Origin of the sequence: Kushneria aurantia DSM 21353 (assembly GCF_000382245.1) — a bacterium.
In the GTDB taxonomy this organism is placed as follows: domain Bacteria; phylum Pseudomonadota; class Gammaproteobacteria; order Pseudomonadales; family Halomonadaceae; genus Kushneria; species Kushneria aurantia.
Map to the genome: position 1 here is coordinate 1 of NZ_KB907888.1, position 50,471 is coordinate 50,471.

At 64.3% G+C, this 50,471-nt stretch carries 41 protein-coding genes and 3 tRNA genes; 16 read left to right on the forward strand and 28 right to left on the reverse strand.

The features are described 5' to 3' along the window. Nucleotides 1-379 precede the first annotated feature (379 nt). From H146_RS0115165 to H146_RS0115205, 9 genes are all read right to left on the reverse strand, one after another. Nucleotides 380-456, reverse strand: a tRNA-Arg gene (locus H146_RS0115165). 23 nt (nucleotides 457-479) lie between these two features. Beyond that, a tRNA-Arg gene (locus tag H146_RS0115170) sits at nucleotides 480-556 on the reverse strand. Nucleotides 557-626: 70 nt separating this feature from the next. Further along, a tRNA-Ser gene (locus H146_RS0115175) sits at nucleotides 627-719 on the reverse strand. A 114-nt stretch (nucleotides 720-833) separates the two neighbouring features. Next, on the reverse strand, nucleotides 834-1,037 hold the full coding sequence (gene csrA, locus H146_RS0115180) for a carbon storage regulator CsrA (protein ID WP_019952738.1): 204 nt from the start codon (nucleotides 1,035-1,037) through the stop codon (nucleotides 834-836). Between the two features lie 218 nt (nucleotides 1,038-1,255). After that, a complete protein-coding gene (locus H146_RS0115185; RefSeq protein ID WP_019952739.1) occupies nucleotides 1,256-2,512 on the reverse strand; it encodes an aspartate kinase in 1,257 nt (418 codons plus the stop codon). 43 nt (nucleotides 2,513-2,555) lie between these two features. Next, nucleotides 2,556-5,162 (reverse strand): alanine--tRNA ligase, encoded by a 2,607-nt coding sequence (gene alaS, locus H146_RS0115190; protein WP_019952740.1) that lies wholly within the window; start codon nucleotides 5,160-5,162, stop codon nucleotides 2,556-2,558. Between the two features lie 240 nt (nucleotides 5,163-5,402). Beyond that, the gene (locus H146_RS0115195; protein ID WP_019952741.1) at nucleotides 5,403-5,852 is read right to left on the reverse strand and encodes a regulatory protein RecX; all 450 of its coding nucleotides are present in this window, start codon (nucleotides 5,850-5,852) and stop codon (nucleotides 5,403-5,405) included. 121 nt (nucleotides 5,853-5,973) lie between these two features. Further along, nucleotides 5,974-7,053 carry a recombinase RecA gene (gene recA, locus H146_RS0115200; protein ID WP_019952742.1) on the reverse strand — a complete coding sequence of 360 codons (1,080 nt, stop codon included), beginning with the start codon at nucleotides 7,051-7,053 and terminating at the stop codon, nucleotides 5,974-5,976. A gap of 124 nt (nucleotides 7,054-7,177) precedes the next feature. After that, the gene (locus H146_RS0115205; RefSeq protein ID WP_019952743.1) at nucleotides 7,178-7,681 is read right to left on the reverse strand and encodes a CinA family protein; all 504 of its coding nucleotides are present in this window, start codon (nucleotides 7,679-7,681) and stop codon (nucleotides 7,178-7,180) included. Nucleotides 7,682-7,882: 201 nt separating this feature from the next. Here H146_RS0115205 and mutS point away from each other — a divergent pair, with 201 nt between their 5' ends. Both mutS and fdxA read left to right on the forward strand, forming a co-directional pair. Beyond that, entirely contained in the window at nucleotides 7,883-10,438 is a 2,556-nt protein-coding gene (gene mutS / locus H146_RS0115210) for a DNA mismatch repair protein MutS (protein WP_019952744.1), read from the forward strand. A 79-nt stretch (nucleotides 10,439-10,517) separates the two neighbouring features. Further along, on the forward strand, nucleotides 10,518-10,841 hold the full coding sequence (fdxA, locus tag H146_RS0115215; RefSeq protein ID WP_019952745.1) for a ferredoxin FdxA: 324 nt from the start codon (nucleotides 10,518-10,520) through the stop codon (nucleotides 10,839-10,841). A 529-nt stretch (nucleotides 10,842-11,370) separates the two neighbouring features. Here the strand turns inward: fdxA and eno are convergent. From eno to doeA, 6 genes are all read right to left on the reverse strand, one after another. After that, nucleotides 11,371-12,663, reverse strand: coding sequence for a phosphopyruvate hydratase (gene eno / locus H146_RS0115220; protein WP_019952746.1), 1,293 nt, complete (start codon nucleotides 12,661-12,663; stop codon nucleotides 11,371-11,373). Between the two features lie 324 nt (nucleotides 12,664-12,987). Next, nucleotides 12,988-13,845 (reverse strand): 3-deoxy-8-phosphooctulonate synthase, encoded by an 858-nt coding sequence (gene kdsA, locus H146_RS0115225; protein WP_019952747.1) that lies wholly within the window; start codon nucleotides 13,843-13,845, stop codon nucleotides 12,988-12,990. After that, nucleotides 13,838-15,511 carry a CTP synthase gene (locus H146_RS0115230; RefSeq protein ID WP_019952748.1) on the reverse strand — a complete coding sequence of 558 codons (1,674 nt, stop codon included), beginning with the start codon at nucleotides 15,509-15,511 and terminating at the stop codon, nucleotides 13,838-13,840. Before H146_RS0115230 ends, kdsA begins: the two co-directional genes overlap by 8 nt. A 108-nt stretch (nucleotides 15,512-15,619) precedes the next feature. Continuing rightward, nucleotides 15,620-16,099 carry an Lrp/AsnC family transcriptional regulator gene (locus tag H146_RS0115235; protein ID WP_019952749.1) on the reverse strand — a complete coding sequence of 160 codons (480 nt, stop codon included), beginning with the start codon at nucleotides 16,097-16,099 and terminating at the stop codon, nucleotides 15,620-15,622. After that, the gene (gene doeB, locus H146_RS0115240; RefSeq protein WP_019952750.1) at nucleotides 16,096-17,103 is read right to left on the reverse strand and encodes a N(2)-acetyl-L-2,4-diaminobutanoate deacetylase DoeB; all 1,008 of its coding nucleotides are present in this window, start codon (nucleotides 17,101-17,103) and stop codon (nucleotides 16,096-16,098) included. The genes H146_RS0115235 and doeB overlap by 4 nt, the downstream gene beginning before the upstream one ends. A 60-nt stretch (nucleotides 17,104-17,163) precedes the next feature. Continuing rightward, nucleotides 17,164-18,351: an ectoine hydrolase DoeA gene (gene doeA / locus H146_RS0115245; protein ID WP_019952751.1), complete on the reverse strand. Its 1,188-nt coding sequence runs from the start codon at nucleotides 18,349-18,351 to the stop codon at nucleotides 17,164-17,166. Nucleotides 18,352-18,684: 333 nt separating this feature from the next. Between doeA and H146_RS0115250 the strand changes: the two genes are divergently transcribed. The 10 genes from H146_RS0115250 to H146_RS0115295 all read left to right on the forward strand — a co-directional run bounded on the left by H146_RS0115250 (nucleotide 18,685) and on the right by H146_RS0115295 (nucleotide 30,612). Beyond that, entirely contained in the window at nucleotides 18,685-20,805 is a 2,121-nt protein-coding gene (locus tag H146_RS0115250; RefSeq protein WP_019952752.1) for a methyl-accepting chemotaxis protein, read from the forward strand. Further along, a complete protein-coding gene (locus tag H146_RS0115255; RefSeq protein WP_019952753.1) occupies nucleotides 20,802-22,307 on the forward strand; it encodes a chemotaxis protein CheW in 1,506 nt (501 codons plus the stop codon). Before H146_RS0115250 ends, H146_RS0115255 begins: the two co-directional genes overlap by 4 nt. Nucleotides 22,308-22,373: 66 nt before the next feature. After that, nucleotides 22,374-23,321: a magnesium/cobalt transporter CorA gene (corA, locus tag H146_RS0115260; RefSeq protein ID WP_019952754.1), complete on the forward strand. Its 948-nt coding sequence runs from the start codon at nucleotides 22,374-22,376 to the stop codon at nucleotides 23,319-23,321. 26 nt (nucleotides 23,322-23,347) lie between these two features. Further along, on the forward strand, nucleotides 23,348-24,271 hold the full coding sequence (locus tag H146_RS0115265; protein ID WP_019952755.1) for an NAD(P)-dependent oxidoreductase: 924 nt from the start codon (nucleotides 23,348-23,350) through the stop codon (nucleotides 24,269-24,271). A gap of 113 nt (nucleotides 24,272-24,384) precedes the next feature. Further along, entirely contained in the window at nucleotides 24,385-25,962 is a 1,578-nt protein-coding gene (locus tag H146_RS0115270) for an FMN-binding glutamate synthase family protein (protein ID WP_019952756.1), read from the forward strand. 76 nt (nucleotides 25,963-26,038) lie between these two features. Continuing rightward, nucleotides 26,039-26,725, forward strand: coding sequence for a hypothetical protein (locus H146_RS19550; RefSeq protein WP_019952757.1), 687 nt, complete (start codon nucleotides 26,039-26,041; stop codon nucleotides 26,723-26,725). A 38-nt stretch (nucleotides 26,726-26,763) separates the two neighbouring features. Continuing rightward, the gene (locus tag H146_RS19555) at nucleotides 26,764-27,639 is read left to right on the forward strand and encodes an SMP-30/gluconolactonase/LRE family protein (protein ID WP_169433492.1); all 876 of its coding nucleotides are present in this window, start codon (nucleotides 26,764-26,766) and stop codon (nucleotides 27,637-27,639) included. Between the two features lie 95 nt (nucleotides 27,640-27,734). Beyond that, nucleotides 27,735-28,478: a FadR/GntR family transcriptional regulator gene (locus tag H146_RS0115285; RefSeq protein ID WP_019952759.1), complete on the forward strand. Its 744-nt coding sequence runs from the start codon at nucleotides 27,735-27,737 to the stop codon at nucleotides 28,476-28,478. 149 nt (nucleotides 28,479-28,627) lie between these two features. Then, nucleotides 28,628-29,695 carry an aldose epimerase family protein gene (locus H146_RS19560; protein WP_019952760.1) on the forward strand — a complete coding sequence of 356 codons (1,068 nt, stop codon included), beginning with the start codon at nucleotides 28,628-28,630 and terminating at the stop codon, nucleotides 29,693-29,695. Continuing rightward, nucleotides 29,692-30,612: a Gfo/Idh/MocA family protein gene (locus H146_RS0115295; protein WP_019952761.1), complete on the forward strand. Its 921-nt coding sequence runs from the start codon at nucleotides 29,692-29,694 to the stop codon at nucleotides 30,610-30,612. The genes H146_RS19560 and H146_RS0115295 overlap by 4 nt, the downstream gene beginning before the upstream one ends. A 47-nt stretch (nucleotides 30,613-30,659) precedes the next feature. Here H146_RS0115295 and H146_RS0115300 read toward each other — a convergent pair whose 3' ends face one another. The 5 genes from H146_RS0115300 to ptsP all read right to left on the reverse strand — a co-directional run bounded on the left by H146_RS0115300 (nucleotide 30,660) and on the right by ptsP (nucleotide 37,606). Further along, nucleotides 30,660-31,190 (reverse strand): gluconokinase, encoded by a 531-nt coding sequence (locus H146_RS0115300; protein ID WP_019952762.1) that lies wholly within the window; start codon nucleotides 31,188-31,190, stop codon nucleotides 30,660-30,662. Between the two features lie 154 nt (nucleotides 31,191-31,344). After that, nucleotides 31,345-31,902 (reverse strand): O-acetyl-ADP-ribose deacetylase, encoded by a 558-nt coding sequence (locus tag H146_RS0115305; RefSeq protein ID WP_019952763.1) that lies wholly within the window; start codon nucleotides 31,900-31,902, stop codon nucleotides 31,345-31,347. A 31-nt stretch (nucleotides 31,903-31,933) separates the two neighbouring features. Next, a complete protein-coding gene (locus H146_RS0115310) occupies nucleotides 31,934-33,724 on the reverse strand; it encodes a PTS fructose-like transporter subunit IIB (RefSeq protein ID WP_019952764.1) in 1,791 nt (596 codons plus the stop codon). Nucleotides 33,725-33,821: 97 nt separating this feature from the next. Continuing rightward, nucleotides 33,822-34,757: a 1-phosphofructokinase gene (gene pfkB / locus H146_RS0115315; protein WP_019952765.1), complete on the reverse strand. Its 936-nt coding sequence runs from the start codon at nucleotides 34,755-34,757 to the stop codon at nucleotides 33,822-33,824. Further along, complete coding sequence (gene ptsP, locus H146_RS0115320; protein ID WP_026352036.1) at nucleotides 34,754-37,606, reverse strand: phosphoenolpyruvate--protein phosphotransferase; 2,853 nt, start codon at nucleotides 37,604-37,606, stop codon at nucleotides 34,754-34,756. Before ptsP ends, pfkB begins: the two co-directional genes overlap by 4 nt. A gap of 288 nt (nucleotides 37,607-37,894) precedes the next feature. Here ptsP and cra point away from each other — a divergent pair, with 288 nt between their 5' ends. Next, on the forward strand, nucleotides 37,895-38,917 hold the full coding sequence (gene cra / locus H146_RS0115325; RefSeq protein WP_019952767.1) for a catabolite repressor/activator: 1,023 nt from the start codon (nucleotides 37,895-37,897) through the stop codon (nucleotides 38,915-38,917). Here cra and H146_RS0115330 read toward each other — a convergent pair. Next, complete coding sequence (locus H146_RS0115330; protein WP_245558761.1) at nucleotides 38,909-39,487, reverse strand: histidine phosphatase family protein; 579 nt, start codon at nucleotides 39,485-39,487, stop codon at nucleotides 38,909-38,911. The two genes, cra and H146_RS0115330, sit on opposite strands and share 9 nt — an antisense overlap. 157 nt (nucleotides 39,488-39,644) lie before the next feature. On the opposite strand from H146_RS0115330, the gene H146_RS0115335 reads away from it, so the two are divergent. Further along, nucleotides 39,645-41,573: a metallophosphoesterase family protein gene (locus H146_RS0115335; protein WP_019952769.1), complete on the forward strand. Its 1,929-nt coding sequence runs from the start codon at nucleotides 39,645-39,647 to the stop codon at nucleotides 41,571-41,573. Between the two features lie 4 nt (nucleotides 41,574-41,577). Here H146_RS0115335 and H146_RS0115340 read toward each other — a convergent pair whose 3' ends face one another. Next, complete coding sequence (locus H146_RS0115340; RefSeq protein ID WP_019952770.1) at nucleotides 41,578-42,708, reverse strand: purine-nucleoside phosphorylase; 1,131 nt, start codon at nucleotides 42,706-42,708, stop codon at nucleotides 41,578-41,580. Nucleotides 42,709-43,019: 311 nt separating this feature from the next. On the opposite strand from H146_RS0115340, the gene H146_RS20345 reads away from it, so the two are divergent. Continuing rightward, nucleotides 43,020-44,642, forward strand: coding sequence for a GGDEF domain-containing protein (locus H146_RS20345; protein WP_019952771.1), 1,623 nt, complete (start codon nucleotides 43,020-43,022; stop codon nucleotides 44,640-44,642). A 93-nt stretch (nucleotides 44,643-44,735) separates the two neighbouring features. On the opposite strand, the gene modC is transcribed toward H146_RS20345, so the two are convergent. The 4 genes from modC to H146_RS20350 form a co-directional block, all read right to left on the reverse strand. Further along, the gene (modC, locus tag H146_RS0115350) at nucleotides 44,736-45,809 is read right to left on the reverse strand and encodes a molybdenum ABC transporter ATP-binding protein (protein WP_019952772.1); all 1,074 of its coding nucleotides are present in this window, start codon (nucleotides 45,807-45,809) and stop codon (nucleotides 44,736-44,738) included. An 11-nt stretch (nucleotides 45,810-45,820) separates the two neighbouring features. Next, nucleotides 45,821-46,522, reverse strand: coding sequence for a molybdate ABC transporter permease subunit (gene modB, locus H146_RS0115355; RefSeq protein WP_019952773.1), 702 nt, complete (start codon nucleotides 46,520-46,522; stop codon nucleotides 45,821-45,823). Nucleotides 46,523-46,551: 29 nt separating this feature from the next. Beyond that, nucleotides 46,552-47,337 (reverse strand): molybdate ABC transporter substrate-binding protein, encoded by a 786-nt coding sequence (gene modA / locus H146_RS0115360; protein ID WP_019952774.1) that lies wholly within the window; start codon nucleotides 47,335-47,337, stop codon nucleotides 46,552-46,554. A gap of 142 nt (nucleotides 47,338-47,479) precedes the next feature. Continuing rightward, nucleotides 47,480-47,884, reverse strand: coding sequence for a winged helix-turn-helix domain-containing protein (locus H146_RS20350; protein ID WP_019952775.1), 405 nt, complete (start codon nucleotides 47,882-47,884; stop codon nucleotides 47,480-47,482). A 42-nt stretch (nucleotides 47,885-47,926) separates the two neighbouring features. Between H146_RS20350 and H146_RS19575 the strand changes: the two genes are divergently transcribed. After that, nucleotides 47,927-48,382, forward strand: coding sequence for a GNAT family acetyltransferase (locus H146_RS19575; RefSeq protein ID WP_051091034.1), 456 nt, complete (start codon nucleotides 47,927-47,929; stop codon nucleotides 48,380-48,382). 47 nt (nucleotides 48,383-48,429) lie between these two features. Here H146_RS19575 and H146_RS0115375 read toward each other — a convergent pair whose 3' ends face one another. After that, nucleotides 48,430-49,950, reverse strand: coding sequence for a C69 family dipeptidase (locus H146_RS0115375; RefSeq protein ID WP_156826850.1), 1,521 nt, complete (start codon nucleotides 49,948-49,950; stop codon nucleotides 48,430-48,432). Nucleotides 49,951-50,254: 304 nt separating this feature from the next. Continuing rightward, nucleotides 50,255-50,471, reverse strand: a 217-nt coding sequence (locus H146_RS21930; protein WP_026352038.1) for a hypothetical protein, incomplete at its 5' end; no start/stop codon positions are given.

The following is a 50,471-nucleotide window of genomic DNA, read 5'->3' on the forward strand; positions in this document are numbered from 1 at the left end:
TGTCGCCTTGGTTTTCACCTTGAGCCACAACCTCCGGCTTTGCCGGACTCGGTGCCAGGCTTCCCCGGTTACTGCACCGGCTCCCTGTTAACGATGCCACCCTCAAGCACAACACAGGTCTGACTGAGTATTGGGCGTCGCGCTATTTTGCACGCTTACCCACCTGTGCTGCCGAAGCAGGTTCACTTGCGTTGTGTACCGTTAACTTCCTATGGCTTCCTTTAGACCCCACCGTTGGCCAGTGACGCCCTTGCCAGTCGGATTGTCTTCCCCTCAGTCGGGGTGACGACACCTTCTTTCAGGTGTCCGGGTTTGCCGGCTTCGCCGGGCAAACAAAAAACCCCGCTCGCTATAGCGAACGGGGTTTTTTGCGAATATCTGGCGCGCCCGGGAGGATTCGAACCTCCGACCACCTGATTCGTAGTCAGGTACTCTATCCAGCTGAGCTACGGGCGCAGATTAAAAGCAGGAAACAGGAGTGGCGCGCCCGGGAGGATTCGAACCTCCGACCACCTGATTCGTAGTCAGGTACTCTATCCAGCTGAGCTACGGGCGCGTGAGATATCCTGCTTGTGATCTAATGTCGTTTTTCGGTGTCAATCAACCGACATCAGACTTACCGAAAATGGCGGAGAGGGAGGGATTCGAACCCTCGATAGGGCTATAAACCCTATACTCCCTTAGCAGGGGAGCGCCTTCAGCCGCTCGGCCACCTCTCCTTGATCGGTACGGCGCGCATATTACCGATTGTACCTGTCGATGTCCAGCCCCGAGTCAAAAACTTTACGATATTCAATCAATTCGGCCGACATCGTGCATCTCACGGAAGATGCTCAACCTTTATTGCCGCCCTCGTCGGTTTCGGTTTCGACCCGCTCCTGCTGGATGCGCTGGTAAATTTCCTCGCGATGAACCGAGACATTACGCGGCGCATTGACGCCAAGGCGCACCTGGTTGCCCTTGACGCCCAGTACAGTGACGGTAATTTCATCGCCGACCATGAGTGTCTCGCCTACCCGGCGAGTCAGTATAAGCATGCTGACCTCCTTATCATTGCCTCTCCCTGCTGTTTTCTGGCCCGCTTGCATACCAAAGCACGTAAATATGACGGCCTGGTATTATGCGCCAGGCGATCGCTTTATCCAACCTGAGTTAAAAACCAGTGGCTCGATTTACTCTGCCGAGAGGATGAAGCCGGCTTTCGATCAGTGCCATCCGCTTCGTCCACTATGGCGTTCAAGCCTGTCTACAGCGCCTAGTGCTGGTTTTTCTCTTCGTTGACATCGTCCCGGTCAAGACCGAAAGCGGTATGCAGGGAGCGCACTGCCAGCTCAAGGAATTTCTCGTCGATAACCACCGAAATCTTGATTTCCGAAGTAGACACCATCCGAATGTTGATACCTTCGTCGGCCAGCACGCGGAACATCTTTGTCGCAACACCGGCGTGAGAGCGCATGCCGACGCCGACCAACGACACCTTGACGATCTTGTCGTCGCCGCGAACTTCACCACCGCCGAGTTCGGGGATCACCTTCTCCTGCAGAATGCGCTGGGTCTGACGAAAATCACTTTTCGCCACGGTGAAGGTAAAGTCAGTGTAGTCGCCGGCAGGCGCCACGTTCTGGACGATCATGTCCACTTCGATATTGGCATCCGAGATCGGACCCAGAATCTGCGAAGCCACACCCGGCACGTCGGGCGTGTTGAGCACGGTCAGCTTGGCTTCGTTCTGATTGAAGGCGATACCCGAAATCAGCGGCTCTTCCATATCGGTAATCTCTTGCTCGGTGGTAATCAGGGTACCCGGTCCCTCCTCGAAGGAGGAGAGCACACGTAGCGGTACGTTGTATTTACCGGCGAACTCCACGGCGCGAATCTGCAGCACCTTCGAGCCCAGACTGGCCATCTCGAGCATCTCCTCAACGGTGATGCTGGAGAGGCGCCGGGCCCTGTCGCAGACCCTCGGGTCGGTGGTGTAGACGCCGTCGACATCGGTATAGATCTGGCACTCGTCGGCGCCCAGCGCCGCCGCCAGCGCCACTCCGGTGGTATCCGAGCCACCACGCCCCAGGGTGGTAATGTTGCCTTCGGCATCGACACCCTGAAAGCCGGCGACCACTACCACCTGCCCCTCGTCGAGATCTTCACGAATCTCGTCGGTCTCGATGCGCTGAATGCGCGCCCGGGTGTGGGCACTGTCGGTCTGAATGCCGACCTGAGCGCCGGTATAGGAGGTAGCCCGTACGTTCAACTGCTGCAGCGCCATGGCCAGAAGCGAAATGGTGACCTGTTCGCCGGTCGACACCAGCATGTCCATTTCGCGCGGCGTGGGCTCCTCGTTGATCTGCGAGGCGAGCTCGATCAGGCGATTGGTCTCACCGCTCATGGCGGAGACCACGACCACCACCTGGTGGCCCTGATCGCGAAAGCCCTTGACCTTCTCGGCTACCGCCTTGATTCGTTCGACGCTGCCCACCGAAGTGCCGCCGAATTTCTGCACGTAAAGCGCCATAGTGCTTCCTGTTGTGATTTATTCCTGAATCCTGTGCCGGAGATTACCGCCCGAGCCGGTCGGCAATCCATTGGCGCGCTGCCGCCAGGGCGTCGTCCAGCCCCGCCACATCGCTACCGCCAGCCTGCGCCATATCGGCCCGGCCACCACCGCGACCGCCGACCTGCGGGGCGATGGCGCCCACCAGCTGCCCGGCGTCGATGCGCGCGGTGAGATCCTTCGTCACCCCGACGATCAGGTTGACCTTGTCGTCACCGGCCACGCCCAGCACCGCCACGCCGGAGCCGAGACGATTTTTCATCTGATCCATCACGCCGCGCAGCTCCCTGGGGCTGACGCCCTCCAGACGGCGCGTCAGCACCTGCACGCCGGCGATCTCCTCGGCCTCGTCGAGCATGTCGTTACCCGCCTGACTGGCCAGCTTCGAACGACTGCGCTCCAGCTCGCGCTCCAGATCTCGATTGCGCTCGACAAGCGCAGCCACTTTCGCTTCGAGCTGCTCGGGCCGAGTGCGCAGCTCATCGGCCAGCCGCGCAAGCTGATCGCGCTGAGATTCAAAGCGCGCCAGCGCCGCCATGCCGGAGAGCGCCTCGACGCGGCGCACGCCGGCCGCCACGCCGGACTCACCGATCAGCTGTACGGGACCGACATCACCGGTGCGCGGCACATGAGTACCGCCGCAAAGCTCGATGGAGAAGTCATCGGTACCCATCGTCAGCACCCGCACGCTTTCGCCGTATTTGGCCTCGAACAGCGCCTGCGCGCCCAGCTCGCGCGCCTTGTCGAGACTCATATGCCGGGTGGTCACCGGGGTATTGGCCAGCACCTGTCGGTTGACGATGTGTTCTACCTCGCGAAGCTGCTCCTCGGTGACCGCTTCCATATGGCTGAAATCAAAGCGTAGACGCTCATCGCTGACCAGCGAGCCTTTTTGTTGTACGTGATCGCCCAGCACCCGCCGCAGCGCCTCGTGCAGCAGATGGGTGGCGGAGTGGTGGCGCATGATCGCCTGACGCCGCTCGGCATCGACCTGCGCGGTGACAGGCGAGGACACCGGCAGTACGCCCTCGACGACCTCGCCGAAGTGAACGCTGTGACGGCCGCGCTTTTGCGTGTCGCGTACCGCAAAACACACTCCCTCGAGAGTCAGCGTGCCGCAGTCGCCCACCTGGCCGCCGGCTTCGGCGTAGAAAGGCGTGCGGTCGAGCACCACCGCCCCGCTCTGCCCCGCCTCGAGCCGCTCGACCCGCTCGCCATCGTCGTTGAGCAGGGCCCGCACCTCGGCCTCGCCGGTGAGATGTTCATAGCCGATGAAGGTACTCTCCCCTTCCAGCTCCAGCTGCACCTCGAGCCGGGCGCCAAAGCGACTGGCGGCGCGAGCACGGCTGCGCTGTGCCTCGAGTTCGCGCTGAAAGCCCACTTCGTCGAGCATGATGTCGCGCTCGCGGGCGATATCGGCGGTCAGATCGAAGGGGAAGCCGTAGGTGTCATAGAGTTTGAAGATGGTCTCGCCATCCAGGGTGGTACCGGTGAGCGATGCCAGCGCCTCGTCAAGCAGGCGCATGCCGTGATCCAGAGTGCGCGCGAACTGCTCCTCTTCGCGCAGCAGCGTCTTCTCGATCAGCTCACGGCGTTCGCGCAGCTCCGGGTAGGCCTCACCCATCTCCGCGTCGAGCGCTCCCACCAGCCGATAGAAGAAGGGTTCGCGCACGCCCAGTTTGTGGCCGTGGCGCACCGCGCGGCGGATGATACGCCGCAGCACGTAGCCGCGCCCTTCGTTGGCGGGGATCACGCCGTCGGCGATCAGAAAGGCACAGGAGCGGATATGGTCGGCAATCACCCGCAGCGAGGGCTGCTGAATATCGTTCTGGCCGGCGATTTCGGCCGCCGAGGCGAGCAGGCGGGCAAACAGGTCGATCTCGTAGTTGGAGTGCACGCCCTGCATGACGGCAGCGATACGCTCGAGCCCCATGCCGGTATCGATCGAGGGGCTGGGCAGCGGCGTCATCTCTCCGGAGGCGTCGCGGTCATACTGCATGAAGACCAGGTTCCACACCTCGATGTAGCGATCGCCATCCTCGTCGGGACTGCCCGGGGGGCCGCCGGCAACCTCCGGGCCGTGATCGTAGAAGACCTCCGAGCAGGGACCACAGGGACCGGTATCTCCCATCTGCCAGAAGTTGTCTTCATCCAGCCGCGAAAAGCGCTCGGAGCTGACACCGATTTCGTCGAGCCAGATGGCGGCGGCCTCGTCGTCACTCTCATGCACCGTGACCCATAGTTTCTCCGCCGGCAGACCGAGGGTGCCGGTCAGAAACTGCCAGGCGAAGTTGATCGCCTCGCGCTTGAAGTAGTCACCGAAGCTGAAATTGCCCAGCATCTCGAACAGCGTGTGGTGACGCGCCGTGTAGCCGACGTTGTCGAGATCATTGTGCTTGCCGCCGGCCCTTACGCAGCGCTGCGCCGAGGTGGCACGCACATAGGGGCGCGGGTCACGACCCAGAAACACGTCCTTGAAAGGCACCATGCCGGCGTTGGTGAAAAGCAGCGTGGGGTCGTTGTCGGGCACCAGCGAGCTGGAGGGCACCCGGGTGTGTCCGTGGTGTTCAAAGAATTCCACAAACGCTTGTCGTATCTCGGCGCTTTTCATGCTCTTTCCGTAAAACAATGGATCGGATAATCAGGGGACGCAGGGCGGCCGCCGGCGGTACACGCGCGGCCGGGGTCGATCAATACGGGCGCACGCACCCGGCCCTTTGGTCACTCAATGTATCAGTATGCCGCACCCGGGCGCGAATATGGCCTGTGTAAATATTGTCGGCGACTGCACAAGACCGGGGCGAATGGCGGGATGGAATGGGAGGGAGAGAAGATGCTGCCCCGAGTGGATTTACGCTTCGCCGTCGAGGCTTTCCAGCGCATGACGGCTCTGCTCGCCGTCAAAGCCGCGCGAGGCGAGAAAGCGCTGACGCTTCGCACGCGCCTTCATATCCGCGCCCGGCGTAGAGAAACGCCGCGCCAGCGCCTGCGCTGCCAGCTCGAACCAGTCGACGTCACTCTCGTCAAGCGCTTCACGCACCAGCTCCCGGTCGATGCCGCGAGCGGCCAGCTCGGCGCTGATTTTGCGCGGCCCCTGTAGCCTGCCGATTCGCGAACGTACGAAATGTTCGGCAAAGCGCGCATCGGACTGCAGATTGTCGTTGGCCAGGCAATCGAGCGTCGCCTCCACCTCGTCGGCGTCGTGATCGTGACGCAAAAGCCGCTCGCGCAGTTCGGCGCGGCTGTATTCGCGCCGCGCCAGTAGCCCAATGGCGCGCTCGTGCGGCGTCGTGTCGGTCATCGAGGTTTTCCCTTCGGCTTACAGGCTCGACCTGGCCACAACGAAGGGCGCGTTCGTTGAACGCGCCCTGCTGTCTCGACATGCGGCTTCCTCGACATGCGGTTTCGACCCCTTCAAAAGATCAGAGCAGGTCGTCGCTCTCCGGCCCCGCATCGGCCGACGCCTCGGCTTCGGCGGGCTGCTCCTCGTCCGCCTCTTTGGTCTGCGGCGTGGTCAGCAGCTGGCCGCGGATGGCATCCTCGATCTCGCGCATCGTTTCGGGATTGTCCTCGAGATACTGAGCGGCGTTGGCCTTGCCCTGACCGATCTTGTTGCCCTTGTAGCTGTACCAGGCCCCGGCCTTGTTGACCAGGCTGCACTGCACGCCCAGGTCGATCACCTCGCCGGCGTGGTAGATCCCCTTGCCGTAGAGAATCTGGAACTCCGCCTGACGAAACGGCGGCGCCACCTTGTTCTTGACCACCTTGACGCGGGTCTCGTTGCCGATCGCCTCGTCGCCCTGCTTGACCGAACCGGTACGGCGGATATCGAGACGCACACTGGAGTAGAACTTGAGCGCGTTGCCGCCGGTGGTGGTTTCCGGGTTGCCGAACATCACACCGATCTTCATGCGGATCTGGTTGACGAACATCACCATGCAGTTGGCGTTCTTGATGTGGCCGGTCACCTTGCGCAGCGCCTGCGACATCAGACGCGCCTGCAGCCCCACGTGAGAGTCCCCCATTTCGCCCTCGATTTCGGCGCGCGGGGTGAGCGCCGCTACCGAGTCGACGACGATGACGTCGACGCCGCCGGAGCGCACCAGCATGTCGCAGATCTCCAGCGCCTGCTCGCCGGTGTCGGGCTGCGACACCAGCAGGTCATCGAGATTGACGCCGAGCTTTTCGGCGTAACCGGGGTCGAGAGCGTGCTCGGCGTCGATGAAAGCGCAGGTCTTGCCCTGTTTCTGCGCCTGGGCAATGACCGATAGCGTGATGGTGGTTTTGCCCGACGCCTCGGGGCCGAAGATCTCGACGATACGGCCGAACGGCAGACCGCCCACACCAAGGGCGATATCGAGCCCCAGCGAGCCGGTCGAAACCGCCGGAATCGCTACTCGCGGGGCATCGCCCATGCGCATGACGGCCCCCTTGCCGAACTGCTTTTCGATCTGGGAGAGAGCGGCGTTGAGCGCCTTCGAACGGTTGTCATCCTGTGCCATGCCAATGCCTCCGGTCGGATCAGTCCGGCATTTCAGTGCCGTACATCTGTATGCTTGTCCAGTATTCTAACCCAATAATGGCGCGACGTCATATCCCGTCAGGCCCAACGCAGCGTCAACGGTTTCATTCGAAAGGAGACTGCTCGAGCCGCGCAATCAGCCCTTCGAGCGCCAGCCGCACCGCCTCGCGGCGCACCTCGAGGCGCTCGCCGGCAATACGGTGGCACTGCGCCTGGCTCTGGGTAGCGGTGCCCCAGGCCAGCCATACCGTACCCACCGGTTTTTCGCTGGTGCCGCCGCCGGGACCGGCGATACCGCTTATCGCCACGCCCAGATCGGCGCCGCTGTCGCGGCAGGCGCCACGCACCATTTCGTGTACCACGGTCTCGCTAACCGCGCCGAACAACTCCAGCGACACCTGTGATACGCCCAGCAGGCGCTGCTTGGCGCTGTTGGCGTAGGTCACGTAGCCGGTTTCAAAGCAGGCCGAACTGCCGGCGATATCAGTGATCGCCCGCGCCACGCCACCGCCGGTGCAGGACTCGGCGGCGGTCACCGTCACGCCCTGCTGCTCGCAGAGGGTGCAGAGCCGGCTCGCCAGCGCCTGAATGCCTGATGCCTTTGCCATGGTGAGACTCGCTCACATCAAGATGGGAAAATGCCCATCATGATAAACGAAGGTGTTGCCGGAAGGCAGGCCTGTCGAATAGCCGTCGCGTTTTGTCACGCCACCGGCGGCCGGTTCGTGATAGCCTCGTGGGTCGATTTTATCTCTTCTCCGACAGGGCCTTTTCACGTGGCAGGCAGCAGCGATTCACAGCATACGCCGATGATGGCGCAATATTTTCGCATCAAACGCGAGCACCCCGAGGTGCTGCTGTTCTATCGCATGGGAGATTTCTACGAGCTGTTCCACGACGACGCGCGACGCGCCGCCGAGCTGCTCGATATCACCCTGACCGCCCGCGGCAGCTCCAACGGCGCCCCCATCCCGATGGCCGGTGTGCCCTATCACAGCGCCGAGAGCTACCTCGCGCGGCTGGTGCGCCTCGGTGAGTCGGTGGCGATCTGCGAGCAGATCGGCGATCCCAACACCGCCAAAGGGCCGGTAGAGCGCCGCGTGGTGCGCATCGTCACCCCCGGCACGCTGCACGACGAGGCCCTGCTCGACGAGCGCCGCGACAACCAGGTCGCCGCCCTCTACCCGGAGGGCCAGCACTGGGGGCTGGCGTGGCTGGAGCTCTCCAGCGGTCGCTTCTGCGTGCTGGAGGCCGACAGCGAAGCCGATATGCTGGCCGAGCTGGAGCGCATCGACCCCGCCGAACTGCTGCTGATGGAGAGCATGACACTGCCGCAGCGCCTCGAACAGCGCCGCGGCCTGCGCCGTCAGAGTGACTGGCACTTCGATCTCGAGACCTCGCGACGGCTGCTGTGCGATCAGCTCCAGGTGCAGAACCTCGCCGGCTTCGGCTGCGAGCATCTGCCACGGGCGCTGACCGCCGCCGGCGTATTGATCGACTATGTGCGCGACACCCAGCGCTCGGCGCTGCCCCATATCACCGCCATCGGCGTCGAGAGCCGCGACGACTCGGTGGTGATCGATGCCGCCAGCCGCCGCAACCTGGAGATCGACCGCAACCTGACCGGCGGCAGCGACAATACCCTCGCCGCCGTTCTGGATACCACCGCCACCGCCATGGGCGGGCGACTGCTGCGCCGCTGGCTCAACCGGCCGCTGCGCAACCGCGGCGAGATCAATGCCCGCCAGCACGCCGTTACCCTGCTGGACGAAGCGGATCATATCGAGCGCTTCGGCGATACGCTACGTGGTATCGGCGATATCGAGCGCATCCTCGCCCGGGTGGCGCTGCTCAGCGCCCGCCCGCGCGACCTGGCGCGGCTGCGCGACGCCCTCAATGCCCTGCCGGCACTCGCCGAGCGGCTGGCGACCTTCACCGAGGGCAGCACGCTGGACGAGCTGGCACGCCATATCGTGCCCTGGCCGGAGCTGGCCGATACTCTCAGCCGCGCGCTGGTCGACAATCCGCCGGTGGTGATCCGCGACGGCGGCGTGATTCGCGAGGGCTTCGACGACGAACTCGACGAACTACAGGCGCTGCACGAAAACGCCGGCGACTACCTGGTGAAGCTGGAGACCCGCGAACGCGAACGCACCGGCCTGGCAGGCCTCAAGGTGGGCTACAACCGGGTCCATGGCTACTACATCGAGATTCCCCGCGCCCAGGCGCGGGAGGCGCCGGCCGACTACATTCGCCGTCAGACGCTGAAAAACGCCGAGCGCTTTATTATCCCCGAGCTCAAGGAGTTCGAGGATCGCGCCCTGTCGGCCCGCACCCGCGCGCTGGCGCGCGAAAAACTGCTTTATGACAGCCTGCTGGAGGCACTTAACGCCGAGCTGACGCCGCTGACGCGGATGGCGCAGGCGCTGGCCACCCTCGATGTGCTGACCGCCTTCGCCGAACGCGCTCGCAGCCTGTCGCTGGTGCGCCCGCAGCTGCGCGAAGCGCCGGGCATGGTGATTCGCGAAGGCCGCCATCCGGTGGTCGAGCAGGTCAGCGAGCACCCCTTCGTGCCCAACGATCTCGCCTTCGAGGACGACACCCGCATGCTGGTGATCACCGGCCCCAATATGGGCGGCAAGTCCACCTTCATGCGCCAGAATGCGCTGATCGCCCTGCTCGCCCATACCGGCTGTTTCGTGCCCGCCGCCAGCGCCGAGATCGGCCCCATCGACCGCATCTTCACCCGCATCGGCTCCTCCGACGACCTCGCCGGGGGCCGTTCCACCTTCATGGTGGAGATGACCGAAACCGCCAGCATTCTGCACAACGCCACCGCCGAGAGTCTGGTACTGATGGATGAGATCGGTCGCGGCACCAGCACCTTCGACGGTCTGTCGCTGGCCTGGGCGGCGGCCGAGCACCTCGCCGCCAGCCGCGCCTTTACCCTCTTCGCCACCCACTACTTCGAGATGACCTCACTGGCCGAGCAGCTGCCGGAAGTCGCCAACGTCCACCTCAGCGCCACCGAACACAACGACGGTATCGTCTTCATGCATCGCGTCGAACCCGGCCCCGCCAGTCAGAGCTACGGCCTGCAGGTGGCGCAGCTGGCCGGCGTACCGCGGGCGGTGATCGAGCGCGCCCGAAAGCGGCTGAGCGAGCTGGAGACGCAGGAGTTCAGCCCTGCATCCACGCCCCCTGCAGCGCCGGGAGCGCCGGAATCAACCACAGTGCCACAGCAGAACGACCTGTTCGCCAGTGCACCGCATCCGCTGATCGAGGCGCTGGAGCAGCTCGATCCGGACAGCCTGTCGCCGCGCGAGGCGCTGGCTCTGCTGTACGAGTGGCGCGCACGCCTCTAGAATAGGCGCCCGCCTGCGCTACATCTTTCACGCCGCTGACAGGAAGTCGGCGGCGCATGTTTCATCAGGAGTTCGTCACATGACCTTCGTCGTCACCGAGAACTGCATCAAGTGCAAATATACGGACTGCGTGGAAGTCTGCCCGGTCGACTGCTTTTATGAGGGCCCCAATTTCCTGGTGATCCATCCCGACGAGTGTATCGACTGCGCGCTGTGCGAGCCGGAGTGCCCGGCCGAGGCAATCTTTTCCGAGGACGAGCTGCCCGAGGGCCAGGAGAAGTTCATCGAGCTCAACGCCGATCTGGCCGAGGAGTGGCCCAATATCAACGAACGCAGCGACCCGCCCGCCGATGCCAACGAGTGGAACGGCGTGCCGGGCAAGCTGGAAAAGCTGGAGCGCTGACGCCCCTTCCCAACCCCACAAAACCGGCCTTTGTGTCGGTTATTGAAACCAAAAAAGGCGGCCCTGGGGCCGCCCACTGCATCCTGCTTCCTTGAGCCTGTCCGTTTGCTCCGGGTCCCTTGGCGCCTTCCATGCAGGGAGATCGAATCCATTCGATACCCGGCGCGCCATTAAAAAAAGAAGATTTTGTGCTGTCCCGTCACCTTGCGTGACGGTCATCGCCACTGCCTGCGGCAGTTGGCAAAGGGCCTGTTCCATTGGCCCGGACGAGAAATTTATTGCGGATCAGGTCTGTCCCGCAGATGTTTTTTCCGCTCAACATCCCTTGCGACATTGACGACCTTTCCGGGTAGTAGAGATTGATAAATCTCCGCCGTCATCGACTGAGTCTTATGGTGGGTGCCGGGCTGCCGGGGGGTCAAGCGACTGATACAGGATTCGTAAAATTCAAGCACTCATGCATTAAAAAATCCGGTCGCACCCACGACCGGATCAAAATAATTGATTGAGGTGTGCTCAAGGCGTCACATTATTGTCCTTTCACCTCTTTCACACCGCGCCAGGGCACGCTGTCGCCAAGCTGCGCTTCGATCATCAGCAGGCGGTTGTATTTGGCCACCCGGTCGCTGCGCGACAGCGAGCCGGTCTTGATCTGACCAGCGCAGGTCCCCACGGCGAGATCGGCGATGGTGGTATCCTCGGTCTCACCGCTGCGGTGCGAGATGATCGTGGTATAGCCGGCGTCCTTCGCCATTTTGATGGCATCCAGCGTCTCGCTGAGCGAGCCGATCTGGTTGAACTTGATCAGAATCGAGTTGCCCACGCCCTTGTCGATACCCTCGCGCAGAATGCGCGTGTTGGTCACGAACAGGTCGTCGCCGACCAGCTGCACACGGTCGCCGAGGCGGTCGGTGAGCATTTTCCAGCCATCCCAGTCGGACTCGTCGAGCCCGTCCTCGATGGAGACGATGGGATACTGCTCGACCAGCTCGGCCAGGTAGTCGCAGAAGCCTGCACTGTCGAAGCGCTTGTTTTCGCCGGAGAGGCTGTACTGGCCATCCTTGTAGAACTCGGTAGCAGCACAGTCGAGCGCCAGCGTCACGTCGCTGCCCAGCTGATAGCCGGCATCGCTGACCGCCTGCTTGATCGCGGCCAGCGCATCGGCGTTGGAGTCCAGATTGGGCGCGAAACCACCCTCGTCGCCCACGGTGGTGGAAAGGCCGCGACCGCTCAGCACTTTCTTCAGCGCATGGAAAATCTCGGCGCCCATACGCAGCCCTTCGCGGAAGTTTTTCGCTCCCGCCGGCTGCACCATGAACTCCTGGATATCGACGTTATTATCGGCGTGCTCACCGCCGTTCATGATGTTCATCATCGGCAGCGGCATGCTGTACTGCCCCGGCGTGCCGTAGAGCTCGGCGATATGGGCGTAGAGCGGCATTTTCTTCTCGCTCGCCGCCGCCCGTGCACAGGCCAGCGACACGGCCAGAATGGCGTTGGCGCCCAGTTTCTCCTTGTTGTCGGTGCCGTCCAGTTCCAGCATCGCCTTGTCCAGCGCACGCTGGTCGGCGGCGTCCATGCCCTTGAGGCGGTCACGAATCACTGTATTGATCGATTCGACCGCCTTCAGCACGCCCTTGCCCAGATAGCGGCTCTTGTCGCCATCGCGCAGCTCCAGCGCCTCGCGCGAGCCGGTGGAAGCGCCGGAGGGCGCATAGGCCTGTTCGACCACACCACCGGACAGGGTAACGGTTGCCATTACGGTAGGGTTACCACGGGAGTCGAGCACTTCGAGCCCCTGGATATCGACGATTTCAGCCATTCCATTCCTCCTTTTACGGATTGAGCGGCGCCCGGCGCGAGGGCCGGACACCGATAAGGAAGCGTTTCAGAACTGCTGCTTCACCGACAGCAGGTTGCCGCAAGGGCGCTGTAAACCCTTCCCCGGGCGCTACTTTCGACATCCTGTCGAAAGACCCTTGCTTCAACCTGCTATCGACTCCGTCACAACCGATGTTTTGAAATACGCTCCAGAACATCGACAAGCATAAGGGAGACGCCCGCCGCTCGCCATGCCGCTCGGTCTCAGTCGCCACGAGCGAGCGGCACAGCGCAGAACGCCGACTCACGGCCGGCGTCGAATGTCTCAATCGATGTCGATGGAAGCGAGGTTTTTGACCACCGCATCGAGCATTTTGAGCTGTTCGAGAAACGCGTGCAGCCGACCCAACGGCAGCGCACAGGGGCCGTCACACAGGGCGCTGTCGGGGTCCGGATGGGCCTCCACGAAAAGCCCGGCAAGGCCGGTGGCAACCCCCGCACGGGCCAGCTCCAGCACCTGCCGGCGGCGGCCGCCGGCGCTGTCGCTGCGCCCGCCCGGCTGCTGCAGCGCGTGGGTGACGTCGAACAGCAGCGGATAGCCACTGCGCTTCATCTCGCCGAAGGCGAGCATATCGACCACCAGGTTGTTGTAGCCGAAGCTGGTGCCGCGCTCACACAGCAACAGCCGGTCATTGCCGGCCTCCTCGCACTTGCGCACGATATGGCGCATCTCGTGGGGGGCAATGAACTGCGGTTTCTTGAGATTGAGCACCGCGCCGGTTTGGGCCATTGCCACCACCAGGTCGGTCTGACGGCCCAGAAAGGCGGGCAGCTGAATGACGTCGCACACCTCGGCCACGGCGCGCGCCTGGCCGGGCTCGTGAACATCGCTCAGCACCGGCACGCCGAAGCGGCTTTTGATCTCGTCGAGAATCGCAAGCCCCTTTTCCAGCCCCGGGCCGCGAAAGGAGTGGATGGAACTGCGGTTGGCCTTGTCGAAGCTGGCCTTGAACACCCAGGGCATGCCCAGTGCGGTGGTCGCCTGCTGCCAGGCGTCGGCCACCTCGATCGCCAGTTCGCGGGATTCGAGCACGTTCATGCCGCCGAACAGGGTCAATGGCCGGCGATTGCCGACCGTCAGGCCGGCGATATCGATCTCGCGCTGGATAGACTGATCACTCATGGTCGCGCTCCTGTTCACGCCCGCCGCTGTGCTTGAGACGCGTGGTGCGATGCGCCAGCGCCGCGTTGACAAAGCCGGTAAAGAGCGGATGGCCATCGCGCGGCGTAGAGGTGAATTCGGGATGAAACTGACAGGCCACATACCAGGGATGATCGACCAGCTCGACCATTTCCACCAGTGACTGATCGACGCTCCTGCCGGAGATAATCAGCCCCGCCTGCTCCAGCTCGGCAACGAACTGGTCGTTGATTTCGTAGCGATGACGATGGCGCTCGACGATCGTCTCGCTGCCATAGACCTCGCGCGCTCTTGTGCCTTCGGCCAGCACGCAGCTCTGGCCCCCGAGGCGCATGGTACCGCCCAGATCGGAGGACGCATCGCGGGTCTCGATGCGCCCCTCGGGGGTGATCCACTCGGTGATCAACCCTACCACCGGGTGGCGCGTGTCGTGGGTGAACTCGGTGGAGTTGGCGTCCTGCCAGCCGGCCAGGTGGCGGGCGAACTCGATCACCGCCACCTGCATGCCGAGGCAGATGCCCAGATAGGGCACACCGTGTTCGCGGGCGAAACGCGCCGTGGCGATCTTGCCCTCCACGCCGCGCGAACCGAAGCCGCCGGGCACCAGGATGGCGTCCTTGCCCTCGAGGCGTTCGACGCCCTCGCGCTCGATCACTTCCGAGTCGACGTACTCGATATTGACCCGCACCCGGGTCTGAATACCGGCGTGGATCAGCGCTTCGTTGAGCGACTTGTAGGCATCCAGCAGCTCCATGTACTTGCCGACCATGGCGATATTGATGGTCTTGAGCGGGTTGAGCTTGGCATCCAGCACCCGCACCCACTCGGCCAGATCGGCGGGCTCGGCCTCGAGGCGCAGCTTGTCGCAGACGATATCGTCGAGCTGCTGATCGTGCAGCATCAGCGGAATGCGGTAGATGGTGTCGGCATCCTGGATGGGGATGACGGCGCGCTCCTCGACGTTGGTAAACAGCGCGATCTTGCGCCGCTCGCCCGCCTCGATCTCCACTTCGCTGCGGCACAGCAGAATATCGGGCTGAATGCCGATCGAGCGCAGCTCCTTGACGCTGTGCTGAGTGGGCTTGGTCTTGGTCTCGCCGGCGCTGCGGATATAGGGCACCAGGGTCAGATGCATGAACAGCGCGCGCGACGCCCCCACCTCGGTGCGCAGCTGGCGAATCGCCTCCAGAAAGGGCAGCGACTCGATGTCGCCGACGGTACCGCCGATCTCCACCAGCGCCACGTCGTAGCCCTCGGCGCCCGCCTTGACGCGGCGCTTGATCTCGTCGGTGATATGCGGGATGACCTGCACCGTGCCGCCCAGGTAGTCGCCGCGGCGCTCCTTGCGCAGCACGTGCTCATAGACCCGGCCGGTGGTGAAGTTGTTGGCCTGGCTCATGCGCGAACGGATGAAACGTTCGTAGTGGCCCAGGTCGAGATCGGTTTCGGCGCCATCCTCGGTGACGAACACCTCGCCGTGCTGGAAGGGGCTCATGGTGCCCGGATCAACGTTGATATAGGGGTCGAGCTTTAAAATCGTGACCTTCAGGCCACGGGCTTCCAGAATGGCAGCCAGAGAGGCGGCGGCGATGCCCTTGCCTAGAGAAGACACAACGCCACCGGTCACGAAAATATATCGCGTCGTCATGGGGAACCTGTTGATGAAGCTTGGCCGGGGGTTGGCGCACCAGAGCGGTGAACCAGGATGGGAAGCCAGTCTACCCGAAAGCGTCGGGAGGCTCAATTTACCCCGGCGCTACTTCTGCACTTCGCGGCGCAGCCGCAGCGGCGGCGCGCTCTGCTTCACCCGGCGAGTGACGATGTAGGTGAAATAGCGCTTGATGGCGAGATCGTCGACCAGCCACTGATCGACGAGACGCTGGTACTGATCGATGCTCTCCGCCTCGATCAGCAGCAGATAGTCGACCCCGCCGCCCACCGCCACGCAGTCGGTCACCTCGGGAGTGGCTTTCATGGTGCGCTCGAAGCGCTCGAAGACCGCCGCGCTGTGCGTCTCCAGTTCGATCTGCACCCATACGGCAGTGAGATTGACCCGTACCCGGTCGCTGATACGCGCCTCATAGCCCTCGATGATGCCGGCGCGCTCCAGCCGCCTGACCCGCTCCCAGCAGGGGCTGACCGAGAGGTTGATCGCCTCGGCCAGCCGCGACTTGGTAATGCGCCCGTCGCCAGCGAGGATCTCCAGAATGCGCAGATCGAACTGGTCGAGTTTCATCGCTCCAGCTTATCGACGATTTCGCCGATCACCACGATGGTGTCGCCCATCGACACCCGCGCCGGAAAACGCCGCGCCAGCACCAGACCATCACGCGCCGCGCGGTACTCGACCGGCGCCACCCCGGTGCGGTTGATGTCGTAAAGGCGCGCCACCACCTCGCCCTCGCGCACCGTACCGCCCAGCGCGCAGGTCATCTCCAGAAGCCCCTCGTGCTCGCTCTGCACGTAGCAGGAGGCATCGGGCATCTCGACATACTGCTGGCGTGACGGACGCTGAATCTCGCCCTCGATGATGCCGGTGAAGATCAGGAAATTACGCACACCGCGTTCGCTGATCTCGATACTGCCCGGCGTCGAGGTACCGCCGCCGCCCAGTTCGGTGGTCACCAGCACCTTGTGCTGATTCTCCACCGCGGTGTCGTAGAGCGCCGCGGCGTCCAGCTCATACATCATGATGGCGGTGGCAGCGCCGAAATCGATGGCGCCCTGCAGACTCCTGCGCTCCAGCTCCAGATCATCAAGGCGGTGGGCGGCGGCAAACGGCAGGATATCCAGGGTGCGGCCACCGGAGTGAAGATCCAGCGCATAGTCGCACAGCGGCACCAGGTAACGGGTGAAATAGTCGGCGATCTGTTTCGTCGGCCCGCCATCCGGGTCGCCCGGAAAGCTGCGGTTGAGATTGCCGCGATCGAGCGGCGAGGTGCGCCGTCCGACATCGGCGGCGGGCTTGTTCATCATCGGCACGATAATCACCCGGCCGCTGACCTCCTCCGCCGTCAGCCGATTGGCCAGCTTCAGCAGCGCGGTAATGCCCTCGTACTCGTCGCCATGGTTGCCGCCTGTCAGCAGCGCCGTAGGCCCCTCGCCATTTTTGACCACCGTGACGGGGATCATCACCGCGCCCCAGGCGGACTCGTCGTGGGAGACCGGCAGCTTGAGAAAGCCGTGCTGAACGCCGTCGGCGTCGAAATCGACGGTGGTGGAAATGGGGCTTGGACGCATGAAAGTCTCCTCTCGGGCGGCTCGACAGGCCGCGCGGATTGGGTGATGGGCCAATGAAGGCTACTTGACGAACAGCTGGCGCGGAAAATGGCTGAGGGTTTCCGGCTCGCTTTCGGTAATCAGAATCGACTCGGTGATCTCCAGGCCCCAGTCGTCCATCCACATGCCGGGCATGAAGTGAAAGGTCATGCCGGGTTCGAGCACGGTCTGGTCGCTGGGGCGCAGGCTCATGGTGCGCTCCCCCCAGTCGGGCGGATAGCTCAGGCCGATCGGATAACCGCAGCGCGCGCCGCCGCGATCAAAGCCCCACTTGTCCATGGCCGCCCCCAGCGCCATCGCCAGATCGCAGCAGCGGTTGCCCGGGCGCGCCAGTTCGAGGCCGTTCTCGATGCCCTCCAGCAGCGCCGACTCGCCGCGCAGGAAATTGCGCGGCGGTCGGCCCAGAAAGACGGTGCGCGACAGCGGCGCATGGTAGCGCTTGTAGACGCCGGCGATCTCGAAAAAGGTGCCTTCGCCGCTGCGAAAGGGAGTGTCATCCCAGGTAAGGTGCGGCGCAGCGGCATCCTTGCCGGTGGGCAGCAGCGGCACAATGGCGGGATAGTCGCCGCCGTTGCCATCGACACCCTCGACGCCGGCGCGGTAGATCTCCGCCACCAGAGTGCTCTTGGGCAGGCCCGGCTCGACCATATCGAGAATGCGCGCATGCATCTCGTCGACGATGCGCCCGGCCATTTTCATGTACTCGATCTCGGTGGGCGACTTGATCGCCCGACACCAGTTGACCAGACCGTTGGCATCGACCAGCGACGCCTCCGGCAGGTTGGCCATCAGGCTGAGGTAAGCCTTCGCCGAGAAGTAGTAGTTGTCCATCTCCACGCCGATGCGCCCGCGATGCCACTGCCACTGCGGCATGATCGACTGCGCCAGATAGTCCATCGGGTGCATTTCGGGGTTCTGCACGTAGTAGTCGGGGTACCAGGCGACGTTGCGCTCCGGGTCCATCCAGCAGGTGCGCACCGCCCCATTACCGTCCTGGCGACGGCCGTACCATACCGGGTCCTGATCGAAACTCACCAGCACGCACTGATGGACATAAAAGGACCAGCCGTCATAGCCCGTCAGCCACGCCATGTTGGAGGGATCGGAGACGATCAGCAGATCCAGCTCCGCGCGTGCCATGGCAGCGCGCACGCGGGATAGACGCTCGGCATACTCCTCGCGCGAAAAGGGCAGTTCAATGTCGTTCATCAGCGCTCGCTCACATGTCCCGGTTGGCCCGGCATTTGTTGTGGTGATGTGCCCTGCGCGCAGGGCCCGGTATCTTCACTGCGCGCCGACAGCACCACCACCGTGGAGTCTGCACCGCAGTACGCAACAGGGTAAAGCCCTGACGCCTGCCGATGTACCGCTCGGGTGTTTGTATCTCTGATTATAGACAGGGGCTGAAGTTTGCCTGCGGCGCTGCCGATAACCAACACACATAAGTGGATCGCGCGCTATCTCAAAGCAGAAGACCTATCTGTCGCGCGTCGTCGTGCCTATCTCAATTCAGCAACGGCATGGAAGCCCGGAGACCCGATAATGAGCGACGCCAGTGTCGATACACGCGCGGAAAAACCCGCTACCGCGCAGACGCCAGAAGACTATTTTCGAGCCGCCATCGATCGCGCTCAGGCGGTAATCGAGTTCACCCCTGAAGGCATCATCCTTGACGCCAACCAGAACTTCCTGGCCACCATGGGCTATGAACTCGACGATATTCGTGGTCAGCATCATCGCATCTTCTGCGACCCGGAGGAGATTATCCGTCCCGAGTATCGCGCCTTCTGGCAGAAGCTGGGCCGCGGCGAGTTCGAAACCGGCGAATACCGCCGCATTGCCCGGGGCGGCCGGGAAGTGTGGCTGCAGGCAACCTACAATCCCATTTTCGACGAGCACGACCGACCGGTACGGGTCATCAAGTTCGCCTCGGATATTACCGAACAGAAGCGTCGTGACGCCGAGTTCGAAGGCAAGGTCGAGGCGATCGGTCGCGCCCAGGCGGTGATCGAATTCGATCTTGAGGGGTATATCCTCAGCGCCAATGACAACTTCCTGAAAACGGTCGGCTATCGTGCCAGCGAAGTGCTGGGCGAGCACCACCGCATGTTCTGCGAAGAGTCATTCTGGCGCAGCGACGCCTATCAGGACTTCTGGAAGCGGCTGGCCCGCGGCGAGTTCATCCACGGCGAGCACAAGCGCCTGCGCAAGAACGGCGAGGAAGTGTGGCTGCAGGCCAACTACAACCCCATCCTCGATGCCAACGGCCGCCCCTACAAGATCGTCAAGTTCGCCACCGATATCACGCAGCGTAAACTGGAAAATGCCGAGTTCGAGGGCAAGGTCGAGGCCATCGGGCGCTCCCAGGCGGTGATCGAATTCGATCTGGAAGGCTATATTCTCGCCGCCAACGATCTCTTTTTGCGGGCCAGCGGCTACCGGGTGGAAGAGATCGTCGGCGAACATCACCGCATATTCTGCGAACCCGACTACGCCGAAAGCGATGAATACTATCGCTTCTGGGAGGAACTGGGCCGCGGGCGCTTCAAAAGCGGCGAGTTCCGCCGGCGCACCCGTGACGGCAAGGAGCTGTGGCTACAGGCCACCTATAACCCCATCCTCGATATGTCGGGCAAGCCCTTCAAGGTGGTCAAGTTCGCCACCGACATTACCGAAAGAAAGCGCCAGACGGCCGACTTCGAAAGCCGCCTCAACGCCATCGACCGTGCCCAGGCAGTGGTCGAATTCGACCTGCGCGGCAATATTCTGACCGCCAACCGCAACTTCCTGCACACCATGGGCTACACCCTGGAGGAGATCGAGGGGCAGCATCACCGTATCTTCTGCGACAACGACTACATCGTCAGCACCGAATACCGCGATTTCTGGCAGAAGCTGGGTAACGGCGAGTTTCACAGCGGACGTTTTTTGCGGCGTGGCAAATTCAATCGCCGGGTATGGATTCAGGGCACCTACAACCCCATCCTCGATGCCAATGGCCAACCCTACAAGGTGATCAAGTTCGCCACCGATATCACCAGCCAGGTCGCGCTGGAAGAAAATATTCGCGATCAGGCCGCGGCGATGAGCGACAGCGTGGTCAGGCTCAACGCCTCGATCAACGCCATCGCCGAAAACAGTCGACTGACCCAGCAGCTGGCGCAGCAGACCCAGCAGGAAGCGCATCGCGGCAGCGACACCCTGAGCCGCTCGGCAACCGTCATGGAGGCGATCCGCAAATCCTCCGAGGATGTCGACGCCATCGTGCAGGTGATCGGCGAAATCGCCAGTCAGACCAACCTGCTGGCGTTCAACGCCGCCATCGAGGCGGCGCGCGCCGGTGAGCACGGCCTGGGGTTCTCGGTAGTGGCCGATGAGGTGCGCAAGCTGGCGGAAAAATCCGCTGACGCCACGCGCCGCATCGACCGTCTGCTACACGACTCCAATCGCCATATCGAGGAGGGCAACAAGGTCACCCGTGAAGCGCTCTCCTCCTTCGAGCGCATTGTCGCAGGCATCGACAATACCGGCGCCTCGATCGACGAGATCAGTCAGGCGACCCGCGCCCAGCTGGAAAACGCCGAACTGGTGGAGCGCTCGATCCATCAGCTCAACGACGCCACCAGCCACAATTCCGGCCAGGCGGGAGGTGGCAGGACATGAATGGCGCGACGCCGGCAAAGCACTCCCTGGGAATTTTCGAACTGGATCGTGGCCGCGTCGCACTGCCTATCGAGCTGCTATGCGAGGTGATACACCGACCACCAAAGCTCACTGCCCCGCCTCGCGCGGCGCCCTTTGTGCTCGGCATGCTCAGCCTGCGCGGTCAGCTGCTGCCGGTGGTCGACCTCGCCGGGCTGCTCGATATCGCCAGCAAAGAGGCATCCGGGACCGACATCCTGGCCATTGTCGAGTGGCGCGAGCAGCGCTTTGCACTGCGCATGAGCGCCGTCGGCGATATTGTCGAGCCGGCGCTACAGTCACTGAACGCCGGCAATGCCCTGACGCCGGCGGCTTTCAGCGATCCACAAAGCGGCGAGCCGGTCTACCTGCTCGACTTCGACGCCCTGATGGCGCTGGAGGGCATGCAGGCGGTGCAGACACAGGCCGGCTGTGGTCATGTGCCCTCCTCGTCGTCAACGGGCCGCCTGAGCGCGCGCGCTTTGATTGTACGCTGCGGCGACCTGCAGCTCGCCCTGCCCAGCGCCATGGTGGACGAAATTCAGCCGCTGGCGGAGATCGCCCCACCGGTGGTCAACGCACGCGGCCTGGTCGGCACCGTCACCCTGCGCGGCCGGCAGCTGGCGCTGTTCAGCCCGCGACCGCTGCTTTGTCAAAAACCGCCCCGGCAGGATGACAATATCATGATGGTGGTCGTCACCATTGACCGGCAGCCGCTGGCGATGGCGGTCGAAAGCGTGGTCAGGATGGTCGACTACGATACCGGCGCCGTGCTGGCGCTGCCCGACCGACAGGAGAGCTGCACCAGTATCATCGCCGGGCTGTTGCCGCATGCCGAGCTGGGCGAATCACTGCTGCTCGACGCACAACAGCTCGCCGAGGAGCAGGATCTGCTGTCGCTGGCCGCCCTCTACGCCCGGGCATATCAGGAGCGGCAGCAGGAGAGCAGCCAGTGGCGACGTTTCGCCTTCGTCCATTTCGAGGCCGAAGGGCAGTTCGTCACCCCGCTGGAACAGTTCAATGAAGTGATGGCGATGCCTTCGCACTACACGCCGGTGACCCATAGCGACCCGGCCTGGCGGGGTGTCGTGTCGCACCGCGAACGCCTGCTGACGCTGATCGACCTGCGTCAGCTATTGGGCCATCCGGGCGGCAGACCCGCACAGGAGGTGCTGGTCGTGGAGAGCGGCAGCACCCTGATCGGCTTCATGGTCGAACAGACCCGCCGCATCGAGTATATCCACGCGCCCGCCGACAGCCTGATCATCCGCTGGCGCGGCGACCAGGAGCCCGACGCCCTGCCTGTCGAACAGTGCAAGCGGCTGGTCATTCTCGGCCATGGCAGCCGCAAGCGCGTGCTGTCGGTGCTCTGCCTGGAGTCGCTGGCGGCGCTGCTGACCCATGACGCAGAAGCCGTCAACTGCCGACTGATCGACGGTCAGGCGCGCAGTGCCGCCGCCATGACCGACACCAACCGCGAATAAAGTTTTGGCACTGTCGCCGCGATTGGGGATGATGGGGGACTCGCATCACCCGTTGGAAGTCAGCACATGATCAGAACCTACAGTCTCGACAAGCACACCATTCAGGAGTTCAGCGAGGATGCGCTGCCGCAGAGGCTGTCCCGGGCGACCTGGGTTGACGCCCACGAACCGGATGACCTGGAGCGTCAGGCGCTCACCCCCTTTCTGGCCGACGAGCTGCCCGAAAGCACCGATGTCGAGGAGATCGAGTCCTCGGCGCGCTACTTCGCCGACGCCGATGGCCTGCACGTTTACTCGCTGTTTCTATCGCGGGTCGAGGGCAAGCACCAGAACACCACCGTCGCCTTTATTCTGCAGCCACAGCGGCTGATTACACTGCGCGAGGATGATCTGGCCGACTTTCGCCTGCTGCGGCTGCGCGCTCGGCGCGGTCAGGTCGAGGCGGACTCGCCGCGAGCACTGATGCTGACCATCTTCGAGCAGAAGGTGGAAAACCTTGCCGACGGCGTGGAGGACATGCACCGCGACCTCGAACAGATCAGCCACCTGGTGCTGGAGGTCGAGGATTCGGATCTGGAAGAGGCCATCGACGGTCTCGCCCGCGCCGAGGACAGCGTCGGCAAGATTCGCCTGTGCCTGATGGATACCCAGCGCTCACTGAACTTTCTGCTGCGCCATCTGCGCCGCTATCCGGAGCTGCAGGATCAGGCGCGTGAGATCCTGCACGACATTGACGCCCTGACATCGCACAACACCTTCCTCTCTGACAAGGTCAACTTCCTGATGGACACCACCCAGGGGTTCATCAATATCCAGCAGAACCAGATCATCAAAATCTTCTCGATCGCCTCGGTGGTTTTTCTGCCCCCTACCATGATCGCCAGCATCTACGGTATGAACTTCGACATCATGCCGGAACTGCACTGGTCGTTCGGTTATCCACTGATTCTGGGCATCATGGTACTGTCGGGGATCTCGCCCTATCTCTACTTCAAGCATCGCGGCTGGCTCTGAACGCCGCCCCCGAGGAGCTTCACCCCTTGCGAATCCTGATTCATACCCCGGAAGCCGAAGCCTGGCGCGAAGCGCTGGTCATGCAACTTGGCGACGCTCCCTTCGACGCCGAAATCGTCACCACCGAGACGGCCGGTGAACTGCCCGCCGACTACCTCATTGCCTGGAAGCCGCCCGCCTCACTGCTGGCCGCACAGGACAGCCGGCTGAAGGCGATCTTCAATGCCGGCGCCGGCGTCGATGCGCTGCTGGCCAATCCCGAACTGCCCGCCGACGTGCCCATCGTGCGCCTGCGCGACGCCGGCATGGGCGAGATGATGGGCGACTACCTGCTCTACGCCCTGCTGCACTTTCAGCGCGACATGGACCACTACCGCGCGCAGCAGCAGGCGCAGCACTGGCAGGAGCAGCCACTGGCAGACAAAAGCGCCTGGCCGGTGGGCATTCTGGGGCTGGGCACGCTGGGCAGCGTCGCCGGCCGCTGGGTGCATCGCTGCGGCTACCCGGTACGCGGCTGGAGCCGCGCACCCAAAAATCTCGACGGCATCGACAGCTTCCACGGTGACGCCGGGCTGGATAAGATGCTTGCCGATAGCCGAATGCTGTTCAATCTGCTGCCGGACACCCCCGCCACGCGCGGCCTGCTCAACGAGCGCCGGCTACGCCGGCTGATGCCGGGTGCGGTGGTGGTCAACGCCGGGCGCGGCGCAACCCTGGTGGCCGACGACCTGCTCAAGCTGCTTGATGAAGGCCATCTACGCGGCGCGCTGCTGGATGTCTTTGCCGAAGAGCCGCTGCCGGCGACACATCCGCTGTGGCACCACCCGAGGGTCATCATCACCCCTCACGTCGCCGCACCGACACCGCCCGGCCCCGGCGCCGAGCAGTTCGCCGCCGACCTGCTGGCGCTGGCACGCGGCGAGCGGGTCGAGACCGTCGCGCGTGACTGAGGCGTCTCGGGCGGGCAAGATTGTGCCAGCGCAGTCGTAGCGGCTTGCCTGACGCCATATTGGCGCTATACCTGGCATTACCCCTTCACATCGCCCATAGGCTCAGAGGTGTCATGGCTCGCCGCGTTTTCTACATCACCATTCCCGTTGTATTCGCGCTGATTCTGCTCGGCGCCCTTTTCTCCCCCGCTCTGCTGTGGTGGCTGCTGCCGCTGGCACTACTGGGCGGGGTGGGCCTGCGCGATCTGCGCAGCCACAGCAACGTACTGCACAACTATCCGGTGATCGGCCATCTGCGCTACCTGCTGGAGTTCGTGCGTCCCGAAATGCGCCAGTACTTTTTCGAGTCGGAGACCAGCGGGCGCCCCTTCTCCCGCGAGCAGCGCGAACTGATCAACGCCCGCGCCGAGGGCGCCAGCGACACCTCGCCGTTCGGCACCGTGCGCGATATCGATGCCGCCGGCTACAACTTCTCCGGCCACTCGCTGGCGCCGGTGGAGATCGACGACAGCCAATATCGCATCATGATCGGCGGTCCGCAGTGCCGGCGTCCCTATAGCTCATCGCGGCTCAACATCTCGGCGATGAGCTTCGGCTCGCTGTCCGGCAAGGCGGTCGAGGCGATGAATCTGGGGGCGAAAATGGGAGGCTTCGCCCATGATACCGGCGAGGGAGCGATCAGCCCCTACCATGAAAAGCACGGCGGCGATCTGATCTGGGAGCTGGGCACCGCCTACTTCGGCTGCCGTCACGACAACGGCCGCTTCGATGCCGACACCTTTCGCGACAAGGCGCGCCGCGATCAGGTGAAAATGGTCGAGATCAAGCTGTCGCAGGGTGCCAAACCGGCCCACGGCGGGTTACTGCCGGGTGCCAAGGTCAACGACGAGATCGCCAGCACACGCCAGATCACGGCGGGCGAGGACTGCCTGTCACCGCCCTCGCACCCCGAATTTTCCACCCCGCGCGAGATGCTGGCGTTCGTTGCCAGGCTGCGCGAACTCTGCGACGGCAAGCCGGTGGGCATCAAACTGTGCCTCGGCCGGCGCAGCGAGTTTCTGAGCCTCTGCAAGGCGATGGTGGAGACCGATACGCTGGTCGATTTCATCACCGTGGACGGTGCCGAAGGCGGCACCGGCGCCGCCCCCCAGGAGTTCTCCGATCATCTCGGCGTTTTCATCGACGAGGCCCTGCCCTTCGTTGACAACGCCCTGCGCGGTGTCGGCCTGCGCGATCATATCCGCGTCATCGCCAGCGGCAAGGTGGCGCTGGGCTACGACATGGTGGTCAAGACCGCGCTGGGCGCCGACATGTGCAACGCCGCCCGCCCCTTCATGTTCGCAGTGGGCTGCATTCAGGCAAGGCGCTGCCATACCAATCGCTGCCCGACCGGCGTGGCCACCCAGGACCCGAAACGCGCGGCGGCGATCGACGTACCCGACAAGGCCAGGCGCGTCAGGCAGTACCAACGCGCTACCCTCGACGCCTTTGCAGCGCTCACCGGCGCCATGGGCGTGGCGAGTTTTGACGCGCTGAAGCCCGAGCACATCCGCCACCGCCGCGACTACGGCCCGGCGCAGGGCATGGATCATTTCAACCTGCCGGCACTACGCGACGGCCAGTTGCTGGGCGACGACATCCCCGCCGCATGGCGCGACGAGTGGCAGGCAGCCGGCGTCGATCACTATTGAAAAGCGCTGCCGGCAGGGCGCCAAAGGCCGCCGGCGCGGTCTGAAAGGCCATCTGATACCGCTGCACGGAGCCGCCATGTTGCGTTCTCTGCTTTTACTGCTCGCTCTGCTGCCGCTATCGGTGCAGGCGGCCGAGGTCGCGCCCTTCGAGGCGCATTATCACCTCGCCATCGACGGCTGGCCGGATGCCGACGTCAGCCACAGCCTCGCCCCCGACGAGGACGGCTGGCGCTCGACCATGCAGGCATCGATCAGCATCGCCAGCGGCGTCGAGTTCAGCCGCTTTCACCTCGACAGCAGCGGCCTGGCCACTCCCTGGTCGTTCTACAGCCGCTACCGACTGTTCGGTTTCGGCGACGACTACCGTCTCGACGCCCGACAGCTCTCAACGGCGCGCCCCGACCGCCAGGCGGCCCTCTTCGATCTTTCGCGCCTGGCCTTTGACTCCCCCGCCTGTCGTGGCCGCAGCGCCACGCCCTGCCAACTCGACTATGTCGATCATCGCGAACGCAACAAAACACTGGCGTGGCGGGTGATCGACAACCCCCAGATGCCGGTGCCGGCGGGAGCGTGGGCGACCCGCCACGTCGAGGCGTGGGACATAAAGCGCCCGGAGCGGCGCCTGAACTTCTATTTCTCGCCACAGCATCCCGGACTGCTGGTGCAGGTCGACTATTTCCGCGATGGAAAGCTGCGCGCGCGCATGCAGCTGACCGACTTCAGTGCCACATCGCAGCGACACAATGCGTCACAATCGAGTTAGACTGAACCGGCATTCATTCGATGGAAGGGGGCAACATCATGATGCTGGAACCTCATCTGCAGCTCACCATGGCGCTTGGCGAAGGTCCGCAGTGGGACGACAACGAACAGCGCCTTTACTGGGTCGATATCAAGGCCGGCGAACTGCATCGTCTCGATCCGCTCAACGCACAGCACGAGGTGTTCCACTTCGACGAGCCGGTCGCTCATGTGGTAGCCCATGAGGGAGGCGGCTACCTCGGCGCCTTTCGCTCGGGGCTGTGGCGTCTCGACGATCAGTTGCGCAAGCAGCAGCAGCTGGTTGAAGGCCCGCAGGACCCGGCGATCAGCTGGTGCAACGACTGCCTCTGCGACCCCGCCGGGCGCTTCTGGGTCGCCACCAAGAACGATGCCGAACGTCATCCGGTCGCGGCGCTTTTCAGCTACCAGGGCGAGCTGCGCGAGCACTTCGGCGGTGTCACCATCGGCAACGGCCTGGCGGTCAGCCCCGACCAGCGCTGGCTCTACTTCAGCGACACGCCGCGCTATCGCATCGAGCGCTACCCGCTGGACATCGACAGCGGCACTCTCGGCGAAGCGCAACTGTTTGCCGATACCAGAGCGCTGGCGCTGCCGGGCGCTCCGGACGGCGGCGCCGTGGATGAAAACGGCCACTACTGGATCGCCATGTACGGCGGCGGCGTTGTAGTGCACTTCAATGCCGAGGGCGAGGTGATCGATAGCCTGCCGCTGCTGGCGCCCAACCCCACCAAGGTGATCTTCGGCGACAGCGACCTGCGCACGCTTTACGTCACCTGTGCCCGCCAGGAGCTCGAACAGGCGACCCTGGATCAGTACCCGGACGCCGGTTCGCTGTTTTCGACGCGAGTCGAGACACCTGGACTGCCGCCTCACCGCTACCGCGATCCGGCGTAACCGCATCGTCCTGCGCGAGGATATCGGCTCCCCGCGCTGTCGCCGCGATCCACAGGGTGCGGTGACCTCATAAGTAAAAAATTTTCGAGAGCAGCATGACCGGCAAAGTGACCAGTGGCGACAACAATCTCGCCGACCAGCTGATGGCGGCGATTCTCGGCGGCCAGTACCAGCCGGGCGACTTCATTCCCAAGGAGATGGCGATCTGTCGCGATTACGGCCTCAGCCGCAATCAGGTGCGCCACCATCTGGCCACTCTGGTGCGCGGTGGCATCATCGAACGTATCTCGGGCCACGGCTCGCGGGTGCGCGATTTTTCACAGTGGCAGATCCTCGACCCCGCAGTGACCGACTGGATTGCCCGCTACGGCGCGCCGCATCCGGATATCCAGCGTGAAGTGCTGCACTTTCGTCTCACTGTCGAACCCTGGGTGGCGATGATGGCCGCCACCAGCGCCACAGCGCACGACCTGGTGGCCATCGAGGAGGCTTTCGAGGGCATGCAATGCTGTCTGCGCGAGACCGGCAGCGAGCGCTACAACGATCAGGACGTCGCCTTTCATATCGCCATCTATCGCGCCACCCACAATATCGTCTGGTCACAGCTCTCTCACGTGCTGCGCCCCTCCATTCACATGCTGGTGGTACGCAGTAACATCGGCACCCATGACCCGCTGCCAAGTCTCGACCGTCACCGCGAACTGATGAATGCGATCCGCATGCGCCAGCCCGAAAAGGCCCGTCAGGCGGCGGTGACCATACTGGAGGGCACCGCTCTGGCACTGGGCGTGGAGATTTCTGACCCGGGCGACAGCCTGCCCGCTCTTCTGTCGAAGTAGACCTGCCCCCTGCCAAAGTTCATGTTGCTCATACGTCATAAATGTTCAACATAGGGTAAGGTTACTGGCCGCTTCAATCGTCTCCTGTCATGCCAACAGGGCCTGAATCGTGCTGTTTGATCGAACCCCTTACACCAACGGGAGCCGACATGTCATTACACTGCCTTCAGGACCAGGTCGGCCGGGACCGCCACGGCCGACCTTTCCAACGCTTTCGACTGGCCAACAGCGCCGGCATGCAGATCGATATCCTCGACTACGGCGCCACCCTGGCGTCGCTCAGAGTACCCACCGAGGCGGGCGATACCGAGCTGGTCGTGGGCTTCGATGACCCGGCCGACTACGAGCAGCAGCCGCACCCCTACTTCGGTGCGCTGGTGGGGCGCTACGCCAACCGCATTGGCGGCGCCTGCTTCAGCCTCGACGGTGCCGACTTTCACATTCCGCCCAACGAGGGCCGCAATGCTCTTCACGGCGGGCCCGAGGGGCTGAGCGAGCAGCGCTGGCGGGGTGAACTGTTCGAAAGCGCCGAGAAGGTCGGCGTGACCCTGCGCTACCACTCTGCCGATGGCGAGATGGGTTTTCCCGGCAATCTGGAAGTGGCCGTGCACTACAGCCTCGACGAGCACAGCCGGCTCTGTATCGACTATGAGGCGAGCAGCGACGCGGCCACCGTGGTCAGCCTGACCAATCACAGCTACTTCAACCTCGGCGGCGCCGACGTGCGCCGCTATCGTCTGCAGTGCCACGCCTCGCGCTATCTGGTGATCGACGACGAGATGATTCCCACCGGCGAGGTCGCCAGCGTCAACGGCACCCCCTTTGACTTCCGCGAGCCGGCGGTGATCGGCGAGCGCGCACGTCTGGATAACCCGCAGCTGGCCGCCGCCGGCGGTCATGATGTGGCCCTGGTGCTCGATGGCGTCGACGACGCCACGCCGGTGGCGACCCTCGATGATCCCGATAGCGGCCGACGCCTCGAGCTTTTCACCGACCAGCCCTCGCTGCAGCTCTATACCGGTACTCAGCTCGACGCCAGCCTGATCGGCCACGGCGGCCGTCCCATCGAGGCGTTCTCCGGCATTGCGCTGGAGGCACAGCGCTACCCGGATGCCCCCAACCACGACAACTTCCCGTCGGCGCGGCTCAACCGCGGCGAAAGCTATACCCAACACAGCTGTTACCGCTTCCATTTCGATCGGAGCTCGACCTCATGACCACCCTCGCCATCGTCGGCTTCGGCAAGATCGCCCGCGATCAGCACCTGCCGGCCCTCTCCGCCAGCGACCGTTTTGACCTGATCGCGGTTGCCAGCCGCCACTCGAGTCTCGACGGCGTCGACAACTACCCCGATATCGATACCCTGCTGACCGAGCAGCCGGCGCTTGAGGCGGTATCGCTGTGTACACCGCCGCAGGGGCGCTACCAGCAGGCGCTGGCGGCAATCGAGGCGGGACGCCACGTGATGCTGGAGAAACCCCCCGGCATCACCCTCAGCGAAGTGGAAGACCTTGCCCGCCGCGCCCAACGGGCCGGCGTGACGCTTTTCACCAGCTGGCACGCGCGCGCCGCGGCGGGCGTCGAGCCGGCACGCGACTGGCTCGCCGAGCGGCACATCCGCAAGGTGGATATCGAGTGGCGCGAGGACGTGCGCCACTGGCACCCCGGCCAGCAGTGGATCTGGGAGCCCGGCGGGCTGGGCGTGTTCGATCCCGGCATCAACGCCCTGTCGATCGTCACCCATATGCTGCCGCAGCCCTTCTTTCTGAGCGAGGCGACGCTGGAAGTGCCGGAAAACTGCCAGTCGCCGATTGCCGCTCGGCTGAACTTCACCGACGCTCTGCAAACGCCCATCCACGCCGATTTCGACTGGCGACAGACCGGGCCGCAGACATGGCGTATCACTGTCGTCACGGATGATGGCACCCTGGTGCTGGACGACGGCGGCAGCCGACTGACCATCGGCGACGATCTCAAACTCGATGGCGAGGACGTGGAGTACGCAGGGTTATACCGGCGCTTTGCCGAACTGATCGAGCGCGGCGAAAGCGAGGTCGATATCACCCCTTTCCGCCACGTGGCGGACGCCTTCATGCTCGCCCGGCGCCAGCGGGTAGAAGCCTTCATCGAGTAGCGCAGGCGGAGGGGAATGCGCCGGCCGTGAAGGCCGGCGCGCAGGGTTCAATCCAGTGCTTCAAGCGCCTCGACGCACTGATCGATAACGTTGTCGAAGGATTTCGAGATATCGATAGCAATTGCCTCGTCGTCACCCGGGGCTTCGAGCGTCTCGAACTGGCTGGTGAGCATTTCCGGCGAGAAAAAGTGCTGACGCTCCTGCATGCGCTGCAGAATCAGATCGTATTCGCCTTTCAGGAACAGAATGGTCAGCTGCGGGTCGCCTTCACGCAGAATGTCGCGATAGCGGCGCTTGAGCCCGGAGCAGCCGATCAACACGGTCTCGTCCGCTTCGCGATAGCGCCCAAACAGCCGCGCCAGCTCCTCCAGCCAACCGCGCCGGTCGTCATCGTTGAGCGAATGGCCGCTGGACATCTTGCGGATATTTTCCGGCGGGTGATACTTGTCACCGTCGATGTAGTGGCAGCCGATACGCTCGGCTACCGCCTCACCGATGGTCGATTTACCGGACCCGGATACCCCCATGATCAGTACGCGTCGCGAAATAGCGTGACGCTGATCAAAACTCTCTGCCATAACCGGGCTCTCTTTTCGTGGTATGAAGGCGTCGATAGCCATAAGCTGACAAATCATTCTTTCAAAGGGGACATGGCGTCGCAACCGAGTAGCCACAACCCTTCGACTATCGTCCAGGAGGATGTTTCAACACAGCCGCTCCTGAAACGCACTCTTACGCTGTACTGTCATGGCCCAACCGCTGCGCCACGGCATCGAATGCCCGGGCATCGTCAGCGCTGAAAAAACACAGCCCGACCTCGATATCGCCCTCGGCAAGCTCACCGGCCATCACCTCGAGCACCACCTCGGCGGCGGCTTCGAAGGGGTAGCCGTAGACGCCGGTGGAGATCGCCGGAAAGGCGAGAGTGTGCATCCTCTGCCGTCGCGCCAGCGCCAGTGCATTGCGGTAGCAGGCGGCCAGCGTGACCGAGCGATCCTCACCCCGGGCGTAGACCGGTCCGACGGTGTGAATGACATACCGCGCCGACAGCGCGAATCCCTCTGTCAGCGCCACTTCGCCGGCCGGCAATCCATCGGGCCAGTCGCGGCGGCGCAGCTCACGGCAGGCCGCCTTCAACTGTCCTCCGGCGGCGCGATGAATGGCACCATCTACCCCGCCGCCACCCATCAGCGAGCTATTGGCGGCGTTGACGATGGCGTCCACTTCCAGCGTGGTGATATCGCCGCAAAACACCTTCAGCCGACCGTTCATGTAATGCGTCGTGGCCATGTCCACCTCCGCCAATCGAATGTCGCGACTGTCAGGCCCCACTGCCGCTCTGCGCGGCGCTGCCCTCGGGCGCTTCGATTTTCTGCGGCGAAGGCTTGAGAATGGCATAGACCACGCCGATGAACGCCGAGCCAATGGCGATGGTCATCAGATAGAGCAGCGCATGATTGACCGCACCGGGAATCAACAGCACGAAGAGACCGCCGTGGGGCGCCATCAGGTGGATGCCCAGAAACATCGAGATCGCTCCGGTGATCGCGCCGCCAACGATGGAGATAGGAATCACCCGCAGCGGATCCTTGGCGGCGAAGGGAATCGCCCCCTCACTGATGAAGCAGAGCCCCAGCACGAAAGCCGCCTTGCCGCTGTCGCGCTCCACCTCGGAGAACTTCGAGCGGGCCAGAAAACTGGCCACCCCCATGCCGATCGGGGGGATCATGCCGGCCGCCATGATCGCCGCCATGGGCGCGTAGGTCTGCGTCGACAACAGCCCCACGCCGAAGGTGTAGGCCGCCTTGTTGACCGGCCCGCCGAGGTCGACGCACTGCATACCGCCCAGCAGCATTCCCAGCAGAATGGCGTTGGTGGTGCCCATGTTGTTGAGGAAATCGGTCAGCGTCGCCAGTAGCGCCGAGACCGGCCCGCCCACGATATAGATCATCGCCAGGCCGGTAACCAGACTCGCCAGCAGCGGAATGATCAGAATCGGCTTGAGCGATTCGATACTGGCCGGCAGCTTCACCGAGCGGGTGATCAACTTCGCCGCATAGCCGGCCAGAAAGCCGGCCAGGATACCGCCGATAAAGCCGGCGCCACTGGAGCTGGCCAGCATGCCGCCGATCATGCCCGGGGCGATACCCGGTCGGTCGGCGATCGAGTAGGCGATGTAGCCCGCCAGCACCGGCACCATCAGCGCGAAGGCGGTACCGCCGCCGATCTGCATCAGCGCCGCCGCCAGGGTGCCCTCCTCTTCGTAGGCGTTGATACCGAACACGAAGGAGAGCGCAATACACAGACCGCCGGCCACCACCATCGGCAGCATGAAGGAGACGCCGGTCAGCAGGTGCTTGTAGACGCCGCGCTCCTTGACGCTTTTTTTGCCGCTACCGCCGGAAGCGGCAGCCCCGCTGCCTTCGCTTTCGATCTGCGCCTCGGCGAGCGCCGCCTTCACCGTCTGCTGCGACTTCTTGAGCGCCGCCCCGGTCGAGGTGCGATAGATCGGCTTGCCGGCGAAGCGCTCGTCGTCGACCTCGATATCACAGGCCAGCAGCACCAGGTCAGCGTCGCGAATCTCCTCCTCGGTGAGCTGATCCTGAGCACCCACCGAGCCCTGGGTCTCGACCCGAATATGGTGCCCCATGGCGCGCGCCGCCTCGGCCAGCGCCTCCGCCGCCATGAAGGTATGCGCCACCCCGGTGGGACAGGCGGTCACCGCCACGATGCGCTTTTTACCGCTGTCGCCGGAGGCCGCCGGTTTCGCCGTAGCGGCCGCTGCCGCCTCGTCGTCGCTGCCCTGCCAGGGGGCAGCCTGCTCGCGAGCGCGGTTCAGAAAACCGTCGGGGTCGGGCAGCGCCGCCGACAGCTGATCGCGGTAGAGCGGCTTGCCGCGAAAGCGCTCGAGTTTGATCGGGAGAGAGGTGGCCACCACCACCAGCTCGGCGTCGGCAATCTGCTGCTCGGTGAGCGTACTGTTGTCGAACTGGCCCTGCATCTCTACGGTAGCCTGCCAGCCCAGCCGCCGGGCGGCCTGCTCCAGCCGTCGAGCGGCGATATAGGTAGTCGCCGTGCCGTTGGGGCAGGCGGTGACGATTACGATATTCATGCGATCTCCTTCGCCAGTGCCTGCCACTGGTCGACATGGCGTCCCGGACGCTGCGGGACGGTGCGTGCAATACGAAACGAATGGCGTGCTCCGGTTGTCATGCGGGCAACTCCTCGATCTCCACTGCTGCCGAGAGCGCCGCAAAATCCTCGCTGTCGGCGCGCCCCACGCCGATACGGCGCACGGCATCGGCCGACAGGGCGGTGGCAAAACGCAGCGTATCGGCGCGCGACCAGCCGCTCAGCTCACCGTGCAGGGCGCCCGCCAGCAGGGTGTCGCCGGCGCACACGGTGCTGACCACCTCGACCTTTGGCGGCCGCGCGCGCAGCGCACCGCCGTCGAAAAACCACATCACGCCGTCGCCGCCCAGTGACAGCAGCACGTTGTCCACGCCGTCGTGCTGCACCTCGCGTGCCGCGGCGATCAGCGCCGCTTCATCAGTCAGTTCACGGCCCAGGCACTGCGCCAGTTCGTCTTCGTTGGGCTTGATCAGCGCCGGCCCGGCCGCCGTACCGGCCACCAGTGCCGCACCGCTGCTGTCGAGCCACACCGGCAGTTGGCGCGCGGCCAGCGCCGCAATCAGCTCGGCCAGCTGCTCGGGACTGATACCGGGTGGCAGACTGCCGGCGATCACCACCGCGTCGAGCTCTTCGAGAGCATCGAGACGCCGCACCAGCGCCTCCAGATCGGCACTACCAATCCGCGCGCCGGGGCCGTTGATGTCGGTGACGCGGCCGTCGGCCTCGGAAAGCTTGACGTTGATGCGGGTCTCTCCTGCTACCCGCACAAAGTGATCGGCAACGCCCCAGTCGCTGAAGGCGCGCTCGAAGGCAGCGCTGTTATCGCTGCCCAGAAAACCGCTCGCCAGCACTTCGTGGCTCTGCATGGCGAGCACTCGGGCGACGTTATTACCCTTGCCGGCCGCGGTCAGCGAGCTCTCCAGGGCGCGGTTGACCTCGCCGGGCGCCAGCGTCGACAGCCTGATCCCGAGATCCAGCGCCGGGTTGAGCGACAGCGTCAGTACCCGCCTCATGTCAGCTCCTCCTCCAGCAGGGCGCGCACCTCGGCGGCGGTAGAGAGCGTCAGCACCCGTTCGGCCAGCGCCCGGCTGCGGTCCAGCGACAGGCGTCGAATGCGCTGTTTGACCAGCGGTACCTGACGGCTGGAGACCGACAGCTCATCGACACCCAGCCCGGTCAGCACCGGGATCGCCTGGGGGTCGCTGCCCAGCTCGCCGCATACGCCCACCCAGCGCCCGCGCGCATGGGCGGCCGCCACCGTCATGCGGATCAGCGCCAGCACCGCCGGGTGCAAACCGTCCGCCTGGGCGGAGAGACGCGAGTGGCCGCGGTCGATCGCCAGGGTGTACTGGGTTAGATCGTTGGTGCCGATCGAGAAAAAGTCGACGTGCTCGGCCAGGCTCGGCGCCAGCAGCGCACAGGAGGGCACCTCGATCATCACCCCCAACTGCACGTCGGGGGCGGCCACTTCGGCCTGCACCCGATCGAAGATCGCCTTCGCGGCGTGGAACTCCTCGACGTCCTTGACCATCGGGAACATGATGCGCAGCGGGCGGCTCTCGGCGGCCATCAGCAGGGCACGAATCTGGGTCTCCAGCACCTCGGGACGGGTCAGCGCGAGGCGAATACCGCGCAGGCCGAGGAAGGGGTTGTCCTCCGGCGGCACCGGCCAGTAGTCGAGCGGCTTGTCGCCGCCGACATCCAGCGTGCGCGCCACCAGCGGGCGGTCGCCCAGCGCGTCGAAAGCGCGGCGATACTCGGCGATCTGGGTGTCGAGATCGGGCGCCTCGGGGTGAGCCATGAAGATGAACTCGGTGCGCAGCAGCCCCACGCCCTCGGCGCCGCGCTCGACGGCGTCCTCGGCGTGGGCGGTATTGCCCAGGTTGGCGGCCACCTCGACGCGATGGCCATCCTCGGTCACCGCCTGCTCAAAGCGCACCTCGAAGGCCTCACGCTCGAGTTTCTCGCGCTCACGGATGGAGAGTTCGGTGCGAGCACGACGCTCGCTGTTGGGAGCCGGAATCGCTCGACCGCGCTCGCCGTCGAGAATCAGTTCGACGCCGTTCTCCAGCGCCATGATCGACTCGCCGGCGCCCACCACCGCCGGAATACCCAGCGAGCGGGCCAGAATGGCGCTGTGCGACGTGGCACCGCCGCGGGCGGTGAGAATGCCGCGCACCCGCTGGGTATCCAGCCGCGCCACGTCGGAGGGGCCAACGTCGTCGGTTACCAGGATGTAGGGATGGTCGGGCGGATCGGGCATCTGCACGCCGCACAGATTGCCCAGCACCCGCCGGCCGACGTCGCGCAGGTCGGCGGCACGCTCCGCCAGCAGGCGGTCGGCAAGCGCTTCCTGGGCCCGGGCGGCGACATCGATAGCGCGCCACCAGCCGGCCTCGGCGCTGGCGCCCTCGTCGATCGCCTCGCCGGCGGCCTGCTCCAGTTCGGGATCGCTCAGCATCTCCTCGTGCATGGAGAGAATCTCGGCCACCTCGCCGCCGGAGCCCGCGATCATCCCGGCGAGCTGCGTATTGGCCTCGCCAATCGCCTCGCCGAGCCGCGACTTCTGGCGAGCGGGATCGGCAGCCGTCTCCTCATAGTGAAACTCCGGCGGGCGCATCACGAACACCGGCGCGATCGCCATGCCGGGGGAGGCCGGCACCGCCGCCAGCGGCGTATCCGCCTGCGGCGCCGGGACCGGCTCGCGCGGCGTGGTGCGGTTGCGCGAGGGGCGTGCATCGCTGGTCTCGCCCAGCGGCGCCACCTCTTCACCAAGCCCGCCGCGCAGCGCCTCGGCCATGGCATCCACCGCCTCGCGGGCGCCATCGCCCTCGGCGGAGAAGATCAGCATCTGACCGCGCCGCGCACCAAGGCCGATCACTTTGGTCAGGCTGGCGGCGGAGACCGGCTCGGCGCCGCCGTCGGCGAGGCGCACCCGCACGGCCAGCGGCTGATTGCGCGCCACCTGTACCAGCTGCTTGGCAGGACGGGCGTGCAGACCGTGGGCGTTGCGCACCCGCACCTTCGCCGTCTCGGCGCTGGCCGACTCGCCGGACAGCCGCGACAGCAGCGCCTCGCGGGAGAGCCGTGACAGCTCCTCGCCCCGACCCTCCTCCAGCACGCCGATCAGACGGTCGAGCAGCGCACGGTGGCCGTCACCGCTCTCGGCGAGACAGAAAAGCCCCGCCACGCCCTCGACCGGCGACTCCGGCAGGGCCAGCGCCAGCGCCGGGGTGGCAACGCCGGTGGCACTGCGGGTCAGCCACAGCTGCTGGCCCAGCGCCACCGGCTCGCTGGCGAGCACATCGGCAAGGAAAGTGGTATCGACGCAGCCCAGCTGATTGAGGCGGCTGGCCGCAACGGCGGCAAGCTCGAGGGTGGAGCGCGCCGGCACCTTCGAGATAATGGTGTCGCCGTCAAAGCGCGCCTCGACCGGCGCCTTCGACAGCAGCGCGATCACCTCTTCGGGATCGTCGGCGGCAGCCAGTTTCTCGGCGACCCCTTCACGATCGATGACGTGGGTCAGTCGGCGCAGAATATCGAGATGCTCATCGCTCTGGGCGGCGATGGTGACCAGCAGGTGAACGCGGTTGCCATCGTGCCACTCGACCCCCTGCGGAAACTGCAAAAGGCGCAGCCCGGTGGTCTTCACATAGTCGCGGCTGGCCGGCGTGCCGTGAGGAATGGCGATACCGTTGCCCAGCCAGGTGGAGGACTGCTGCTCGCGTTCGAACAGCGCCTCGCCGTAACCCTGCTCGGCGAGGCCGCCATCCACGAGGGCGCGCCCCGCCTGTTCGAGGGCATCACGCCAGCCCTCGGCGTGTCGGTTGAGCGATACGGCATCACTCTGGAGTGTGAGCATGGCGCTGTTATCTCCTGGTAGCGAAATCTTCGAGGTCAGCGAGCCACGACGCAGCGAACGGCTGGCAGCATCCCCGTCGTCCCGGTCGCCATTCATGGGAGCGGAGCCTCAATGACAGGGCAGCTGAATCGTGTCACCTTCTATACGGCAATGCTGTAAGTTTTCTGCCGGCGAATCAAGCGGCTCGGCATTGACATTTGGTCGCATTGAAAGCACTCATTGCAGAGCGCGTCGGGGTCGCCCGGGCCGGGGATACGCCGAATCTACATGGATGGGAACAGGAAGGCCATGACACTGGCAGAGATAGCGCGACTGGCGGGCGTGTCGCGCACCACCGCAAGCTACGTCATCAACGGCAAATCACGCCAGCGGCGCATCAGCGACGCTACCGTGGCACGCGTCATGGCGGTGGTTGAAAGCCACGGCTATCAGGTCGATGCGCGCGCCGCGGCGCTGCGCAGCGGCGTGACCCGAACGCTGGGCTTTATCCTCCCGGACCTGGAGAACACCAGCTATGCGCGCCTCGCCAAGCTGATCGAACAGGGCGCGCGGCGGGCCGGTTATCAACTGCTGATTGCCAGCTCCGGCGATGACCGCGACACCGAACGGGAGCTGGCCGCCACACTCCAGGCGCGCCGCTGCGACGCCCTGATCGTCGCCTCAGCGCTGCCTGCCGACGACCCGCTCTACCCGCGATTGATTGACGAAGGTCTGCCGGTGGTGGCCGTCGACCGTGCACTGGACGAGCGCTGCATTCGCAGCATCATCAGCGAAAACCGTGTTACCGCCAGCAGGCTGACCGCCTCGGTCGTGGACGACGACACCCGCCATGTCCTGTGGCTGGATGCGGTGGCCACGCTGGGCAATACCCTCGAGCGGCGCGCCGGCTTCGAGGCGGCGGTGGCTGCCACCGCTTCTCAGCCGATGGCCTACAAACTGTGCGGCGAGCACTACGAGCGCGATTCGGGAGCAGCGCTGATGGCGCAACATCTCGCCCGCCACGGCCTGCCGCAGGCCCTGGTCAGCGCGTCACGCACCCTGCTCGACGGCGCGCTGGACGTGCTGCTGCAGCACTTTTCGATGAATCAACTGATCGACAGCGGCCCCAAGCTGGCGACCTTCGGCAACGACCGGCTGCTCGACTTTCTGCCGCTGGGCATCAACGCCATGCAGCAAAACCACGAGCGTATCGCCGAACGGGTGCTGCATCACACCCTCGAAGCCATTGCCGGGCAGGCGCAGCCGGGTCGCGTGGAGGTGCCGCGCCAGTTGATCATACGCCACAGACCAGCCGGCGCGCCGCTAGTCTGACGCCGTGGTTTCCACTGCCTGCCAGGCATAGACCCCATACTGCCAGTGGCTGCTGCCGGGACGGCGCGGCCCCAGCCAGCCGCGGGCCAGCAGTTCGCGGGCCAGCAGCTGATTGAACAGCGCGTGGCCGACAAAGAGTACCGAGTGGTGATCGCGGGCCAGCGCAACCAACCGGTCGGCGGCGTGGCGAATACGGATACGCACCTCGTGGCGGCTTTCAGCGTGGCCGTGGTAGCCGAACAGCCACAGCAGGCGAAAGGTGATCAGCCATACCGATATGGGCAGCGCCGGCGTGGGCCAGCGGCCGCTGCCATGAGGCAGATCGATCTCGCGCAGCAGGTTGTCGCTGACCACCACGTTGTGCGCCTCCAGCCGCGCCGCCGACTCCAGCGAGCGCGGCAGGTCGCTGCAGGCCACCACTGCACATTCGCGGGCGATCGTGGCCGCCCGCTCGCAGCGCGAATCGCCGGTGATACCGGCCAGTCGGTAGCGCGCTACCCAGCCGCGAAAATCCGCCGCTGCCATGCGCCCTCCCACCTCCTCCTGTGAAGCGCCATGGCGCATCAGCACAATCTTCAAGCGTGGCGCCCCTCATCCTGTTTCTGTCTCTTCACGAATCCATCATAGTGGGCGATCCAGCGGTCGTCCCGTTGGCTTCAGCGACATATCAAAGCACGCTGTCCTACAGTAACGGACCATCCATTTGATTCCGGAGTGCCCCGCCGTCGTGAATCACAACGCTTCCCGCCCCCACGCCGCGTCCGAAGTCCCTGCCGGCGACGTACTGGCCGGCCCCCTGCTGCGCTCACTGCTGGCAGAGCGCATGACCCTGTGGCTGGTCGCCGAAGCGCCGCTGCGGCTACGGCTGTGCCTGCTGCGCCACGGTGGCGAGCAGGTCATCGAACTCGATGACGCCCCGCAGTGTCGTCGGCTGCCGCTGGGCGAGCGCGCTCATCTGCACCTGATCGATGTCGCCCTGTCGCCGGCCCTCGAGGAGGGCGAGGTGTTCGACTATGACCTGCAGATCGCCATCGATAGCGACTGGCAGGGCGTGGCAGGCTGGGCACCGGAACTGCTCTATGACGGCGAGCAGTATCTGCGGGTGCGCCACGCCATGAACCTGTCGAGACTGGTACACGGCTCCTGTCGCAAGCCGCATTTCGACGGCGCCGACGGCCTGGCACGGCTCGATCGCTGGCTCGCCGAGCGCCGTGACAGTCCCGAACAGTGGCCGTCGCTTTTGATGATGACCGGCGATCAGATCTACGCCGACGACGTCGCCGGCCCCATGCTGTTGGCGATTCGCAATCTGAGCCGCCATCTGGGCCTGCCCGGCGAGCGCTTCGAGGAGGCCAGCATCGCCGACAGTAGCGAACTGGAGAGCGACCCGCGGCTATACCGGCGCGGCGAATTACTGCCCTTCACCGCCGACAACCGCGCGCTGCGGCGCTACTTCTTCGGCGGCAAGGAGAAGCCCATCTTTACCGCTGCCGGGGCCGACAATCATCTGATCACGCTGGCCGAGATCCTCGCCATGTACCTGTTGGTGTGGTCACCGCGACCCTGGCGCCTGTTCGAGCGCGACACCCCCGAACTTGACGACGAGCTGACAGAGCGCTATCGCCATGAGCAGCGCGTCATCGACGACTTCGTCGCCGAACTGCCGGCAGTGGCACGGGTGCTGGCGCACCTGCCGAGCTGGATGATCTTTGATGACCACGACGTCACCGATGACTGGAACCTCACCGCCGAGTGGGAGCGCGCCGCCCACGAACACCCCTTCTCGCGGCGCATTCTGGGCAACGCCCTGATCGGCTATCTGCTCTGTCAGGGCTGGGGCAACCGCCCGCAGGCCTTCGACGGCGAAGTGATGGCCCGGCTGGAAGCCTACCTGCACACGCCCGACGCCGAGCAGCAGGACCAGTTGATCACCACTCTGGAACGCTTCGAGCGCTGGCACTACAGTTTGCCCACCGAACCCGCCATGCTGGTGCTCGACACCCGCACCCGGCGCTGGCGCAGCGAACGCGGGCTGCACAAGCCCTCCGGACTGATGGACTGGGAGGCGCTGACCGAACTACAGCAGGCACTGATGGACCGCGAATCGGTCATCATGGTATCGGCGGCGCCGGTGTTCGGCGTCAAGCTGATCGAGACCGTGCAGCGGGTGTTCGTGTGGCTCAACCGGCCGCTATTGGTCGATGCCGAAAACTGGATGGCCCACCGCGGCGCGGCCTATGTGATGCTCAACATCTTTCACCACCGCAAGACGCCGCGGCGTTTCGTGGTACTGTCCGGAGACGTGCACTACAGCTTCGCCTATGACGTGCGCCTGCGCGAGCCGGGCCGCAGGGACGGCCCGCAGATCTGGCAGATCACCAGCAGCGGCATTCGCAATCAGTTTCCCGACCGCCTGCTGGACACCTTCGACCGCCTCAACCGCTGGCTGTTCGCCGCCTGGTCGCCGCTCAACCTGCTCACCAAGCGCCGTCACATGCGCATCAAACCGCGCCAGCCGGACAGCCGCTCGCCCGGCGAGCGGCTGGTCAATCTCTCCGGCATGGGGCTGGTCGACCTCGACGCCGAGGGGCGGCCGATCGATATCGTCCAGCTCGGCGGCGACGACCGGGACGTCAGATTCGAACGCGACGAATAGGCGCTCAACCGCTGCCGCCCTGCTCCGCCTGCGGACCTTCGGCCTGGCGCGCTTCCTCCTGCCGGTCAGCGGGTGGCAACCCCTGTCGCCAGGCCGACCAGTCGCCGGCAATCGCCTCCACAAGCGGATAACCGGCGCGCACCATGTTGGTCAGCGCCGGTCGGTAGCCTCCCTGGCGGGCATAGCCGGTCAGTCCGTCGGCATCGCTCAGGCCTTCATAGGGGCGATAGAAGCTCGCCCCGACGTTGAGCACCGCAGTACGCTCACGGCTGAGCCGCCCCGCCTCGTCGGCGCGCTTGAGAGCGGTGACAATGGCGTTGTCCTCCTGCTGGGCGCTGCACAGCCTGGCGGCGCCGTCGGAGAGCTGTTCGGCAAGCTGCTCGGCCCGGTCGGCGAGTCGGTTGCCGTACCACCAGGTATCGCTGGAAACGCTGTCGCACTGCACCACGGCCGGCGGCTGATTGGCCGGCGCTGTGGTGTAGTGGTTGCGGTAGACCGCCGCAGCGTCGCTGTCGGCCAGTTCGACGCCTTGCGATAGCGCTACGGCGCGATCCACCAGCGCATCGTCGAGATGGTAGTACTCGGTGCCGTATTCCTGATGCGGACTCTGGGTCGGCGAATAGGTGTTGATGCTCAGATAGCCGGTGGTCCACTCGGCGGGAATATCGCGGGCGTCGAGCTCCCACTGAATGCCGAAGTCAATCAGATAGCGCGGCCAGGTGGGCGAACCGAGGGTTGCGTAGTGGGGGTCGACGCCGGCCACACCGCTGACCAGAAACCAGCTGTCGGAGAAGTCAAAGCGCGGCGAAAAGGCCAGTATCGCCATCGAGGTGGCGGCGTTGGCATAGCCGCGGCCGGTGGTGAACAGACAGATATCGTCTTCATTGCACAGCACCTCGGGGTAGCTGCCGTGCAGCCCCGGTACCTCGATGGCGCTGTCCGGCGCCAACCGCTCGCGCCAGGCGCTGCGCTCGGGCCCGAAGGTAGTGATCACCAGCGCCCTGACATGGCGGGGGGCGCCTTCGCCCGGGCTTTCGCCGCCCTCAGCAGGGGGAGGCCCCTCTTCGGCAACGGTTGCCCCCGGCGCCAGGGCTATAGCCAGCAGGGCCGCTTTCAGATAGTAAGCGTGATTCATGCGCCCTCCGGTCATCATCGCATCGCGCTGCCATCTTCTCATATTCGCGATGCCGGGTCGGCCGATCGGCACTCCGACAATGGTAGATAGCCTGCCATTTGATAACACATAATAAAGAAAAAACCTGAATTGCCGTTAAGACCAACATCGTATACATGCCGCTGGCTGTTTCGGCAAACCAGTGTATACCGGCGGCTCGCCCCGCACGGAACAGTGCCATCTCACTGTCCGGTGTAACAGTCATGGCCGCGACGCAAGCGCCTCCCGGGGGCGGCATGCAAGTCGACGGCGCTTAAAGGACTGGCAGCCCCATGCTTCTCAAACCAGGCTCACTGCAACAGCGATTTCTGCGGATCACACTCACCATGCTGCTGCTGGTGATGGTATTCATGGGCTACGCCCTCTACACCATCCTGGTGCCCTGGCTGCAGGACCAGGAGCGTCAGAGCGCGCTGATCTCGGTCTACCGGGTGAACCAGCAGTTTGACCGGGATATCGCGGAACTTGACGAGCTGGCGCATCTCCTGGCTGGCAGCAACAGCATCCGCAGCCTGCTCGGCGGCGCCGGCGCACCGGCGATGGTCGCTCACGACGATGTCGACCTGTGGCTTGTGACCGACCGCCGCGGCGCGCTGGTGATGGCCGACGGACACCTCCCCGGCAGCGATGATTGGCAGCGCTGTGACGCGCGACTCGAGGATTGCCGATGGCTGCTTAATGGACTGCCCTCGCTGCTCACCCGGCGTGCCGGAGAGACAATCTTCAACCCCCTCAACCAGAGTGGCATGGGCGGCCTGAATGATCGGACGTTTTTCATGCTGGCCAGCTACCCGGTGCAGGCAGGTACCCGCAGTGAAATGCTCGGTCGGGTACACGCCCTGCGCTTCATCCCGAAACGCTGGCGCATCGGCGAGGCAAGCCGTCAGGCCTTCATTATGAGTCTGGACAGCAGCGACGCCGTGATCACGCAGAATAGCGCGGCGCAGATCGTGCCGGTCAGCAGCAGATGGCTGCGCGCCCGGCTGCTGCGTCAAGGCGTTGTCCCGGGCAGGACGGTCGAGCTGACGGCATCCGTCTCGCGCAGCGACCTTGGCGGCACGCTGACCACCCTCTACATGAGCCTGCTGGCGGTAGGCGCGCTACTGCTGACGACGCTGCTCGCCATGCTGATCCTGTTTCGCACCGTAATCCTGCGCCCCATTACCCGGCTTTCCGACTACGCTCGCCGCCTGCGTGACAACATTGGCGAGCATCTCGAGGCACCGCCCGCCTGGCTACAGGGGCGTGACGACGAACTGGGGGTGATGGCGCGGGAATTTCAGCATCTGATCCACACCCTCGACGAGCGCAACGCCCATCTCAAGGCGCTCAGTCAGCGCGACGCCCTGACCGGGCTGAGCAACCGCCGGCTGCTGGACCGCCAGCTGCCGCGCACCCTGTCGCTGACCCACCGACTGGATCGTCCGGTGGCGCTGATCATGATCGATGTCGACCACTTCAAGCTCTACAACGACTGCTACGGCCATCCCGAGGGCGACGAGTGCCTGAAGATGATCGCCGCTACCCTGCGCGATATCTTCCAGCGCGACTCCGATCTAATCGCCCGCATCGGTGGCGAGGAGTTCGTCATCGTGCTGCCCGATTTTGATGAACACCAGGCGCTGGAGATCGCCTGCGGGCTGTGCACCGCCATCAAGGCACAGTGCATGCCCCACGAACGCTCGCCGACCCACCGCTACGTGACCATCAGCGCGGGCATTGCGGTCTCGCACCCGGACGAACCGCTCTCCGGCGAAGCGCTGCTCAAGCAGGCCGACGAGGCGCTCTACGAGATCAAGAAAAGCGGTCGCGATGCGGTGGGCGGCGTCAACGCCAGCAGCAGCACTGCCGCTATCGATGCACTATTCGATCTGCACGGCACCGAGCATCAATAGCCGCGCAGTGTGCAGCGCAGCCCGTACACCGCCGCCGCGACAGGCAATGCGTGATATCGGCGCATCAATGCTTTCGCGAAGCAGCCGATCCGCTCAGCCGGCACTGCCGGCGAGGCTGGCGCTGCGAATCAGGGCGATGACGTCATCGCCCGGCGACAGCGCCAGGGCTTCGCTCGCTTCCAGCGTAATCCGTGACAGAAGCCGCTGCCCCGCCAGCCGCAGGCTGACTTCGACCATGCCCGGCTCGCCGTCATCGAGCTGCTCGACGGTGGCGCGCAGGCGGTTGCGAAAGCTGCTTTGCGACGGCATCTCGCGGGCCAGCGCCACGTCGCGGCGGCGAATGCGCAGCCGCACCCTTTCACCCGGCGCATGATCGATTCGCGGCAGGGTCATCAGCTGACCGTCATCGAGCGCCAACCGTGTCGCGTGGTAGCGCTCGTCGTGCGCCTCCACCCTGGCGCTGATCGGCGTGCTGGCTTCGAAGCCGCCCAGCCAGGGGGCCAGCTCGGCGCGCCCCAATAGCTCATCCAGTTCGCCGTCGGCCACGACCCTGCCACTGTCGAGCAGCACCAGCCGCTCGGCGATCGCCATCAACTCCTGGGTGTCATGGCTGATGAACAGAATCGGCAGTTCGATTTCGCGGGTCAGGCGCAGGATATAGTCGAGCAGCTCACGCTTGCGCGCGCCGTCGAGGCCGGTCAGCGGCTCATCGAGCAGCAGCATATCGGGCTCGGCCAGCAGTGCCCGGCCGATCGCCACGCGCCGTGCCTCACCGCCGGAGAGCGCATCGGGCATGCGCGCCAGCAGGGGTTCGATACCCAGCAGCGACACTACTCGATCAAACGCCTCGCCGCCGGTAAGGCGTCGGGCGTAGGTGAGATTGCCGCGTACCCGGTAGTGGGGGAACAGCCGCGCCTCCTGAAACACCACGCCCAGACGCCGGCGATGAGGCGGCACGAAAAGCCGCTGCCGGGTATCGACATAGGTGCGCTCGCCGAGCCTGATATGGCCGTCATCGGGACGATCGAGGCCGGCCAGCATGCGCAGCAGGCTGGTCTTGCCGCTGCCTGAGTGGCCAAACAGCGCCGTGACCCCCTGCTCGGGGGCGCGGATATCGACATCCAGATGGAAGTCGCCCTGGCGGTGGTCGATTCGCAGTTCCAGCATGGCGCCCTCTTCTAAAGACCTGTATCACGCCCCGCCATACGCCTGCGGGTACGCCGCGCCAGCCACTCGGAGACCACCAGCGAGGCCATCGCCACCGCCACCGAAATCGCACACAGCCGCGCCGCGGCGCCCTCCATGCCGGGGGTCTGAATGGTCGAGTAGAGTGCCAGCGGCAACGTGCGGGTCTCGCCGGGAATGTTGGAGGCGAAAGTGATGGTGGCGCCAAATTCGGAGAGCGCGCGGGCGAAGGCCAGCACGCCCCCGGTAATCACCCCGGGTAGCGCCAGTGGCAGGGTAATGGTGATAAAGACCCGCAGGCGCGTCGCTCCCAGGGTGCGTGCCGCCGCCTCAAGCTTCGGATCGACCGCCTCCAGCGACAGCCGCACGGCACGCACCAGCAGCGGAAAAGCCATTACGCCGCCGGCCAGTGCCGCGCCCTGCCAGGTGAAGGGCAGCGAGATGCCGAAAGTCTCCAGAAGCCAGCTACCGATCACGCCGCGCCGGCCCATCACCACCAGCAGCAGATAGCCTACCACGACCGGCGGCAGTACCAGCGGCAGATGCACGATGCCATCGAGCAGCGCCTTGCCGGGAAACTCATGCCGCGCCAGCAGCCAGGCGACCAGGATGCCGGGGACGACAATGATCGCCAGCGCGCTGCCGGCCACCTGCAAACTGATCCATAATGCCTGCTGTTCCAGCTCGGTCAGCACGCTCACTCCTTGTTGAACCGCCCGCCGAATCAGTCGTTGGCCATTTCAAAGCCGTACTGCTCGAAAGTCTCGCGGGCCGCGTCACTGCTCAGCCAGTCAAGGAAGGCACCTGCCGCGTCGCCGGGATGCTCACCGATCAGGGCCGCCGGATAGATGATCGGGTCGTGGCTGTCGGCGGGGAAGAGGCCAAGCTGTTTAACACCATCGCTGGCCTGCGCATCGGTAGCATAGACCACGCCCAGCGGCGTCTCGCCACGCTCGACCAGCGCCAGCGCCGCGCGCACGTCGCTGCCACGCGCCAGGCGGGGCTCCAGCGTCTGCCACTGACCGGTGGATTCGAACGCCTGTTTGGCGTAGATACCGGCCGGCACGTGAGCCGGATCTCCTACCGACACGCGCTCTCCATCCTCGAGATAGTCCACCAGCGGATGCTCGGCGTCGGGGGTGAAGGATGGAATGTCGGTATCATCGGGAGCGATCAGCGCCAGCCGGTTACGCAGCAGGTTATGGCGCTGACTGACCACCACACCGCCCTGATCCTGCAGCCAGTCCATCCACTTGACGTTGGCCGAAAGATAGACATCAGCAGGTGCCCCCTCGCCGATCTGACGCGCCAGCGTCGAGGAGCTGGCATAGACCGGCACCAGATCGACGTCGTGATTTTCCTCATACTGCTCGACCAGCGCGTTCATCACATCGGTCAGCGAAGCGGCAGCGTAAACGTCGACGCTGTCGGCAGCCCGGGCCTGGCTTGCCAGGCACAGCGGCGAGAGCAGTAGAGCGGCGAAAAGGCCGGTGGCCAGCGGCTTGAACATGATGACGTTCCCCTTGACAGCTTGAATGACGTTCTCTTTTCGATGTGCTTTTAAATGCACATCGGGAGAATAGCCCATCATTTTTGCACTGTCGCGCCCCCTTCAGGAATTTCCCGTTCGCGGGAACGAGCCCGGCACGCACTCAATCGTCGTCATCCAGCCCCAGGCTGTGGCGGCTGAACTGCTCGGTGGCGCGCGCGGCGGTATCGTGTTCCAGCGCCCGGTAGCGCGCGATCAGACGTTCGCCCAGCGGGGTCAAATGGGCACCGCCGTGTTCGGCGCCACCACGGCTGGAGTGGACCACCGGGCGGTCGAAGGCGATGTTGAGCTCATCGATCAGGGTGCGCGTCTTGCGGTAGCTGATACCGGTGCGGCGCGCGGCGGCGGCGATCGCTCCGCACTCGCGGATCGCCTCCAGCAGCGCGATGCGGCCGGGGCCGATCAGCACGCCACTGCCCACCACGAGCCGCAGCTTGACTTCGGGGTCGGATGGGCCCTGGCGCGTCGCGGGGCTGTTGCGATGTTCACTGTCATCCTGCAATGGCATTCTTGCCTCCTGTGACCGCCACCATAAGCCGTCATCGTCGCGCTGGCGACTGCCTTTCGACCGAGGAGACCGTTTTTTGCACATTCACCCTTTCGCCGCGAGGAGCGCGACGCCGTCATCGCGCTCTGGCAGCGCTGCGAACTGACCCGCCCCTGGAACGACCCGGTACGCGACATCGAACGCAAGCTCAGTGAGGACCCTGCCCTCTTGCTGATCGGTGCCGACGAACTCGACCGGCCGATCGCCTCGGCGATGGTGGGCTACGACGGCCATCGCGGCTGGCTCTATTATCTTGCCGTGGACACGCAGTGGCGCGGCAGAGGCTACGGCCGGGCGCTGGTCGAACGCGCCGAGACGCTGCTGATCGAGCGCGGCTGCCCCAAACTGATGCTGATGGTACGCCAGGGTCAGCCGTCACTGGAGCGCTACTATCACCAGTTGGGCTTCAGCGACAGCGAAACGGTGACGCTGGGCAAGCGTCTAATCCGCGACGAATGAAAAAGCCGCCCGGATGAGCGGCTTATAGCGAAGACGCTATACTGGCCCTACTGCTGAGCCGCAGCGGGGCGATCAGGATCGAAGTTTTCAAGGCAGGTAACCACGCTACCGCTCTGCAGATTGACGCTTCCATTCCGTGGCGTCTGGAGTTGACCGGTCAGCCGAGCCGAGGCCTCAAGCCAGTCGGTAAGAGTAGCGCCCAGCGCCATGGCATCCTCGGCACGGCCCGTGGCGTAGTGCGTCAACAGCTCTCTGGCCTGCGCCCGTTCGCCCTGCGCTATCAGCGTTTGGGCAGAGGTCTCCAGCCAGGACATATCATCCATGCTCTGCTGCTCGAAACCTTCGAGTAGAGGTGTGACCTGCGGTAGATAACGTCCGGGATCGGCACACATCCAGTACATTACCTGCTTGAACCGCCGTCCCGCGAAATCGGAGGCCTCCTGCTGCTGATAATCGGGATTCAGGAAGCTGGCAGAAGCACCATCGGTAAGATAACGATGCTGCCCGTAAGACATCGGAACTTCTTCAACGCCCAACCACCAGGGGAGAAAGGGTGCGGCCACGGAACCAGTGGGCGCCACCCAGATTCGGACAAGATCGGAATCGACACTGCCATCGAGCGTCGTGACCTGACCATAGCCTGCCGAGTCGTCGGTGATACGCGGATCGCGCACTCTTGTCATCAGGTCGCGCTCGCTAACGGGAGCCATCTCGCGAGTGGCTTCTTCAAGCTGCGCCTGGGTCATGTATTTATAGCCCCCGGTGCGGGCTCTGGCATCTTCCCTCTGCGGCCCATACACCTCGAAGACATTGAACGCATCACCGCTGTCAGGATCGAACCAGCCCTGTTCCACGGCAAAATCGATCAGATTGTCGGCGCCCATGAAATCGGCGCGGTCGGCGTAGTCCAGCGGAAAGTCCTCTATGTAGCCCGGATAAAGGACGCGAACTTCGTCGTTATCGAGTCGCTCGGCGGCCCAGAGCCCCTGCCCACCGGCAAACTCCCATACCACCCAGGCTTCGTTGGGATCAGCGATCAGATGTGTGTTACCACCATAGGTGGCGTAGCCATACTGCTCGATCAGTTCACCGATAAGCTCGACCCCTGCCCGCGCAGTTTTTGAACGCTCCATGACCAGACGAGCCAGATCACTGTACTGAACGCCGATTTGTGGCTCGGGTGTCATGGCGATCAATTCATCGCGATTGGTCGCCCAAACGTCACGCACTGCGACATGGTGCTCATTGACCCCACCATTGGTCAGCGGTGCGGGGAACCCCTCGAAGTCGGAATAGTTCATGGTCAGATAGCGAAAGGTATGGGCCACCTGTGGAATTTCAATCAACTCGCCGGGGATCGAAGCGTTGTCGGTAACACCAACGCTTATGGCATCACCCTCGGCATGATCGCGGGCCGGTACGATTTCGAGCCAGTGACTCGAGACCTCTTCACCCGTACCGCCCAGCATGGGATGGCCACTCTCCGTCAACTCACCGCCGACATAAAAGGCGTAACTGGCCAGTGCCGGTGGTGCAGTCATCAGCGCAGCGCAAGCCGTCAACGCCATTAGCTTCCCGTGCCTAACCTTCATTCCATTACCTCTTGTTTTCGTGGAGAATTATTTTCATCAAAAGATATAATACTATATAGACCGGTTCCATTCCGATGAGGAAATGTCGGCGCTTCAACAATGGTGGCGCTTCAATAGTGCAGATCAGAACGATCGCGCGGGTAAATAGTGCATCGTACCGGAAGGCATCGGCACAGCCTTTACGCCGAATTCCCTTCCAAAGCATCGAGTAGGGTGAGGCGTTACCGCCTCATCCCTCTCACAGAACCGTACATACGGGCCACGTATACGGCTCATGCCATTAACTTACCCCGAACTCGGGGACAGTGATGCCCGTTTTGACCTGGGTTAAGTCCAGCAACCTCAGATCGTCATGCAGGTAGGCATTGGATATCGCCAGATGAGCCAGCGGCGACGCCGCGTTACGCCAGCTTTGCATCTTGATAAACTTGAACGGCGGGCGGTAGCCCAGCTGTTTAAGCCTTCGATGCAGCCGACTCGGCTTCTTCCACTGTTTG

Coding starts and splice junctions, on each gene's coding strand:
- csrA (WP_019952738.1), bottom strand. CDS start 1,037: ATGCTTATACTGACTCGCCGGGTAGGCGAGACACTCATGGTCGGCGAT.
- H146_RS0115185 (WP_019952739.1), bottom strand. CDS start 2,512: ATGGCGCTTTACGTGCAGAAATTCGGCGGCACTTCGGTGGGCAGCGTC.
- alaS (WP_019952740.1), bottom strand. CDS start 5,162: ATGAAAAGCGCCGAGATACGACAAGCGTTTGTGGAATTCTTTGAACAC.
- H146_RS0115195 (WP_019952741.1), bottom strand. CDS start 5,852: ATGACCGACACGACGCCGCACGAGCGCGCCATTGGGCTACTGGCGCGG.
- recA (WP_019952742.1), bottom strand. CDS start 7,053: ATGGCACAGGATGACAACCGTTCGAAGGCGCTCAACGCCGCTCTCTCC.
- H146_RS0115205 (WP_019952743.1), bottom strand. CDS start 7,681: ATGGCAAAGGCATCAGGCATTCAGGCGCTGGCGAGCCGGCTCTGCACC.
- mutS (WP_019952744.1), top strand. CDS start 7,883: ATGATGGCGCAATATTTTCGCATCAAACGCGAGCACCCCGAGGTGCTG.
- fdxA (WP_019952745.1), top strand. CDS start 10,518: ATGACCTTCGTCGTCACCGAGAACTGCATCAAGTGCAAATATACGGAC.
- eno (WP_019952746.1), bottom strand. CDS start 12,663: ATGGCTGAAATCGTCGATATCCAGGGGCTCGAAGTGCTCGACTCCCGT.
- kdsA (WP_019952747.1), bottom strand. CDS start 13,845: ATGAGTGATCAGTCTATCCAGCGCGAGATCGATATCGCCGGCCTGACG.
- H146_RS0115230 (WP_019952748.1), bottom strand. CDS start 15,511: ATGACGACGCGATATATTTTCGTGACCGGTGGCGTTGTGTCTTCTCTA.
- H146_RS0115235 (WP_019952749.1), bottom strand. CDS start 16,099: ATGAAACTCGACCAGTTCGATCTGCGCATTCTGGAGATCCTCGCTGGC.
- doeB (WP_019952750.1), bottom strand. CDS start 17,103: ATGCGTCCAAGCCCCATTTCCACCACCGTCGATTTCGACGCCGACGGC.
- doeA (WP_019952751.1), bottom strand. CDS start 18,351: ATGAACGACATTGAACTGCCCTTTTCGCGCGAGGAGTATGCCGAGCGT.
- H146_RS0115250 (WP_019952752.1), top strand. CDS start 18,685: ATGAGCGACGCCAGTGTCGATACACGCGCGGAAAAACCCGCTACCGCG.
- H146_RS0115255 (WP_019952753.1), top strand. CDS start 20,802: ATGAATGGCGCGACGCCGGCAAAGCACTCCCTGGGAATTTTCGAACTG.
- corA (WP_019952754.1), top strand. CDS start 22,374: ATGATCAGAACCTACAGTCTCGACAAGCACACCATTCAGGAGTTCAGC.
- H146_RS0115270 (WP_019952756.1), top strand. CDS start 24,385: ATGGCTCGCCGCGTTTTCTACATCACCATTCCCGTTGTATTCGCGCTG.
- H146_RS19550 (WP_019952757.1), top strand. CDS start 26,039: ATGTTGCGTTCTCTGCTTTTACTGCTCGCTCTGCTGCCGCTATCGGTG.
- H146_RS19555 (WP_169433492.1), top strand. CDS start 26,764: ATGATGCTGGAACCTCATCTGCAGCTCACCATGGCGCTTGGCGAAGGT.
- H146_RS0115285 (WP_019952759.1), top strand. CDS start 27,735: ATGACCGGCAAAGTGACCAGTGGCGACAACAATCTCGCCGACCAGCTG.
- H146_RS19560 (WP_019952760.1), top strand. CDS start 28,628: ATGTCATTACACTGCCTTCAGGACCAGGTCGGCCGGGACCGCCACGGC.
- H146_RS0115295 (WP_019952761.1), top strand. CDS start 29,692: ATGACCACCCTCGCCATCGTCGGCTTCGGCAAGATCGCCCGCGATCAG.
- H146_RS0115300 (WP_019952762.1), bottom strand. CDS start 31,190: ATGGCAGAGAGTTTTGATCAGCGTCACGCTATTTCGCGACGCGTACTG.
- H146_RS0115305 (WP_019952763.1), bottom strand. CDS start 31,902: ATGGCCACGACGCATTACATGAACGGTCGGCTGAAGGTGTTTTGCGGC.
- H146_RS0115310 (WP_019952764.1), bottom strand. CDS start 33,724: ATGAATATCGTAATCGTCACCGCCTGCCCCAACGGCACGGCGACTACC.
- pfkB (WP_019952765.1), bottom strand. CDS start 34,757: ATGAGGCGGGTACTGACGCTGTCGCTCAACCCGGCGCTGGATCTCGGG.
- ptsP (WP_026352036.1), bottom strand. CDS start 37,606: ATGCTCACACTCCAGAGTGATGCCGTATCGCTCAACCGACACGCCGAG.
- cra (WP_019952767.1), top strand. CDS start 37,895: ATGACACTGGCAGAGATAGCGCGACTGGCGGGCGTGTCGCGCACCACC.
- H146_RS0115340 (WP_019952770.1), bottom strand. CDS start 42,708: ATGAATCACGCTTACTATCTGAAAGCGGCCCTGCTGGCTATAGCCCTG.
- H146_RS20345 (WP_019952771.1), top strand. CDS start 43,020: ATGCTTCTCAAACCAGGCTCACTGCAACAGCGATTTCTGCGGATCACA.
- modC (WP_019952772.1), bottom strand. CDS start 45,809: ATGCTGGAACTGCGAATCGACCACCGCCAGGGCGACTTCCATCTGGAT.
- modA (WP_019952774.1), bottom strand. CDS start 47,337: ATGTTCAAGCCGCTGGCCACCGGCCTTTTCGCCGCTCTACTGCTCTCG.
- H146_RS20350 (WP_019952775.1), bottom strand. CDS start 47,884: ATGCCATTGCAGGATGACAGTGAACATCGCAACAGCCCCGCGACGCGC.
- H146_RS0115375 (WP_156826850.1), bottom strand. CDS start 49,950: ATGGCGTTGACGGCTTGCGCTGCGCTGATGACTGCACCACCGGCACTG.